Below are 55752 nucleotides of genomic sequence, written 5' to 3' on the forward strand. Positions count from 1 at the left end.
GAATGCTCAGGCCGATGAGGATGGGGGCCATCGTTAGCACGATGGCGCGCGTTGACCACGTGTTCAGGGAGCCGACACCGGATGGGGCGACCATCTATATCAACACCCCCACGACGAGGACAGCGGTATAGAGGAAAACGACGCCGAAGATGTCACCGAGCGTCGTCACGACGGGGCCGACGAGGTTGTCGGGGTCCATCCCGTATTTGTAGCCGGCAAAGACCAGCGCGAGCAGCCCGACAATGAGAACGACGGAGGTCAGGACGCCTGCGATGAGCATAATCGAGACGAGCGCGAGCAATGATGCCTCCGACTCGGGGCGGAGGAAGCCAATGACGACCCACGAGAGAAAACCGATGAACACCGAGATGCCGATGCCGTTGATGAAAGAAGCGGTGACGGCGTTGATGAGCCGGCGGTCCCATTCAAATCGCGGCTCGATGAGCCCCTGGTGAAGCCCGGAGGAGATTCTGGCACCGAGCGCCCCGTAGACGTTACCTCGGGTACCGAGGAACGCGGGCAGAAGCAGTAGTAATCCGGGGAACTGCTCGAACCCGTCGGTCATGCCCTCAGTCCCCAGTACCGACCCGGCGAAGATGCCGCCGCCGAGACTGACAACGAGAATAGCGATGCTCTCACGGTAAATCCGCCAGGCCCCGTGACGAGCGTCCATACCCGTGTGTGACGGAGTTCGTTCATAAAACTACCCACCGCGGGAGAGCGTCCGGAATTAATAAATAGTGATTAGCTCTTGATAACAAATGTGAACGAGTTCGTCATCGTTGGTGGTGGCGTCCACGGGACGTACCTCGCCAACCGGGCTACAGCGGAGTACGACCCCGAAGACATCACTATCGTCGACCCAGCACCGCGGCTGCTTTCGACGTTCCGGCAGCGTGCGGCGCGGTGCGGCATGACTGAGCTCCGGTCGCCATTCGTCCATCATCTCGGCCGTGACCCGTTCGACCTCGAGACGTTCGCTCACTCCCGTGGCCGGGAAGCGGAGCTGGTGCCAACGCCGAACTATCCACCCCGGCCGACGCTGTCGCTGTTTTGTGACCACGCTGCCCATGTTATTGCGCGCCGCGGCCTTGACGCGCTCCACCGCCGGGGGACCGTGACTGATGTCCGCGACGCCGGGGACGGGCTAGTCGTTGAGACAACCGGGGGAACGCTCCGGAGCCGGCGGGTCGTGCTTGCAGTCGGACACGGACCGCCGTCGCTCCCCGAGTGGGCCGGCGATGCCATCGACCACGTCTGGGACGACGCCCCCAACAGCGGCCGAACAGCGTCACCGCGTGCGGTCGCCGCCGACGGCGGGAACGTCGTCGCCGACGGCGATGGCGTTGCTGAAAATACCAACGATAAGGCCCCGGATATCGTCGTCGGGGGCGGCAGCACGGCCGCGCAGGTGGCACTGCAGCGCAACGCGGATATCCTGTTGAGCCGCCATCCGCTCCGGACGTCAGTCACCGAGGCTGAGCCGCCGTGGGTGAACTGGCCACACATCCAGCGGGAGCTTCACGGCCACCCGCCGGGGTCGAAGGCCCGGCTCAAGACGGTCCGGGAGGCCAGAAAGTCCGGCACGATACGGCCGCAGCTCCGGGACCGTCTCGAAGCGAGCGATGTCTCTGTGGTTGTCGGCGAGGTCGAAAGCGCCGTCGAAACGGACGACGCTGTTCGGCTTCGGCTGACCGACGGCCGGCCGCTTGCCGGCGACGCGGTGTGCTGTGCGACCGGGTTCGAACCGCCGTGGGACCGCCCGTTCGTCCGCCGGCTCGCATCGTCGCTGGGATTGGAGCGCGGCTATGACGGGATGCCCGTGCTTGACGATGCGACAGTATCGTGGCGGGGCGACACCGACGGCATCTACGCGAGCGGCGCGCTCGCTGCTGGGACGGTCGGCCCGTTCGCCGGCAACGTCATCGGTGCACGTCGGGCCGCAGACCGCATCGTCGGCTAGGGCCAGCCGGTGTGTTCTTCGTCGTCGTCCGTCTCCGTCGCCAGCACCCACCCGGCCGTCTCGGCAGCCTCAGCCACGGGGCGGTACTCCCAGCCGTGTCGCTCGGCGGCGTCCTCGATGTCGTCGTGTGCGGCGACCAGAATATACCGGTCGGCGTCGTGTTCCGGCTGCCCTTTGACCTTCGGGAGGCTCTCGTGGCGACTCCGCGGCCCTGGCAGGAAGTCGGGGTTGAAGCCGTAGTCACGGGCCCGCTTGCGGACCAGATGCGTCGGCTCGTCGCTGATGATGCCGAGATGACTGGTCCAGCCCATCGTGTCGCGGATGACGCCGGCGGGGTCCGCGAGCCGCTCTAGTGCGGCAAGCTCGAAGGCGAGCGTGATGCGTTCGGCGTCGTCTGTCATGGGATTCGATAGGGAGGAAACGCCGAAAACGGTGTCGGTCAGCCGAGCGTCCGCACGAGAAGGTTGCCGGCGGCGACGGCTCCGAGTGCTGCGCTTACCTGTACGGTCGCCCCGACCGGAGCAAAGACGCCGAGCAACACGACGAGCACGGCGAAGGCGATGACGCCGACCTCGATGCGTCGGACCGGCACGTCGATGTCGAGGCTGTGTTCGACCTCGAGGCTCGTCGCACCGGTCACGTCGACGTTATGGTCCATGTTGTCGGCAAGAAACTCCGTCGGGACGAAAAGCTCCGGACCGAAGAGCGGTTGACGGTCGTCGTCGTTAGCCATACCTGTTCGTTTATCGCCGCCATCAATAAGCCGGCGGTCGGTGAGTATTTGGCCGCCGAGGCGCACCATCGCACATGGACGAGGCGCTGGGACCGCCGCCCGCGATGGCCGAGAAGGCCGACGAACTCACGCCGATGCTGTCGCAGTATCTGGAACTGTGTGAGCGCTACGACGACGCGCTCGTGTTGTTCCAGGTCGGCGACTTCTACGAGACGTTCTGTGAGGCCGCCGAGACGACCGCCCGCCTGCTGGAGATTACGCTCACCCAGCGGGAGGATTCGACGGGGACCTATCCGATGGCCGGTATCCCCATCGACAACGCGGAGTCGTACATCGAGACGCTGCTGGATGCGGGCTACCGGGTCGCCGTTGCCGACCAGGTAGAGGCGGCTGAAGCGGCATCAGGACTCGTCGACCGGGCGGTCACCCGCGTTGTCACGCCGGGAACGCTCACCGAGACGGAGCTACTGGCCGAGGCGGACAACAACTTCGTCGCCTGCCTGACCGACGGCTACGGTTTGGCCCTCTTGGATGTCTCGACGGGTGACTGTTATGCCACCCGGCTGGACCGCACGGCGGGCGTCGCAGACGAACTCGAGCGGTTCGACCCCGCAGAGGCGGTTGTCGGCCCCGACGCGCCGACCGACTGCTTCGGCGAGGACTGCATGGTGACGCCGTACGAGCGGTCGGCCTTCGAACTCGACGCCGCCCGCGAGCGGGTCGAGGCCTACTTCGGGTCGACAGCGCTCGCCAGCGACGCCGAAATACGAGCCTGCGGAGCGTTGCTCGCGTACGCCGAGTACGCCCGCGGAACGACGACCGACGGCGAGACGGAGCCGCTCGATTATATCAACCAGCTCACGCGGTACGACCCCCGAGAGTACATGCTGTTGGACGCCGTGGCGGTGCGCTCGCTGGAGATATTCGAGCCGCGGCACGTCCACGGGCTGGAGGGGGCGGCACTTGTCGAGACACTCGACGAAACCGCCAGCGCCCTCGGCGGCCGCGAGCTTCGCGATTGGCTCCGCCGGCCGCTGCTGGACGCCGACCGAATCGAACGCCGGCTCGATGCTGTCGAGGCGCTTGTCGAGCGGGTCAGCGACCGCGAGCGGGCAAGCGAACGCCTCGCGGACGTGTACGACCTCGAACGACTGGTGGCGGCCGTCTCCCGCGGTCGGGCCGACGCCCGCGACCTCCGGGCGCTGGAGTCGACACTGTCTGTCGTGCCGGAGCTACGCGCCTGCCTCGACGACGCGGCCGGGGAAAGCGAGAAGCTGGCGTCGGTCCGCGAGCGGCTCGACGACTGCACGGCAGTCAGAGAGCTCATCGACCGCGCCATCGTCGACTCGCCACCGGTCGAAATCACCGAGGGCGGTGTCATCCGGGACGGCTACGACGAGCGACTCGACGAACTGCGAGCCACCGAGCGGGACGGGAAAGCATGGATAGACGACCTCGAAGCCAAAGAGCGCGAGCGCACCGGCATCGACTCGCTGAAAGTCGGCCACAACTCCGTTCACGGCTATTACATCGAGGTCACGAATCCGAATCTCGATGCCGTTCCGGACGATTATCAGCGGCGGCAGACGCTGAAAAACTCCGAGCGGTTCTACACCCCCGAACTCAAAGAGCGGGAAGACGAAATCATCCGGGCCGAAGACCGGGCCGACGAACTCGAATACGAGCGCTTCCGGTCGGTCCGAGAGGAGGTCGCGGCGGCCACAGAGCGGATACAGGAGACCGCCCGCGCCGTCGCCGAACTCGACGTGCTCTGTGCGCTGGCGACCGTCGCCGCCCAGTACGACTACTGCCGACCGACCGTCGACGCCGACGGTATCTACATCGAAGGCGGACGGCACCCGGTCGTCGAGCGCACCGAGTCGTCGTTCGTTCCCAACCCGACCGACCTCCCTGCAACGGAGCCGCTCGCGGTCATCACCGGGCCGAATATGTCAGGCAAGTCGACCTACATGCGCCAGGTCGCGCTGACTTCGGTGCTCACACAGCTCGGGAGTTTCGTGCCGGCGGAACGGGCCGCTGTCCCGATATTTGACCGCGTGTTCACTCGTGTCGGCGCGTCGGACGACATCGCCGGCGGTCGCTCGACGTTCATGGTCGAGATGACGGAGCTGTCGACGATTCTCGACGCCGCCGACGGGCGGAGCCTGGTCGTTCTCGACGAGGTCGGCCGCGGTACCTCGACCCGCGACGGCTACGCCATCGCGCAGGCGACGACCGAGTACCTCCACGATGAGGCCGGCGCGTTTACCCTGTTTGCGACCCACCACCACGAGCTGACCGACGTGGCCGCCGAACTCCCGCAAGCGCGAAACTACCACTTCGCGGCCGCCCGGACGGCCGACGGTGTCGAGTTCGACCACGACCTGCGGCCGGGGGCCGCCGAAGCCTCCTACGGGGTCGAAGTCGCAGAGATGGCGGGCGTTCCGGAGGCGGTAGTCGACCGAGCCGACGAGCTTCTCGGCGGAATGCGGAGCAACGACACGCCGCCGGCCGCCGCCGCATCGACGGATGGCGGGCGCGTTCCCGAAGCGTTGCTGGCGGAGTTAGAGGCCGTCGACCTCGCGGAGACGACGCCGCTGGAGGCGTTGAACCTGCTTTCGCGGCTCAAATCACAGCTCGACTGAGCTGCTGTGGGCGCGCTGAAAGGGGCTTTACACATCGGACGAGCGACGTTCGGACGGCCCGCTTGGATTCGACGATAGAAGGCAAAAAACCAAGGTCGCGGGTATCGGAGCGAGTCATACCATGCTCGGTCAGCTGCTGGACATCGCCGAACAGCGGTTCGCGGAGGCTATCGTCACGATAATCGACCTGCTGCCCCGACTTATCCTCGGGATACTGATACTCGCCGTCGCGTTCGGTGTCGCCGGCACAATCGCCGGCACGGTCCGGAGCGGGCTCTCACAGACCGGGCTCTTCGATGCGGTCAGCCAGACACCAATCGCCGGAAACGCCTCGGCAAACAACATCGCGGCCGGGACAGGAATACTGATTTCGGGATACGTGAAGCTCATCGGCGCGGCGATAGCCGTCGCCGCCCTCGAAATCGGCGGTATCAGCGGGCTGGCGGTCTCCGTCGGCTGGTATGTGACGTTTGCTCTCGGCGCGGCAGCCGTCGTCGCCATCGGGTCAGTGCTGGCGACCGTCGTCGGCGGCCGCGCAGCCGCGTGGGAACCGGTACGGGGGACCGCCGCAGCGCCAATCCTCGGTGGGCTGACACAGGCGTTCCTCTATCTCGTCGCCGGCGTCATCGCACTCGACTTGCTTGACCTCCGGACCGGCATCGTCTTTGCCGTCGTCGAACCGCTTGCCCGTGGACTCGGCCTCGCGCTGGCGGTCGGACTCGGTGCCGCCATCGTCATCGCCTACAGCGACGATATCGCGGCGTACCTCGATAACATCGGTAGCTGAGACGGTCGACAGACGGCGGCTTTTTCTCCTCCGGTGACGAGAAGCCGAACGTGACGACGCTGCTGGACGACCTCTCGGGCTACGAGTTCGAGGACGCCGTCGCCTCGCTGTTCCGGGCGCTTGATTACGAGGATGTCTCGGTCGCGACCCGGGTGGCAGACGAGGGCCGCGACATCACGATGTACGACGGTGAGACGGCCTACGTCGTCGAGTGCAAGCACACCGACACCGTCTCCCGGCCGGTCGTCCAGAAGCTTCACTCAGCGGTCGCGACATACAGCCACGACGGCCCGAAACACGGGATGGTCGTCACCTCGGGTCGGTTCACCGGACCGGCCGAAAAATACGCCAAAGAGCTACGGGAGCGTGGCGACCCGCACCCGATAGAGCTCCTCGATGGAACGGATATCCGCGAACTCGGCGAATCGGTCGGGATGGACCTCCGCAACGGCCGCATCGAGATTCTCTGCGAGGAAACGTTGCCGGTCGGCGACCCCGAGCACGTGCTCGCGGCTGTGTTCGAGGAAATCAAAAACGCCCCGCCGCGGACGAAACTCCCCGAACCGGCAGTCGAGGTGGGCTACAACCCCATCGTCGATATCGAGGCGGTCACCCGGTCGACCTTCGAGACGGGGGCCGGCGTCATCCACCGCATCAACCGCCGGGACCGCCTCATCGTCGAGGCCGACCCGGCCGGGCCGCGGCTCGCGCCGGGGGGCGTTTCCACCCTGACCGGCATCGAGTCGGTCGCCCTCAGTGACGAACAGAAGCGCCACGGCGGCGAGGCAGTCCGGTTCGGGCTGACGGAATCGGAGGCCAGAGACTGGACCAGAGAGCGTCTCTGTGACCGCCTTGAAACGACGGTGGCCTACACCGGCGACAACAACGTCACCTACGAGCAAACCTGCCGGCCCTCGCCGGACGACGTTGCCCTCCAGCAGGTCGAGCCGTGTTATCTCCCGCGTGTCGACGCTGCCGTCGAACTCGGAGCCTACACCCACCGATACGAGTACGACGCCGCCGGTGAGCGGCACGTCCCTCGGACGGATGGCATCCGGCGCTGTGTTCACTGCGAGACGGCTGGGGCCGACGCGGCAACGTACACGTACTGTGAGAACTGCGGCAGCATCAGTTGCGGAACCCACACGAAGACCGAGCGGCTCGAATCGGAGCCGGTCTGTACCGGCTGTGCGGTCACCGGCGAGTTCTTTTATGCGACAAAGTACTTTTTCGACGAGGAAAACCGGGCGGCGTTCCGCGACGAGTACGAAGCAATGCCCATCCATCACAAAGCGATGGAAAACCCGTATTTGACGGCTGCTATCGTCGCTGCGGCACTGCTCGTCGTTGCGGCAGTGGCTGTCGCCGCCCTGTGAACTACCCCTGCCTACTCGCCTGCTTCGCAGGCTCCTTGAGGCAGGGGCTTCCTGATTCAACGACGCGACTTGCAGACACGGAAACTAATCGCGTGGCGTCAGCGAAACGAACTCCAGGCCCTGCTCGGCGAGCAGCGACCGCGCCCGCTCGGTGACCGAGGGCGCAACGAGAATGCCGCGAACCTCGGCGTCGGCGTGGAGGTCACGCTCCAGCGCCGCAACGTAGCGGTCAAGCTGGCCGACGGCGTCTGGACCGACACGCCGCCGTTTCAGTTCGAGAACGGTTGTTCGTCCCTCGCTGTCCTCGCCGTAGACATCGACGGCTCCGGCGGGCGTCTCGCGTTCGGTCGCCAGCGGTCGAAACCCCGACTCGACGAGCGACGGCTCCGAGAGGATGCGGTCTTTCAGGTCGGCTTCGGTTCCCTCCAGTTCGAGCGTCTCCTCGTCGGTCGGCCGAAAGACGGCAACGTGAGCAACATCGCTGAAGCGGATTTCGAGCCGCTCGTCGGGCGTCTCCCGCCGGCTCTCGATGACAAGTGCGCCGTCATCGACCCGGCACTCGTGGGTGCAGCCGGGGGGCTGCCAGTTGACCGGCTTTTGTCCCTCGTCGGTGTGGACGAGCGCCGCCCCGTCCGGTTTCAGCATCACGTGCCGGTCGCCGGGGCCGAGTTCGGACGCCGCCCGCCCCTCGTAGTCGACGGTGCAGCGGCCAAAAAGCGTCACAAGCGCATCACTGGCGAGCCCGTCGGCGACGAGCGACGACGCCGGACCGACAGCCGGCTCGGCAAGCGTTCGTGTCGCGTCCTCGCTCGGGTCGTCTGTCACGGCCGAGGGTAGCCGCGAGCCGCGGTTAAGTGTCGCGTTCTCGGCAGCGGCTCTTTGTGTCTGCCGCCCGAGGAGCCGCTATGGACGACGAGCACTCGTTTGACCCGGACACCGAGGAGGGGCGCGAGGTGGCGGCCAAAGCGGGGGAGGAGTCTTCCGACTTCCTCTCGCTTCTGCCGCACTACTACCGGGGAGAGGTCAGCCAGATGTCGACCCGAATCAGCCGCCTCGACCTGACGGTCGATTGGGCTATCGGTCTCATCGCCGCCGTGCTAGCGCTTTCGTTCGCATCACCCGACAGCCCCCCGTACTTCCTGCTCATCGGGATGCTCGCGCTGACTATCTTCTTGGGATTCGATATCCGGCGCTACCGGTCGTACGACGCGGCCCGCTCGCGGGTCCGGATGATAGAGGAGAACGTCTTCGCGAACGCGTTCAACCCCAACGGGACGGTTCATGACCACTGGCGGTCGGAACTCGCCGAAGACCTTCGCAAGCCGACACTTAAGGTGTCGGTTCGGGAGGCGGTAACCAGGCGTCTCCGCCGAGTGTATTTCCCGCTGTTGAGCCTCCTGTTTCTCGCGTGGGTGTTCCGGATTACAATCTTCGTTCCCGGCGAGCAGTGGCACGAAACCGCATCGGTCCCGGGCATTCCCGGCACTGTCGTTGTTGGAATCGTCGTTGGCTACTATTTCGCCACCGCAGCGCTGACGTTCTGGCCGGGACAGCGCCAAGCGAAGGGGGAGTACTACGGGGTCGACCCAGGACGCTGGAAAAAGAAGAAGTGACGCGCTCAGCCGGACCCCGGTAGCCAAACGACGGTTCCACGGTCGGGGTCGAGCCAGCGCAGCGCCGCAACGATACTCGCACCGTCCGGGCCGGCGACGCCACGGACCGCCCGGCCACCGGCTAACCACCCGCGGAGATAGGCGGCGTCGCGTTCGCCGTCGTAGCCGACGAGTGCGACCGTCGGTGCGTCCGGCGGGCTGAGCCGCCCGTTTTCGACGCCGAAGACAACGTAAGTCGTGACCGAAAACGACGGGTCGACGACGTAGAGGCGCTCGTGTTCCAGCGGGTCGATGTACCCGCCGATGTCGGTAAACGAAAGGTCGGTCGCCAGCGGGTCGCTGTCGACGGCTGTCGTTCGGTGCTCTGTCAGCCGTCCCCCCTCGGCGTCGAGCAAGCGGTCGGCCCGCTTGCGAGCCCAGTCGTCCTCCGGTGGCCTGCCAAACGGCGTGTCGACAGTCAGTGACTCAGGGTCCGGTGTCCAGTGTGCGTAATGGAGGTCGTAGCCGTCTCGGTCGTAGGCGACAAGCGTTCGATGACCCATGGGGCCGCTGGCCGCGTGCTCGGTTATAAATATCGGCCCGCAAGCCGGCCTCCCGCGTAGCTCTCCGATAGATTCAATCCGCTTCCGGATGGCCAACGTGGCAATGTCCGATACGTCCGGCAAGGTCGACCGCGAGTTCTTCGAGACACAGATTCAGCCGAATCTAGGCGCAGCGGCCGATTCGACGGTGCTCGGTCCAGAGCACGGTATCGATTTCGGCGTCGTAACGCCAGCGGGTGAGGCACTCGTGATTACGGCCGACCCGCTTTCGGTCGTCCCGGCGCTCGGGTTCGAACGGGCAGGGCGGCTCGCCGTCCACAGCGTCCTCTCCGACGTCGCCGTCAGTGGCGTCCCACCAACTCACCTCAGCGTGACACTCACACTCCCAGAGTCGATGGCTGAAGCGGAGTTCGCGGCGTTCTGGGGCGGTGTCGACGAAACGTGTTCGCGGCTCGGCGTCGATATCGTCACCGGCCACACGGGATATCACGCCACCGACTTCCCGTGGGTCGGCGGCGCGACGGCCATCGGCTTCGGCGACCCTGAACAGCTCGTCAGGCCCGACGGCGCGCGGCCGGGCGACGGACTCTTGCTCGCCGGCGGGCCGGGCCGCGAGGTTGCGGCGCTGTTTGCGACCCTGTTTTCTGATACTCTTGATGTCACCGAAGAGACGTGTCAGCAAGCGGCGGCGCGGCTCGAAGCGACGACCGCAGTCGAAGACGCGCTCGCCGCCGCCGACGCCGCCCCGGTTTCGGCGATGCACGACGCGACCGAATGCGGCGTCAAGGGTGCTCTCGCCGAACTGGCGGCCGCAAGCGGTGTCCACATCGACATCGAAAGCGACGCAACCCCGTCACAGCCGGATATCGACGCCGTCTGCGAGGCCGTCGGCCTCGACCCGTGGTCTGTCTCCGCCCGTGGAACACTGTTGATTACCGGCCGGCCGGATGCGCTTGCGGCCGTCGCTGACGCACTCGAAGCCCGGGGGACCGATGCGGCAATTGTCGGCGCTGTCACTGCCGGCGACGGCGTTCACATCGACGGCGAGGCGGTCGACCATCCCGGTGTCGACCCCGCGTGGGAGACGTTCAGGGAGCTTGGAGAGGCGGGAAGTAATTAGCCGTGTCTAAACAATTTCTTAGACAGAAACTATAAAGTAGTCGGCGCAAAAAGGTCCGATTGCGTTCCGGTGCTGCCGGAGCGCGTGAGCTCCTGTCACGGACGTGGGTCGTGCTCGGGTTCGCGTCCGTACTTCTGTTCCAATGGCTATCGAACGGCAGCAGCAGCGATAAAAAAACAGCGAGAGTGGGTTACTTGCCGCGCTTGTCGTTGGCGCGGATGCTCGGACGGGTGTGTTCAGTACCCTTGCCGCGCTTTTGCTGGCCGCGGCCGCGCTGGCCGGCGGAGGTGCGACCGCGGTAGGCGCGGCCGCGCTGGCTGTCGTCGCAAATCCAGCTCAGGTCGTCGTCGTTCTGGATGGCCCCGTGCTCGGGGTCGAGCAGAATGACTTCGAACCATTTCTGCGAGCCGTCCTCGCCAACCCAGTAGCTGTTCAGTACGCGGAGGTTGCGGAACTTCCGTCCGGAGCGCTCTTCGGCGATGCGCTGGAGGTTCTTCCGCCGAGTGATCTTGTTGACACCCTGGCGCTTCGAACGACGGCCGGCCTTGAACCGCTGTTTGCGGGCCGTGCCTTTCCGGACCGACACGCGAGCGACGACAACGCCCTGCTTGGCCTTGTAGCCGAGCGAGCGGGCCTTGTCGAGTCGGGTCGGCCGTTCGATGCGTTCGATTGCGCCCTGGTCGCGCCATTCCTGCTGGCGCTGCCACTGCAGTTCCGCGAGCTTTCCTTCCTTGGGCGTCTTCCACGCCTCTCGGATGTGTGAGTAGAAGCTTCGTGCCATGATGTTCACCACGGGCGTTTCGTGGTTCAACCGGCGGAGCCGGTCACATTCCAGCCTGTGTCGACAGGTGCCCGCTGGTGCCCGTCATCCAGCGAGTCGTTTCAACCGTGGCCGCTGGCGTGGTTAAGCGCTTCGGAACGGTAGCGGCTGTAACGCGAGCGGGTGGTTTCTATATCCCAATATGCAGTTTATCGCGCACCACGGGAGCGAACCAGTGGAAGCACGTGTCTGTCCGGAAAACAGCCCGCAGCGGCCTTACTGCTCGAAGGCACGCAGCGAATCGAACTCGTCGGCAGCAAGCGCGTCAGCGAGCGCCCGCTCGTCGACAGCCGGCGTCTCGCTTGGGTACTTCCGCTCAAAGTGGCCGAGCAGGTTCTCAACATCGCGGACCAGCAGTTCGTCGCTGTTTTCGTGTTCGGTCGGGACCGACTGCGGCCAATCAAAGATCGTCACGCCGTCAGCGGCGACGAAGACGTTGTACTCGCTCATGTCGGCATGGACGTAGCCGGCGTTGTAGGCGGTCGCCATCTCTTCGAGTATCAGCTCGGCGACGCCGACGACCTGGTCGGCGTCGAGTTTGGCACGAGAGAGCTCGACACCGTCGACTTTCTCCATCACGATGGCGTGGCGGTTCTGGTCGACCGGACGGGGAACCGACACCTCCGGATACAGTGTTTCGAGGGCATCGTACTCCCGCTCGGCTGCCTTACGGGCCGTGTAGAACCACGACCGGTGTTCGTTGTCGGCGGTGTACTCCCGCTCTTTTTGGACCTCACGGAAGTTGGTATACCCCTCGCGGTGGAACTTCAGGGCAAGCGGGCGAAACGACCGGGCCTCGTAGACGTCGCTTTCCTTGCCGACGCCGAGCGGGGAGCCGACGCCGTCTATCGACTCCCGTTCGGAGAACGTTCGCAGCGCCAGCGCGTCGTATCCCTCGAAAGTGAGCCGGTAGCCGGTGTACTGAATCGTCTTCCGCTCGATGAGTTCGCGGTCCATGCAGCGGTCGAGGCGGTAGGTCAACTCTTCTTCGTCAAGCCGAGAGAACTTCGGTAGCTTCCCCTCGGCGACCCACCGTGAGAACCGCATCCCGTGTTCGATGCCCGAAAGCAGATGGAAATCCGGCTCCTCCAACTCGGCCATCTGCGTGGCGACGTTCTGGACCATCTACCACGGCGTAGGAAACCCACACTCAAAAGGGCCTCGCGTGCGCTTTCCGGGAGGCCGGGGGCGCTCGTAAACCAAACAACGCTATACAGAATGGCCTATACGTCGTCGAACGGCCGTGTCCCTTCGTCATCGAAGGCGTAGACGGTAAGCGGGTCGTCGCTCGGTGGGCCCATTCCGGGTGCGTGTTGGGGCATTCCGGGAATCGCAAGGCCGGCGACAGCGGCCTCGTCGTCGAAGAGACGCTCGATGGCCGACAGTGGTACGTGGCCCTCGACGAGATAGGAGCCGAACTCGATAGTATGACAGCTGCGCATCGACTCGGGGACACCGAGGTCGGCTTTCGTCGCGACAAAGGAATCGAAGTCGGGACGCTCCTCGACGGAGACAGCAATGCCGTTCCGTTCGAGGTAGTCGACGTACTCGCCACAACAGCCACACGACGGCTGGTGGTACTGGACGACGGAGTCTACTGGAACGTCGCCATCCCACGTCCAGTCGGCGGTGCCGGTCGACTGCTGTGGCGGGTCAGGGTCACCAGAATCACCGGTACAGCCGGCGAAGCCAGCAGTGGCGACGGCACTCGTCGCCAGGAAACTGCGGCGTGAAAGCTCCATAAACGGCTTTCACGCCACAGAATAAAAACTGTCGCGGGGAGTCCAACAGTTCGGGACTGGTTAGTGGGCGAGGTCGGCCTCGAAGTCGTCGAGCGGAACGACCGAGTAATCCACAGAGAGGATGTCACTCGTTGCTCTGACCTTTCCGACGAAGGTCGATATCTCGTCCAGTTCGCCTTCGAGGATGAAAAGTTCCATGCAGTAGTGGTCGCCGACGTGGTTGTGAACGTTCGAGACGACCGTGTGTTCGTGGTCGTGGCGTATCTGCATCATCCGTTCTTCGGCACTGGATGTCTCGTGGTCGAAGACGACGGTGACGACGCCCATCAGTTCGCGGCCCTCCAGTTTCTTATCCTCGAACTCCCCGAGCAGGTTGCGGGAGGCCTCCCGGACAACCTCGCTACGGCCGGTGTAGCCGTGTTCTTCCGCGAACTCGTCGAGTCGGTCGAGGAGCGATTCCGGCATCGAGACGCTTACGACGGTCATGTATTAACTGAGCGTCGGAAATATGTTAAAGATTGTGCGTTTGGGGCGATAGTCGACCGTCCTCCGAAGGAGATAGCTGTTATCAGGGAATCGAACGGCGGAAAAACGCGGAGGGCGGCAGGTGGATGAAGCGAACTCGACCGCCCGGTAGGATGTGGACACCGGGTAGTTGTGGGCGTTGTGGTGCACGCCTCGAAGGTCAAGCGGGACGGAGACGGACGATGGGGGCGTCACCAGCGTCGACGGCGACGTAAATGAAGTCGGTGTCGGGTGCGGTCTCGATGGCACGAATCCGCCAGTCGCGGTCGGCCAGCAGTGCCGATGTCTCTTCGACCACAGTCCCGTCGACAGTGAACCGGCCGAGGTATTGGCCGGCGAGATTTCCGACAAAGAGGTCGCCGCGCCACTCGGGGAAGGCGTCGCCGTCGTAGAACATCGCCCCCGACGGCGGGAATCCGCCGGAGCCACACTCCCAGTAGTAGACGGGGCCGACAGTGTCGTCGCGTTCGTGGGGCTGTTCGCCGACCGGCTCGTCGGTGCCGTACTCGCAGCCGTAGTGGACGACCGGCCAGCCGTGATTGCCGCCGCGTTCGATGATGTTGATTTCGTCGCCGTCCCGTTCGCCGTGTTCGCTCTGCCAGATGTCGCCGGTGTCGGGGTGAATATCCATCCCTTGTGCGTTCCGGTGGCCGTAGCTGAATATCGCGTCGTTGATGTCCGGGTCGTCCGTGAAGGGGTTGTCCTCCGGAACGGTACCGTCGGGCGCGAGCCGGAGCGTCGCCCCGAGGTCGTTGCTCGGGTCCTGGGAGACGTGGTCAGGGCCGAAGTCCTTGTCGCCGCGGTCGCCGGTCGTCATATACACCATCCCGTCCTCGCCGAAGACGACGCGGGAACCGTAGTGTTGGGTCGAGTCGACGAACGGTTCGGCGGTGTACAGCCGCTCGAAGTCTTCGAGTCGGCCGTCCGCAGCCGCAAGACGGCCGCGGCCGAGACAGGTCGTCGACTCTCCCTGACCGTTCGTCGCCGCGTAGGTCAGGTACACCCACGGCTCCGACTCGAAGTCGGGGTCGAGAGCGATGTCGAGCAGTCCACCCTGTCCGGCGGCGTGGACATCCGGCAGGCCGTCGAGGCGGTCGACATCGCCGCTTTCGCGGTCAAGGAGCGAAAGGGACCCCTCACGTTCGGTTACGAGAAGCTGTTCGTCGTTCGGGAGGAAGGCCATCCCCCACGGGTGGGCGAACCCGTCTGCGACTGTTTCGACGGTAAACTCAGTCTCTTCCGGGGCATCCGGCGTCTCTCCGTTGTCATCGAAGACATCGGTACAGCCAGCGAGCGCTGCCGCACCCGCGAGGCCGGCGGCACGGAGATAGTCGCGCCTGTCAAAACGGGGCATTGTTCTGCCGGCCATTGGGGACGAGTGGGCATGAACGCTGGGACGCGCTGAGTAAGGGTTTTTATCAGCGTGGTACGACACTAAACGGCATGGTAAATCTTACGGGGCGGACGGCAACGGCGCTCGCGGCCGCCGTTCGAGAGGGAGAGCTATCAGCAGCCGACCTCGCGTCGGCGTCGCTTGACCGTATCGACGCCACAACCGACCTGAACGCGTACGTGACGGTGTTGGATTCGGCCGCCCGCGAACGCGCCGCGGCGATAGACGACGGAGAAGCGTCCGGGCCGTTGGCTGGCGTTCCGGTCGCTATCAAGGACCTCCGGTCGCGGAAGGCCGGCGTCCGAAACACGATGGGGCTAGCAGCACTGTCCGACAACATCGCCGAGAGCGATGCTATCGTCACCGAACGGCTCGAAGCAGCGGGGGCGAACATCGTCGGCACGACCAACACGCCAGCGCTCGGCCACACCATCAAGACCGACAACCGGCTCGTCGGGGCGACGCCGACGCCGTTCGACGAGAACCGCTCGGCCGGCGGCTCCTCCGGGGGGTCGGCGGCCGCCCTCGCCGCCGGCACCGTGCGGCTGGCGACGGGGTCGGACATCGGCGGGTCGCTACGGGTGCCGGCGTCTTGCTGTAACGTCATCGGCCTAAAGCCCACGCTCGGGGTCGTCCCGGAACGCGGCGGGACCGATGCGTTCAGCCCCAATTCGCCGTTCTTTGTCGGCGGCCCGATGGCCCGGACCGCCGAGGAGACGGCGCTGGGGCTGTCGGTGCTTGCTGGCCACGACAGCAGGGACCCCTACAGCGTGCCGCTCGGCGAGACGGAGTATCTCGCGGCCACTGAACGGCCGACCGAATCGCTCTCAGTAGCGTACAGCCCCGACCTCGACCTCCAACCGGTCGCTCCGGCGGTCCGGGAAACAGTCGGAAAAGCGGTTTCGGACCTCGAAGCCGCGGGCGCGGCCGTTGAGACGACCGCAGTGTCGCTGCCGCCGTACGAGGAGCTATCGATGGCCTACGTCACGCAGGTGGGGGCGTTCTTCGCGGCGTTCGCCCAGCAGGTCGAAGCCGAGTACGGCGTCGACTTCGAGACAGCCGACATCGAGCCGACGGTCGAAGCGACGATTTCGCTGGCCGACGGGCTCGAAGCCAGCGACGAACGAAAACAGAACGTCCCGCGGACGGCCGCCTACGACGGCATCGAGGCGGCGCTGGCCGGCCACGACGTGCTGATAACGCCGACGCTCACCGTTCCCCCGTACGGCAAGCGGCTTGCCGACGGTTACCCGACAGAAATCGACGGCGAGACGGTCCGCGGCGTGCCGACCGACGCGATGTTGACGTGGGTGTTCAACCTGACCGGCCACCCGGCGGCATCGGTTCCAGCCGGCTTCACTGACGATGGGCTTCCGGTCGGGCTGCAGGTCGTCGGCCGCCGGTTCGGTGAAGCGGACGTGCTGGCGGCGGCGGCGGCGCTCCAGCGCGTTCGGCCGTGGACGGACGCCTATCCGGACCACTGAGCGCCGTCAGTCCCGTTCCTCGGGGTCGATGCGTCCGAGCCGGAAGGCGTTGCCCGTGACGCCGAGGCTCATCCCCATGTCGCCGACGAGAACGGCGATAATGACGGAGACATAGCCGAACGGAACACCGGCAGCCAAGAGGGCTTTGACCCCGAGGCTGGCGACGATGTTCTGTTTGATGACGCCGTTTGCGGTCCGCGAGAGTCGGAGACAGTACGGCACTCCGTTGAGGTCATCAGCCATGAGCGCGATATCGGCAGTTTCGAGCGCGGCGTCCGTTCCGGCGGCACCCATCGCGATACCGACATCGGCTCTTGCGAGCGCGGGGGCGTCGTTGACGCCGTCGCCGACCATCGCTACGGTGCCCGCCGCCAGCAGGTCCTCGATGGCGTCGAGTTTCTCTTCCGGTAGGAGTTCCGCTTGAACGTCCTCGATGCCAACGGTGTCGCCGACCGCGCGCGCGGTGCGCTCGTTGTCGCCGGTCAGCATCACCGTCCGCACGCCGGCATCTGAGAGCGCCTCGATGACACGCCCGGCCTCGGGCCGAACGGTGTCGGCGACAGCGACGACACCGACTAACTCCGTCTCAGTGCCGACAATCACGACCGTCTTCCCCTCGTCCTGTAGCTCCGCTATCGTCTCTGTGCGGAGGTCGACACAACCGGGACGGTCGCAGTCGGCCACACCGGCAGCAGCGCTGACACCGCCATCGGACCGCAGATGGGCGTGGCCGAGGTCGTGGCCGAGGTCGGCAAACAGCCCCGGCTTGCCGACGTAGTAGGTCTCGTCGAGGTCGCCCCGGACGCCGCGGCCGGTGAGGTTCTCGAAGGCCGTCGCGGAGGGATAGCCGACGTCCTGTTCGTCGGCGTATTCGACGACCGCCTCACCGATCGGGTGTTCGCTGTACTGCTCGACCGCCGCTGCCGTGGTAAGGACATCCTGCCGCTCGTAGCCAGCCGCCGGTACGATATCAGTAACGGAGAGTTCACCCGTGGTGAGCGTCCCCGTCTTGTCGAAAGCAACGGTGTCGACCTCGCCCATCCGTTCGAGATGGTCGCCGCCCTTGACGAGGACGCCGTTGCGGGCCGCGCTCGTGAGCCCGGAAACGACAGTGACCGGCGTCGAGATGACGAAGGCGCAAGGGCAGGCGATGACAAGCAGTGTCAGCCCACGGACGAACCACGTGTCCCACGGCCAACCGAAGGCCAGCGGCGGGACGAGGAAGGTCAGGACGGCAAGAACGACGACGACCGGCGTATAATACCCGGCGAAGCGGTCGACGAACTGTTCGGCCTCCGTCCGTCTGGATTCGGCCTGCTCGACGAGTTCGATAACCCGGGACAGCGTCGTCTCATCGCCCGGCGCTGTCGCTTCGATTTCGAGGTAGCCGCCCTCGGCGACGGAGCCGGCATACACCTCGTCGCCGTCGTCCTTGTCGACCGGCACCGACTCGCCGGTTATCGGGGACTCGTCGACCGCTGACGCGCCGTCGGCGACGACGCCGTCGACCGGTATCCGCTCGCCGGGGCGGACGACGACTGTCTGGCCGACCCCAACACTCGCTGCCGGGACCGTCTCCTCGTCGCCGTCTGCCCGCTTGACCGTCGCCGTCTCCGGCGACAGCGCCAGCAGTTCACGAATCGACTCGCGGGTGCGGTCCATCGCATGGGCCTCAAGCAGCTCTGCGGTACTGAAAAGGACCGCCAGCGTCGCCGCCTCGACGTAGTGGTCAGCGACAACGGCAGCGATGATAGCCGCACCCATCAGCAGGTCGATATCAAGCTCACGGAGGCGAGCAGAACGGAGTCCCGCACGGACGATTGGCGTACCGGCGACCGCGCCGGAAACGAGGAAGGCAACATCGCTGAGGGTTGTCTCGCGGCCGACGGTAGCAAGCGTCGGGTCGGCAAGCGGCCCCCACAGGGACAGAAAGCCAAGCGCCATCGCGACAGCGCCGAGACCGGTTAGCGTGGCGCGCCGACTCCGCCAGACGTCGGCCCCGCCAGTCATCCGTCCCTCGGTGTCGACCACCTCGTAGCCGGCCGCCTCGACGGTGGCGACAAGCGATGGAACATCCGTCGCCGAGTCATCGTATTCAACGACAACCACGCCGCTCGTCGGTCGTGTCTCGACGCGCTCGACACCAACAGCATCAGTCAGCGCCGACTCGACTTTCCCCGCACACGACGAGCAGTCCATCTCCGGCGCCGATAGCTCAACGCGCTCGTGGCTCATTAGCCGACAGTAGCATCTACAGCGGCAAAGCGGTGCGTTTGGTGTGTACCAAACGTCTGGAGGGTCGTGGAGTCACTCGGTCTTTGGCTCGTGGCGGACACGGTAGCCACTGTCCGTCTCTGTGACGGCTTCGGCTGTATAGAGCTGGATTCCCCGTTCCTGCTTCGTCCGAACCGGGAAGTCGTAGTTGTCGGCGCGATATTCGAAGCTCTCGCCCGTCGAGCGGCGGCGGTCGATGAACGCCCGGTGCTCGTCGAGCCGTTCGTCGGTGACACGACGGGAGAGCGCGGGGACATCGGCCGCGCGGTCGTCGAAGGCTTCGACGAGTCCATCATCGAGTTCGTAGCCGACCGAGTTCCGGCCGGCGACCATCGCTGCCAGCGTGGTCGTCCCCGTTCCCCAGAACGGGTCGAGAACGGTATCGCCGTAGGTGCTGTACATGTTGATGAGCCGATAGGGAATCTCGAACGGGTAGGCAGCCGAGCGGTCCCGGAGGTCCTCGTTGTCGAGTGTCTGCGTCTCACCCCGGACATCCGTCCAAACATCGGAGAACCACTGGTTCCGCTCCTCCCAGAAGTAGGCCGCCTCGTAGCGGCGGTCGGCGTTCGGCTCGAAGGCCCGCCGGCCCCCGTTCCGGAACACGAGGATATACTCGTGTTCGAGAGTGACGTAGGCGTTCGGCGGAACCATCCCGGAGCCCATGAACTTCGCCGTCGAGTTGGCCGGTTTGCGCCAGAGCACCTCGGGAAGCGGGTCGAAGCCGAGCGACTCGAAGGCCTCGATGATGCGGGCGTGGTTCTGATAGACGCGAAAGCCGTCTCCGAGCGTCCGGGTCGCGTCGCCGACGTTGACACAGGCAATGCCGCCATCGACGAGGACGCGCGACAGCTCCCGCCAGACCGCATCGAGCTGCTCGTGCATCGCCTCGAAGGCGGCGTCGCCGTCACCGTCGGAAAGCAGCGATGCCACCGTCCCGTCGAGGTCGGCAAAGAGGTCGTCCCAAAGCTCGACCATCGGGTACGGCGGCGAGGTAACGACCAGCTCGACCGCATCGTCGTCGAGTTCCTCCAGCCCGCGGGCGTCGCCGGCGACGATGCGATGAGTGGTTTTCATGGCGACCGCTTTTCTCCCCGGCCGGATAGTCCCTTCCGTCGCGGCGAGGCCGCGTCCCTGCCCGTGACACAAAGAATCAACCGGCTGGACGGCGTACGCTGAACGGACGGATGGAACGCGGTACCGCCGGGACGCGTCAATTGCGGAGACGACTCCGTGATGTCGCCGTCCTCTTCGTCCACAGCAATCTCCTCATCTCGCTGGCGGCGACGAGCGTCGCCTTCTCGACGATGTGGCTCGTCGGCGTGTCTGCCGACCCGGTACCGCTGTTTATCGTCTTCGCGGCGACGCTTTTCGTCTACAGCCTCAACCGGTTGACAGACATCGAAGAGGACAGACAGAACGTCCCGCGGCGGGCAGCCTTCATCGAACGCTACGGCAAGCCGCTGTTTGCGGCCGGTGTCGCGCTGTATCTCGGCGCTATCGCCGTTGCCGTCTGGCTCGGGCTTCCCGGCGCGCCGTTTCTCATCCTTCCTGCAGTAGTTGCAGCGCTGTATTCGACGTTTAAAATCAAGCAGCGACTGCTCGTCAAGAATCTCGTGGTCGGCGTCGCGTGGGGCATCATCCCGCTCGGCGTCGGCGTCTACTACGGCGTGCTCTGGACACCGGAGGTGCTCTTTGCCTTCGTGTTCGTTACTGTCATGCTGACAGTCGCAGCGGCGATTTTTGATATCAAGGACATCGAGGGCGACCGAGCGGAGGGAATTAGGACGTTCCCGATTGTTTTCAGCCCGGCAGCGACACGTTGGGGTGCCGCCGTCATCACCGTCCTCGTCGCGGCCGGCGTCGTCGTCGCCGTTGCGACCGGCGTCGTCTCGCATCGAGCGCTCGTTTTTCTGTCGCTTTCGGCGTACGTCTTCGCCTACATCCCCTTTGCGAGCCGCGACCGCGGGCCGCTGTTTTACGGGTTCGTCGTCGACGGCGAGCACGTCTTTCTGGGAGCGGTGGTCCTGCTCGTCGAGTGGCTGTGAACGGACAAGCCGCCCGCGACGACTGGAAAGGATTAACCCGGTTCGGACTGAAGGGCCGACAAGAATGAGCAAGGACGTCAAGCCGACGCGGAAGAACCTCATGGCCATCGAGGACCGCATCGAGCTGTCCGAGCGGGGCCACGACACGCTCGAAAAGAAACGGGACGGCCTCATCATGGAGTTCATGGACATTCTCGACCAGGCACAGGATGTCCGGTCCGACCTCGATGAGAACTACGAGCGCGCTCAGCGGAACATCAACATGGCGCGGGCGATGGAAGGCGATGTCGCGGTCCGGGGGGCCGCCGCAGCGCTGAAAGAACACCCCGAAATCACCACGCAGTCGAAGAACATCATGGGCGTCGTCGTCCCGCAAATCGAGTCGACGAAGGTCAAGAAGTCTCTCGACCAGCGCGGCTACGGACTCGTCGGGACGTCCGCCCGCATCGACGAGGCTGCCGACGCCTACGAGGAGCTGTTGGAGACCATCATTCTCGCCGCCGAGGTCGAGACGGCGATGAAGAAGATGCTCGACGAAATCGAGAAGACCAAGCGCCGTGTCAACGCCCTCGAGTTCAAGCTGCTTCCCGAGCTCCACGAGGCACAGGAGTACATCGAGCAGAAGCTCGAAGAACAGGAGCGGGAAGAGATATTCCGGATGAAGAAAATCAAGGCGAAAAAGGAAGAAGAGGAAGAAGAAAACCCCGTCGCCGACACCGAATCCGCCGCGGAAGCGGCCGTCACGGAAGCCGGGCAGTAGCTCCGAAACAGCCCGTCAGGCTGCTGCAGCTGTCGTTGATTGAGACTGCGTCGGCGCGTCCGCTTTTGTCCCGAGCACTGTCGGGTGTCTGTTTCTGACACGACCGCAGCCTATAATCACCCCCGGGTAAATGATACGGTAGCTGAGCGACCGAAACAATGAGCGAACGCGAATCTCTCTCGGGGGCGGACAACGCGTGGCGGCGGATGGGGACACCGACGAACCTGATGACGATTACGGGGGTGATGATGTTCGACGAACGGATGACCTACGAGGACCTCTGTAATCGGCTCGAAGAGCGGCTGCTTCGGTTCGAGCGGTTCCAACAGCGTATTGGCGGCCGGAAGCGCCGATTCAGACAACCCTACTGGGAAACCGTCGACGGCTTCGATGTCGAACCGCACGTCTACCACATCTCGCTGCCGGAGCCGCAGGATAAGGCGACCTTCGAGGCGTTCGTGGGAAAACTGATGAGTCGGCCGCTCGATGAGTCGCGGCCGCTGTGGGAAGCGTATCTCGTCGATGGAGCGGGGCCGGGAGAAGGAAACGCAGTAGCGTTCCGGCTCAACCACAGCATCGGGGACGGCTTTGCGCTGCTGTATGTCCTGCTCGGGCTCGTCGACAACCCCGGCGACATCGAACTCCCATCGGGGATGGTGTCGGCACCGGATGATATCGGCGACGATGCCGACAGCGGAGCGGACGGGGGTAATGGGTCGGACGAAAGCGACGTGGCGAGTGGGGACGGACAGCCCGCCGACACCGATTCGAAATCGGATGGAGAACGTGGCTCGTCGGGGCTCCCGAGTCCCGTCAGCGCGGCCGGGACTGCAGCGACGGGCGTTGCGACGGGGTATGACCTCCTGTTCGGCGACGACGACCCCGATACCTCGCTCCGCGGCGAGCTGGGGCAAACAAAGCGGGCGGCTTGGACCGACGAGATTCCACTGGAACAGGTCAGGACCGTCTGTGAGGCCCAGCCGCACAGGGCAACCATCAACGACGTTCTGCTGGCGGCGCTTGCGGGGGCGCTTCGCCGGCTCTTAGAGGACCGCGGCGAACCCGTCGACGGGATGGAACTCCACGGGACCGTGCCGGTCAACCTCAAGCCGATGGCGGAGCGGGACGGTTCGCTGGGGAACAACTTCGGGCTGGTGTTCCTGCCGCTGCCGGTCGGTACTGAGCCGCTACAGGAGCGAATCAGCATCATCCACGAGTGGATGGACGGCAAGCGGGCAGGGATTCAGGCGTTCCTGATGTACGCGCTGTTGACCATCGGCGGCCACGTGCCCGAGTACGTCCAAAAGAAGGTGATGACGCTGTTCGAGGACCGCGCGACCGGCGTCGTGACGAACGTCCCGGGGCCGACAGATGCCATCCAGTTCGCCGGACGCGAGATAACCGACATGATATTCTGGGTGCCGCAGGCCAACGAACAAGGCATCGGCATCAGCATCTTCAGCTACGACGGCAACGTCAGAGTCGGCGTCGCGGCCGACGAAAACCTGCTCGGAGCGCCCGGAGAACTCGCGGCAGCCTTCGAGGCGGAGATGGAGGCGCTACTCGAAGACGCCGAGTAGTACAATTCATACGGAGCGGGCCGATAACGGGGCGTATGAACTGTCCGAGCTGCGATGTCCCGCTTGTCGTCTTCGATGTCCCCGTCACGTACCGAGATTACATTCCAGAAGGTGCCGAACGCGCCGGGCTGTGTCCGGAGTGTCTGGCGCTGGCCGCCGCGGAGGATGCGGCTGCCGAGTCGCGCTTCGAGCGCATCACCAGTTCGTTCCCAACCGACGAGGACGCGGCCGTGCCGCTGGCCATCGCTGTCGGGCTGCTCGATTCGCTCGCGCTCAACCGGCAGGCGCTGGAGGAGTTGCTGACCGATGTCGAGAGCGCCGGCGTCGACCCGCTGTTGGTCTTAGACCGGCTACACGTACAGGGCGGCACCAACCCTGAGTTCGATATTGAGCGACGACGACACCAGTTGACACAGCTACTCGATTAAACGCCGGTCGAGTATCGGAGGATGCCAGCGATGCCGCCGAAGGCGGTCAGTAGCTGTTCGCCCTTCTCGAAGTCCGTCGAGATGAATTTCACGTCGGAGCCGCGCTGTTCGGCCAGTTCCATCAGGTGGTCGATGGCGTCTTCCCGTTCGACGGCCTCGCCCTCGGAGCCGTCCTCGCAGGTGTGGTCGGGCGTGTCGGCCCGGCGGTCGATGAGTTCGTACTCTTCGCGGCTGCCGCAATCGAAGGTGACGACATCCTTTCGGAGGTCTTCGCTGATGAGCAGCCGGTCGACCGACCCCATCATCAGGTTCTGTCTGGTCGCATCGAAGCCGTAGGTCGCCTTCTGGCCGTCGTGGAGCTGCTCGAAGAACTCCTCCATTTCGGCCTTATCTTTCATGACCTCCGTCTCGGCGAGGACGTCCTCGGCGGCGTCGACGAGGTCGTACAGCCCCGACTCGTCGGTGTAGGAGATGTCGAACTTGCCCAACACCATGTCCTGTAGCTCGTGGTGGAGGTAGTCGCCGTCGAGGAATTCGTCCTTTGTCGGCGAAGGCCCACCGACGAGGATGCCGTCCATCTCGTGGCGCTTCGGAACGAAGAGGTCGTCAGCCATCTCGGCGACCTCCTGATAGAAGTTGTCGATGGCTTCGAGCCGCAGGCGGGCGAATCGCTGGGCGGACTGGCCACCTTTCCGCTGCTTGCCCGGCACCAGCGAGGAGGCGGACTTGACCGGCTCGACACGCTTGCCCTTCAGCCAGCCGACGTTGGCCTCTCGGCGGTCGAGGACAACGAGCCCGTAGAGGCCCTTGTCGCCAAGCATCTCCTGCAGCGGCTCGGTGAGAAAATGCGAGTCACAGTGGTACCGGAACGACTGAATCGGGTCCGGCGGCGACTCAAGCACTTCCGTGACCATGTCGGTTTGGCCACCGCCGGCATCGACCGCGCCCGAAAACAGCACCATCCCCCTGTCCGGCGGGAAGGTATCGTAGTACTTCAGCCGATCCTTGAGACTCTTGAGAGCATCCTGTACCGCAGTCCGGGTCTGCTTTGATTTGATGTTCGCGGCTTCGCTGTGCTCCTGTGTGACGTGTTGGACCACGTCGCTTATTTGTCGGTCTTCGGGGACGTAAATCGAGACGAGCTGGGTCCCGGAGCCCGAATACTCGTCGAGTTCCTCGATTACCTTCTGGAACTCGTATTTCTGTTTGTCTGACGGCTCCCCGTCGTCTTCGCTCATTATCCCGCCTTTGCGGGTCAGGGAGTAAAACTCCGTCCTTTGCGCGGCAGATTTTAACCGCGCGGCGTGCTGTTGGCCGTATGGGTGTATCGCTAAAGTGGGCCGGTACCGCTCTCAAGGCGCTTGTAGCAACAGCGGCGGCCGGCATCGCGGTCGTCGGGTGGACGCTGGTCGAAATGGCTCGTCACCCGGAAGCGGGCGGGTCGGTCCCTGTGTTGGCCGCTATTACCGTCGCCGCCGCGGCGATTGCGGGCGGGCTGGCATGGTGGGTCTGGCGGGACAGCCGCCGCCACCGGCTCAACCGTTGAGGCTGATATATTTCGTCTCGATGATGCGGTCGTCGGACTCCAGTTCCTCCCGTGCCTCGTCGGGAACCTCTTGGTCGACGTTGTAGACGGTCAGCGCCTCACCGCCGTGTGTCTCGCGGGCGTTAAACATGCCGGCGATGTTCACGTCGTATGTTCCCATCACGGTCCCGATGTGGCCGATGACGCCCGGCTCGTCGGTGTTTCGGGCGACCATCATTTTGCCACCGGGGATGGCGTCGACACGGTAGCCGTCGACGCGAACGATACGGGCATCGTCGTCAGCAAACAGCGTTCCGCAGACGGCGATTTCCTCCTCGCCGTCGCTGACGGTGACGGTCACAAGCGACTGGAAGTCCTCGGCCTGTCGGCGCTTGGTTTCGGAGACGCCGATGCCGCGCTCCTCGGCGATGCTGGGCGCGTTGACGGCGTTTACCTGCCATTCGAGCGGCTCGAAGACGCCCTTCAGCGCCGAGGCGGTGACGAGTTCGACATCCTCGCTGGCGATGTCGCCCTCGTAGGTGACCTCGACGTTTTCGACGCGGCTGTCGAGGAGCTGGACGGCGATTTTGCCGGCTGTCTCCGCGAGGTCGATGTAGGGCTCGACGCGCGGGAACGCCGATTCGTCCATCGAGGGTGCGTTCAGTGCGTTCATCACCGGCTCGCCGTTGAACGCGGCGACGACCTGTTCGGCCGTCGAGACGGCGACGTTCTCTTGGGCAGCCTCGGTCGACGCGCCGAGGTGCGGCGTGACGATGACGTCTTCGACATCCAACAGCGGGCTGTCATCGGGCAACGGCTCCTCGGCGAAGACGTCCAGCGCCGCGCCGGCGACAGTGCCGTCCTCGACGGCTGCCGCGAGGGCCGGTTCGTCGATGATGCCGCCGCGGGCGCAGTTGACGACGTAGCCGCCCTCCATCTTGGCGAGTTCCGCCTCGCCGAGCATGTTCTCCGTCTCGGGCGTCAGCGGCGTATGAATCGTCAGGACGTCTGCGCGTTCGAGCACGTCATCGAGGTCGGAGAGTTCCGCGCCGAGCTGTTCGGCCCGCTCTTCGGAGATGTACGGGTCGAACGCGACGAGGTCCATCCCCAGCGAGTCGAGTTTCTTGGCGACCTCTTGGCCGACACGGCCGAGGCCGACGATGCCGAGCGTCTTCCCGTTGAGTTCGGTGCCGAGGAACTCGCCCTTTGCCCACTCGCCGCCCTTGAGACGGGTGTGAGCCTGCGGAATGGAGCGGGCGGTCGCAAACGTCATTGCAACGGTGTGTTCCGAGGCAGCGCGGACGTTGCCTTCGGGCGCGTTGGCGACGATGACACCTGCGTCGGTCGCAGCGTCGATGTCGATGTTGTCGACGCCGATGCCCGCCCGGCCGACGATGACCAGGTCGGATGCGGCGTCGAGAACCTCCTCGGTGACTTCCGTCCCCGAGCGGACAATGAGCGCGTTCGCATCCGAGACTGCGTCCAGCAGGTCTTGGCCTTCCGCATCGTAGTTTGTGACGACCTCATGGCCGGCGTCACGCAGCACTTCGAGGCCGGCATCCGCGATGGGGTCCGTGACGAGTACCTTCATAAGCGTATGCTCCCGTCCGGCAGGGATAACGCTTTCCTCATCGGTCCGGCTGCCGTCCCCCGAAGTAGACATGTTTGTGTATTCCGGCGGCAAAATTCGACTCGAAATAGACACGGGGATGGGTCGTTCGCCGGTGCACGGCCGAGGCATGCCGGGCGTACGTAGCTCCACCTCGAACAGGAACCGGACGATTTGTGACCCCTCGCTTCCCAGAGCCGGTATGCTCATCGCGTTCGACTTCGACGGGACGCTCTCGGATTCAGAGATGACGGTGCTGCTCGGCGAGGAAGCCGGCGTCGCCGACGAGATCGACGATATCACCGAGCGGGCAATGAACGACGAACTCTCCTACGCTGAGAGCCTCTACGCCCGAGCCGAGCTGCTCGATGGACTCGAATCGTCGGCGGTCGACGCCGCCTTCAACCGCGTGGCGCTTCGTCCCGGCAGCGCAGACGTCATCGAAGCGCTCTCGGAGGCCGGCCACCACGTCGCCATCCTGACCGGCGGCTTCGAGCAGGGCGTCGAGCGCGCACTCGAAACCGAGGGGGTCAGCGTTGATACGGTCGTCGCCAACCGACTGCCGGCGCGGAACGGAACGCTGACCGGCGACGCCGAGGGACCGCTCATCGAAGGCACCAAGGACGACGCGCTCGCCGACCTCGCCGACGAAGTCGGCGTCAGCATGGACGACACCGTGGCTATCGGCGACGGAGCCAACGACCTCCCGATGCTGGAGGTCGCCGGGCTGGCGGTCGGCTACGAGCCGAAGCCGGCCGTCGAGCCGCATTGTGACACCGTCGTCGCCTCGATGGCCGAGTTGCTCGACCTGCTTGAGGCGAAGGCGGTCCTGTAACTGGGTTCCGGCCGCTTTATTTCGACAGAGAACATCAACTGGGGCATGGGACTCCGCAGGGTGCTTTTCGCGCCGCTTTACCGCATCGCCGATTGGGCCGACAGCAACCCGCTGAGTGCCGTCGGAGCCATCATCGCGCTCGGAGCGCTGGCGATGCTTTTGGTGTCGATGAGCCTCAGCCTCGAAGCAACGGGGGCCGAACTGACCACGGAAGCGGAGACAGCGATGCTTCTGGCGGAGCTGGCCGCAGAACGACCAGCATACCTCGTTACCGCGGGTGTGGGGCTGGCTGTCGTGCTGTTCTACGACGGGTAAATGGTGAGCCGACAGTAGCCAAGCGTGCTGGAGCGTGGGTCGGCGTTCGGTGTCGGGGGTCGGTTCGCATGCAGAAAGGACTTATATTATCCGATAATTCGGGAGAATATGCGCCGACGTGCCCTCCTTACATCGTGTGTGACCGTTGCAGCAGTTTCCATCTCAGGCTGTTTTGACGACGGTGAAAGCCCATCCGGCGGGACCGACCCGGCTGACAACAACACAGAACACAATGGGCGGAACGAAAGCACCGAAACAGATGAAGAAAACCAGAGCGGTGATTACGAAGACGGCGGCGAGTCGGCTACGTCGGATTCCGGCCCGACATGCGATGTGCCAACACACGAGTTCATTGACGGAGAGGACCCACCCGTCATGGATTTTGTCGAATGGGAGCCGGTATCCGAAATAGGTGAGACGGGCGCACAGATGACACGAACCATCACACGGGAGCCGAATATTCGAGTGCTCAACGAGGGGGGAGTCGTTATTTCCGACGGAGAGCCATACGAACTCCGTATCAATAGCGACTCAATAGCACTGAAAGCACCCGACGGAGACCGCCGAACGTACGGCGTCGGTGACAAATTGTATTATCGGCATGCCACGTGGCGGGTTGACGATGTAAGCGACGGGAGTGTGAGCATCGAATACGTCGACAGTCCAACCGATCTACAGGTCGACTGGACCGAAGGCGATTTTGTTAATGTGGACGGCGGAACCTTCGTCGTTGGCGTTGAACCACACGAACGCCTGTTCCTTTGTCGGTACTCGAAGGAAGAAGGCGACTAGATGCGACCGGATTCGGCTTCAGTGCCGGTAGTGATACCTCCGGCGGGCGGTACCGCGGGTTGGTTGTCGTAGCGGGTGCCGAGCGCCTGTTCAGGTCGCCTCGTCGATGGCCGCTTCGAGGTCGGCGATGATGCTGTCGGTGTCTTCAAGACCGACCGAGAGCCGCACGAGGTCGTCGGTAACGCCGCTTGCCTGCTTTTCTTCGTCGGTTAGCTGCTGGTGGGTCGTCGAGGCAGGGTGGATGATGAGCGTCTTCGCGTCGCCGACGTTGGCCAGCAGGCTCGCTAGCTCGGTCGATTCGACCGTCGTGCGGGCCGCCTCGTAGCCGTCTTCGAGACCGAAGGTAATCATCCCGCCGTAGCCGTCGAGATACTCGCTTGCCTCCTCGTGGGTTTCGTGGTCTTCGAGGCCGGGGTAGGTGACCCACGAGACCTCCGGATGGTCGTCGAGGAACTCCGCGACGGCTTGGGCGTTCTCGCAGTGGCGCTCCATCCGCATCGGCAGCGTTTCCAGTCCCTGTACCGTCGTCCACGCGTCGAATGGCGACTGCTGGTTGCCGAGGTCACGGAGTCCGCGCGTCCGGGCGGCGTAGGCGAAGGCGGCGTCGCCGAACGTCTCGGAGAAGTTGATGCCGTGGTAAGCGGGGTTCGGCTTGGCGATTTCGGGGAACCGGTCGGCGTGTTCGTCCCACGGGAAGGAGCCGCCATCGACGAGAACGCCGCCGACGGTTGTGCCGGAGCCGTGGATCCATTTGGTCGTCGAGTTCCACACGAGGTCTGCGCCGTGTTCGAGCGGCCGACACAGCGCCGGCGTCGCAAACGTGTTGTCCACAAACAGCGGCACACCGTTGTCGTGGGCGATGTCGGCGAGGCGTTCGAGGTCCGGCGTCACGAGCGCCGGGTTGCCGATGGTCTCACAGTGAACAAAGGCGGTGTCCTCGTCGATGGCCTCCTCGTAGGCCTCGTAGTCAAGCGTATCGACAAAGCGCGTCTCGACGCCACGGCGTTCGACGGTGTGGGTCAGGTAGGTGTAGGTACCACCGTACAGCGACGACGAGGACACGATGTTGTCGCCCGCCGACGCGAGGATGAACGTCGCAAGGTCGAACGACGCCATTCCCGAGGAGGTGGCAAGCGCCGCAACGCCGCCTTCAAGCGACGCGATGCGCTCTTCGAGGACAGCGTTTGTCGGGTTCATAATCCGGGAGTAGATGTTCCCGGCCTCCCGGAGTCCGAAGAGGTCGGCGGCGTGTTCGGCGTCGTCGAACTCGTAGGATGTCGTCTGATAGATGGGCGGTGCGCGCGCGCCGGTCGTCGGGTCGGCCTCTTGGCCTGCGTGTAGCGAATCGGTGTACAGGTCGTCTCGGTCGAACATATGTTCGAAGCGCGTGCCGGAGCGTGTTAATACCTACCCTCGATGTCAACTGTAGCCGATACCGACGACACGGCGTACACAGGTCAGTCGGAGAACAGACTCGTATGAACGGGGGCAAACTCGTCGCCGTCGTCATCATCCGGAGTGGTGTCGGAGACCGCCTTGCCGGCGACGCCGTCGACGAGGAAGTCATCGAGCGGCGGGCCGACGCGGTCCGGTTCGACGAGGAAGGCGTCGTGGCCGTGGTCGGAGTCGACGACGTGATGGGCGGTGTCGGTGCCGCTCTCGCGGAAGGCATCGGCGACGGCTTCGGACTGCTCGACGGTGAAATGCCAGTCGCCGGTGAACGAAATCAAGAGCGCCTCGCCGTCGAAGGCCGCCAGCGCATCCCGGTCGGATTCATAGCCCGACGCGAGGTCGTAGTTGTCCATCGCCCGCGTCAAATAGAGATAGGAATTGGCGTCGAACCGTCGTGCGAACTTTTCGCCTTGGTAGTCGAGGTAGGACTCGACCTCTCGGTAGGGGAAAAAGCCCGCGGCAGGGTCCATCTCGAAGCTGTCGCGGCCGGCGTCGATGCCCGAGGAGCGCCGGCCGAACTTGTCCTGCATCGAGGACTTCGAGAGGTACATTACGTGGCCGATTTGTCGGGCGAGCGCGAGCCCCTCGACCGGCGGGTCCTCGCCGTAGTAGTCGCCGCCGTTCCAGTTGGGGTCGGTCGTGATTGCGCGGCGGGCGATGGCGTCAAGCGCGAGACACTGCGGGTCAAGCCGAGCGGCGGCGGCAACGACGGCAACCCGGTTGACATGGTCGGGATGGCGCTTCGCCCAGTCGAGGACGTTCATTCCGCCGACGCTGCCGCCGACGACGGCATGGAGATGTGGCACGCCGAGATGGTCGAGCAGCCGCCGCTGGGCGCGCGTCCAGTCGCCGACAGTCACCGCGGGGAAGGTAGTCCCCCATGGCTCGCCGGTTTCGGGATTCGTCGACGGCGGCCCCGAGGAACCGTAACAGGAGCCGGGGATGTTCGCACAGATGACGTAGTAGTCGGTGGTGTCGACGGCCTTGCCGGGGCCGACGATGTCGTCCCACCACGCGTGGGCCTGCCCCGAGGTGTCGCTGCGGCGGCGGCCGCCAGCGACGTGGGCGCTACCGGTGAGGGCGTGACAGACGAGGACGGCGTTGTCACCGGTGAACTCGCCGTAGGTCTCGTAGGCGAGTTCGAGGTCCGGGATTGACTCCCCGCACTCGAACGTAAACTCCCCCAGCGAGGCAGTCTGTTGTTCGCTCATAGTGTGGCATCAAGGTCCGCGATGATATCATCTACGTCTTCGATGCCGACGGACAGCCGAATCATATCGGGTGTGACGCCGCTGGCGCGCTGTTCTTCTCCGGTCAGCTGGGCGTGAGTCGTCGAGGCGGGATGGATGACAAGCGTCCGGGCGTCGCCGATATTGGCGAGGAACTTCGCGACCTCCGTGTCCTCACAGAGGCGTTTGCCGGCCTCGTAGCCGCCTTCAGGGCCGAACGCGACCATCCCGCCGTACCCGCCGTCGAGATACTCGTTTGCGAGGTCGTGAGTTTCGTGGGCTTCGAGGCCGGGGTAGGTGACCCACGAGACCTTCGGGTGGTCGGCGAGAAACTCCGCGACTGCTCGGGCGTTCTCGCAGTGGCGCTCCATCCGCAACGACAGCGTCTCCGACCCCTGCAGCGTCGCCCACGCGTCAAACGGCGACTGTGGGTCGCCGATGCTCCGGGTCGCGCGGTGTCTCGCCGCCATCGTCACCGCACGGTCGCCGAACCGCTCGGCGAAGACAGTCCCGTCGAAAGCGGGGTTCGGCGCGGCGATTTCGGGATACTTCTCGGGATACTCCTCGAACGGGAAGGACCCATCCGTGACGAGGATGCCGCCGAGCGTCGTGCCGGAGCCATGAATCCATTTGGTCGTTGAGTCCCACACGAGGTCTGCGCCGTGTTCGAGCGGCCGACACAGCGCCGGCGTCGCAAACGTGTTGTCCACAAACAGCGGCACACCGTTGTCATGGGCCACAGCAGCAATCTCCGACAGCGGCGGTGTTACGAGCGCCGGGTTGCCGATGGTCTCACAGTGGACGTAGGCCGTATCTTCGTCGATGGCCTCCTCGTAGGCCGCTGGGTCAAGCGTCTCAACGAAGCGGGATTCGATACCGCGCCGGGCGGCCGTATGCGAGAGGTAAGCGTGAGTACCGCCGTAGATGGAAGATGCAGAGACGATGTTGTCGCCGGCTTCGGCCAACACAAGCGTCGCCGCGTCCAACGCCCCCATCCCCGACGCCGTCGCCAAGGCGTCAACACCGCCTTCGAGCGACGCTAGCCGTTCTTCAAGCGCCCGAACGGTCGGATTCGCAACGCGTGAGTAGACGTTGCCCTCGTCTTCGAGCGCGTATCTCGCCGCCGCCGTATCCGCGTCCGGAAACTCATAAGACGATGTCTGGTAGATGGGCGGGGCCGCCGCGCCGGTCTCTGGGTCCGGACCCTGCCCAACGTGAAGACACCGGGTCCCGAAGCCCAACTGCCGCTCGTCGTCGTTCATGTATGCTGTGCATATAGCCATACGTATCTATAACTGCGAGTTACGGCAAGAATTGCTGGACGGGGCGGTATCAGGACGCTGCTGCTACGGGGCTAGCGAGAACAGCGGCGGCGCTACTGCCGTTTGACCTCGTGGCGGCCGAAGCCATACCGGAGGCGGTTGGCGAGCCGCCGGGAGAACTTGCCGTCCTCGTCGGTTCTGGAGTCGAAGCGCTCGCCGAGCGCCTCGTAGATGAGCGGGACGGAAACCTCCTGTTCGAGCGCCTCCTCGACCGTCCACGTGCCCGTCGAGCCGCCGGCGATATGGTCGGCGACATCACCGAGGTCGTTGCCCTCCTCGCGGAAGGCTTCCTCACAGAGCTCCAGCAGCCACGAGCGAATGACAGCGCCGTTGTTCCACGTCCGGGCGACCGCCTCCATATCGAGGTCGTAGCGGCCCTCGTAGAGGAGTTCGAACCCCTCGCCGTAGGCCTGCATCAGCGCGTACTCGACGCCGTTGTGGACCATTTTCACGTAGTGGCCCGACCCGGACGGCCCCATCCGGTCGTGGCCGTCGGGGCCGGTCGCGACGGCGTCGAAGACCGGAGTGAACTCCTCGTAGGCCCACTCGGGGCCGCCGACCATCAGCGAGAAGCCGAGTTCGGCACCGGCCGGACCGCCCGAGGTACCGCAGTCGAGGTAGGCCGCCGCTGTTGCTGCCGCGCGCTCGACGGAGCGCTCGAAGTGGGAGTTGCCCCCGTCGACGACGACATCGTCACCATCCAAATGTGGGTCGAGGTCATCCAGTGTGGCGTCGACGGCGTCGCCGGCCGGCACCATCAGCCAGATGCGCTTCTCGTCGGGGAGTCGCGAGACGAGGTCTTCGATGGAGTCGGCCGGCGTCGCACCGGCGTCGGCGGCCTGTGAGACGGCCGCGTCGTCGAGGTCGAACGCCACCACGTCGTGGCCGCCGTCGAGGGTTCGCTCGACGACAATCTGTCCCATCCGGCCGAGGCCGATAACGCCAATTTGCATACCAGCATCTTACGGGGGCGAAAAGTCAGCGTTGTGGTTCGGCCGGCCGACGACGACACCCACGATTGGGCCACACGGGAGGCAGTGGGTCGCCACGAGTCGATGCCGGCCAGCGGCGGCTCAATTCGGTTAAGCGAAGCTTTTTATCCGGAACGGTCGACCCAACGGATATGAGCGCGACCCAGTCGGTAGTAGGCGGACTGTAATCGCGCCTTCATTTCGGGCGCAGCACGGAACATCCGTACCGACTGGTCTACGCGACAGCCAACCATGAGCGAGGTTCCAGACAGCTACGACCCCGACGAGGCAGAACAGAAGTGGCGCGACGAGTGGCTCGAAAGCGACGTCTACAGCTACGACGGCGACGAAGAGCGCCCCGACTACATCATCGACACGCCGCCGCCGTACCCGACGGGCAACCTCCATATCGGGAACGCGCTCGGCTGGTGTTATATGGACTACGCCGCCCGCTACCACCGGCTGCAGGGCGACGACGTGCTCTTCCCGCAGGGGTGGGACTGCCACGGCCTTCCGACCGAGGTCAAAGTCGAGGAAAACCGCGACATCCACCGCACGGACGTCTCCCGCGAGCAGTTCCGCGAGTGGTGTGTCGAACACACCGACGAGCAGATAGCGGCGATGAAAGAGACGATGCGGACACTCGGGTTCTCCCAGGACTGGGACCACGAGTTCCGGACGATGGACGACAGCTACTGGCAGGAGACCCAGCGGTCGTTCCTCCAGATGGCCGATTCGGACTACGTCTACCAGGACGAACACCCGGTTAACTGGTGTCCCCGATGTGAGACGGCCATCGCCGACGCCGAAGTCGAAAACGAAGACCGAGAGGGAACGCTCTATTACATCACGTTCAGCGGGGCCGACAACGATGACATCGAAATCGCGACGACGCGACCGGAGCTGCTGCCGGCGTGTGTCGCCATCGCTGTCGACCCGGACGACGACCGCTTCGAGGGTCGCGTCGGCGACCGCTTCGAGGTGCCGATTTTCGGTCAGGAGGTCGAACTCATCGCCGACGACGATGTCGACGGCGACTTCGGGACCGGCGCGGTGATGATATGTACGTTCGGTGACAAGCAGGACGTCGACTGGTGGGCCGAACACGACCTCGACCTCCGGCCGGTTGTCACCGAGGACGGCCACCTCAACGAACGCGCCGGCGAGTTCGAGGGACGCTCCATCGACGAGGCCAAAGACGAAATCGCGACGGCGCTGTCGAAGTCCGGCCACCTCCACAAAGAGGAACCAACCGAGCAGTCGGTCGGCTGCTGTTGGCGCTGTGATACACCCATCGAGATTCTCTCAAAAGAGCAATGGTTCGTGAAGGTCGACCAGGAAGAAATCCTAGAGACCGCACAGGATATCGCCTGGTATCCGGACCACATGTACGAGCGGCTGGAAGAATGGACCGAGGGCATGGAGTGGGATTGGGTTATCTCCCGCCAGCGCGTTTTCGCGACGCCGATTCCGGCATGGGAGTGTGCCGACTGCGGCCACATCGAACTCGCTGACGAATCCGAGGTGCCGGTCGACCCGACAAACGACGAACCGGCCGTCGGGTCCTGTCCCGAATGTGGCAGCGACGACTGGGTCGGCGAGACCGACGTGATGGACACGTGGATGGACTCGTCGATTTCGCCGCTGTACGTCGCTGGCTGGCCCGATGAGACCTTCGAGCCGGTCCAGCTCCGCGAACAGGGCCACGACATCATCCGGACGTGGGCCTTCTATACCATCCTCCGGACTGCGGCCGTCACCGACGAAATCCCGTGGGAAGAGGCGCTCATCAACGGGATGGTCTTCGGCGACGACGGCAACAAGATGTCCAAATCGCGCGGGAACTTCGTCCAGCCCGAGGAGGTCGTCGAGGAACACTCCGCCGACGCCTTCCGGCAGGCGATGGCGCTTGGCGGCCAGCCCGGCAGCGACATCCAGTTCCAGTGGAAGGAGGTCACCTCCGCCTCCCGGTTCCAGACGAAGCTGTGGAACATCACGAAGTTCGCCAGCGAGCACATCGACGAGTCGACGCCCGACATCGAAGCACCGGCATACCGGGACGCCGACGAGTGGATTCTCGCGAGATGCGCCCGCGTCGCCGATGAGGTCGCCGACGACATGGACGAGTACCGCTTCGACAGCGCCCTCCGGACGGTTCGGGAGTTCGTCTGGCACGACCTCGCCGACGACTACCTCGAACTCATCAAGGGTCGCCTCTATGAAGGCCGCCCCGGAGAGCGGAAGGCCGCCGAGCACGCGCTTTTCGTCTCGCTTTCGGCGTCGTTGCGGATGCTGTCGCCGTTTGCTCCCTTCATCACCGAGGAGGCCTGGAGCCACCTGCCGGCCGACGGCAGCGTCCACAACGCTGCGTGGCCCGACCCGCCGGCAGGCGACGAGGCCGCCGAGGAACGCGGCGAACTCATCGCCGAGGTTGCAGCCACGATTCGCGGCTGGAAATCCGACGAAGGCAAGCCGCTGAACGCCGACCTCGAACGCGTCGAGGTCTACATCGACGAGGACCGTCCGTTGGACACCTACGACCTTGCCGACACCGTCAACGGCCCCGTCTACATCGAGGAAGGGACCCCGAGCGTCGAGCTCGTACCGGTCGGCGTCGACATCGAGCACAGCGAACTCGGTCCCGTGTTCCGTGACAAGGCCGGCGAGGTCGTCGGCCGGCTCGAATCTGCCGACCCCGCGGAGCTACAGGCCGAGCTCGACACCGACGGCCACGTCGAATTCGAAGTCGACGGAGAGACGGTCACCGTCGAGCCCGAGATGTTCGACATCGTCGAAGAACAGCGCGCCGAAAGCGGTGAAGAAGTCGTCGTTCTCGAAGCCGACGACGCGACCGTGCTCGTCTTCGAGTAGGCAACCGAGCAGTCGGAGCGAACAGCCGCCCAATGCGGGCGGCAATACATCCGCCCTCGGAGGTTTTAGACGGCTGGAGCACCTCGCGGTTGATATGGTAGACCGTATTATGAAGGTCAACGCGTATACGACGCTTGACCTTCTGGACGGCGAAGCCGAAGGGCACGGGTTCGAAGAAGACGCCTACGCTGTGTTGAACGTCACCAGCCCAAAAAAGAATCCCGACCACGTCTCGCTGCAGCTGGAGCTCGATAATACTGAACTGGAAACGCTGCGCCCACACGCCGACAAGGTTCGGCTCTCGGCGTCGGAGGCACGCACGCTCGCGGCTGACCTCGAAAAACACGCCGAAAAGGTCGAAAACGAATCGGACTGAAAACGTCGGTTACAGCAGCAGCCGCGTTACTTCGTCCCACGAGGTGACGACGTGTGCCCCGTCGCAGGCACCGGGGTCGCTGTAGGGCTGCCGCATAAGCAGGCCAGCCTTCCCGGCCGCGAGGGCGTTTGCGACGTTGCCGTGGTAGTCGTCGATGAGCGCGTCACCGGGAACAGCCCCCTTGTTTCGTGGGACCCGCTCGTGGAAGTCGTCGTACGGAATGCCGTGGTCGTCCAGCCACGCTTTCGAGATGTCGTGGGTCTCGGGGATGCGGTGGGTGGCGATTTCGACCCGGTAGTGCGACTGCAGCGACGAGAGCGCGTCGGCGACGCCCGGCTGGGGGTCCATGCCGCCGAAATACCACTCCGGGCGCTCGCGCATGAGTCCCTGAATAATGTCGCCGACGTGGCCGTCGGCTTCGGGCACGTCGTAGGACCACTCGTCGATATCGTCGGGGGCGACGTTGTGGTCGTAGGCCTCCCGGAGATGTGTACAGAGCCGCGGGAGTTGTCGAGCGACGACGCCATCGAGGTCGACAAGCAGCGTCGAGCCCGTCGGAAGCGAACGGTCGGTCATCGGGTATTCGTACGCTCTCGACGGGGTTAACCGTTTTCCGCGTGGCACCGGTGCGGCGGGGCGCAGGTCGCTGTCGGCAGACGGCGTGTACACAACCGTTATTCCGCTGTCAAATGTAGTGGAGACACGTCACCTTCTCCGCCCTGAAGGGCGGAGCTTGTCGGTGGACTCCCGTTCTGACCACTAGACGGTGGTAGGCGTGAAAATGCCGTTCACGTTCAACGTCCCCGACTTCAGGGCAAGGTGACTGGTTGCCCCTCCAGAACCAGACTTGTGCCAGTTCTGGAGTAGTTTCCGAGCGATGTTCTTGGCGGCGTTGTAGTCGGCGTGGTATTCGCGGTCGCATTTGAGACAACAGAACTCGTCGCCGTCTCTGTTGTCGTCGTGGGTGAAGCTACAGTCAACGTGACTACACCGCTGACTGGTGTACTGTGGCGCGATTTTCTCGACCGCAATCCCGTACTCGGCGGCTTTGTACTCGGTGTACTCTTGGATGCGACGGAACGCCCACTGCTGGAATTTGGAAGCGTTGGAGATGCGTTCGCGGATATGTGTCAGTTTCTCGAATGCGATGTGCGTACAGTCGTGGGCGAGAGCTTCCTGTACCAATGTCTTCGAGACACGATGCAGGTAGTCTTCGCTCCAGTTGGCGAATCGCCCACCAAGTGATTTCATCGTGAGGTGTGCCGACCGTGTACCCGTCTGTTGCATCTGTCCACGCCGCTTCTCGTATTCACGCCGCTTGTGATTGAGATAGTCGGCGTTGCCGATGAACGCGCCAGTCGAAGTGACGGCGAGATGTCCGTCCACGTTCAAGTCTACGCCGAGAACCGTTCCGTTCTCGGCATCTTCCGGCTCTGTCTCCGTCTCTCTGACAACAGCGATGTGGAGGTAGTAGTCGCCGTCGCGGTGATGCAACGTGGCCTCACGTTTCTCCCAGTCTTCAGAGAAGTAGGTTGTCGGTGGTACGTCCTCGTCTGGCAGGACGTATTCAGCTTCAATACGTCCGTCCACGGTCGCAAGCGTGGCGTAGTCGTCGTAGTAGGTGATTGCGTTGAGGTTGTAAACGACTGAATCGGATGTGAACTGTGGCTTCGAGGGATTTTTCCCGTCTTTGCGTTTCTCGGCACAGGAATCGAGTGCGTCGGCGGCTCGATTCCGAGCGGCGCATACGAGGTCAGCGTTGAGTTCGTCGGTGGCTTCGCGTACGTCGTCGTACGTCCGGTCGTGTAGCTCAGTTTTCGACGTGACGATGTAGCCATCTTCTGTCCCGTTCCAGCCGTCGTCTGCAACCATCTGAGCGGCCTGTTTGAAGCGGTCTATCGTCTCTTGGAGAAGGCGGTGAGCATCGTCGTCTACGTCGAGTTTCACGACGGCAGTACGTCGAAGCTCCACAGTTGCCATATGAATTTGAGTTGTTATAGAAGTTACTCATATTGTGGCACAACGTTGGGGAGTCAGACATGGTGTAGCCGGTGGATTGCTGTATGGAGCTTACGCGATTCCCTCCCGCCCTGTTCGCTCCTCGGTTCCGACCAGTCGGAACACTCATCACTCACGGGAAGGGCGGGATTCCCTCGCTGTATCAAGATGGCGTCTATCGTATCACCGAGAAAGGTGAGCAGTATCTCGACGGCGAGTTGGATGCAGAGAAGTTAGAATCCGACGCTGAGTAGTCAATTCAGTCTACGCGCGTGAGAGGCCGTGAGAGCCGAGTGAGTCGAAGGCCGATGTTTCCCGCTGTGGATTGAGTCAGATTGCTGAGAGTGCCGTGAGAGGCCGAGAATCGGCTGAGAGTGTCAGGAGGGTTATTTATTACGGTGGTTCTTTCTTCGGGAGGATTTTCGCTCTGTGAAGTACTATGTCATCGTAGGTGTCCGCAAGCTCACCACTCCCCTGCAGGTCATAGTCGTCGATACAGTCTGGACAGAGACCAATCTTGAGCGCAAATGCCCGTGTCACCTCTCCTCTCTTTTTGGGAGGAATTTCCATTTTGGCTACGTTTTCATCCGATGTAACAACCAATTCCGTTTCTCCTATTCGCTGAGGGTTCCCCTGTGGACCCTTCTCGAATAATCCTTCCCCACAAAGAGCGCATTCAACCGGTTTTTCATAACTCATACCAATACCTGCATTTTCGAGTGCATTAGTCGTTTCTCTGGAAGGATGAGGTACGAGTAACTACAAGGGAGTGCCGAGTCAAATGTAGGGTGAAGCGCCCGAAGGCGTCGGGGCGCGAGTGGAACCATGGTCAACTCTAATCGGGAGATATGTGAGAGAATCGCCGTAAGGCGTTGCTGTCTGTCGAATGTTGTCCGAGTAAAACAACCATGCCGCCTCCCGGATTTGAACCGGGGACAGCTCGATCTTCAGTCGAGTGCTCTCCCAGTCTGAGCTAAGGCGGCTCGCACGTGAACCGAGGCGCAGGCTATCAAAAAGGGTTTCGAAACCGACCGGCCGCCGACACCGAAACCGGCCACGCTTGCGAATGGCGGCGTTCTTATAGCCGGCGGCACAGAGACACACCTAATGAGCGAACAACCGGAGGTGAGTCGATGAGCGAAGCGACAGTACGCGCGTACACGGTACGTCTCGAACTCGTCGATGAGCCAGGCGAGCTGTTGGGCGCACTCGAACCCATCGCCGACAACGGCGGGAACCTGCTCTCCATCTTCCACGAGCGCGGAAACGTCACACCGAGGGGTCACATCCCGGTCGAGGTCGACCTCGAAGCGACGGAGGCCCAGTTCGAGACTATCGTCGACGCGCTCCGGGAGGCCGGCGTCAACGTCATCCAGGCCGGCGCGGAGCGATACAGCGAGGAGCTGACAGTCGTGCTTGTCGGCCATCTCGTCGAAACCGACCTGTCGGACACGCTCCAGCAGATACAGGAGTGTGGCGGCGCGTCCGTCGCCGATGTCTCGCTTTCGGCGGCCGATGGGACCGACGAGGAGTCGAGCGCTCGGCTCCGGCTGGTGGCGAGCGAAGGCCACACTAGCGATGCGCTGGAGACGATACAGGATGTCGCTGACAAGAAGGATTTGCGTGTGGTCGAGCCGCTGACGGGGGTGCCGGCATGAAGCTCTCGGTGCTCGGCTCCGGCGCGGTCGGAGCCGCTGTCGTAGAGCTAGCTGGCGAATACGGCCACGAGGTCGTCGCCGTCGCCGACTCCGCAAGTGCGGCGGTCGACGAGTCGGGGCTCGATGCCGAGGCAGTACTGGAGCGGAAGCGGACCGACGGTCGGGTTGGAGATGCCGACGCCGACGCGGCGCTGGAGGCCGACTACGACGTTCTCGTCGAAGCGACGCCGACAACGCTCGGGGACGCCGAGCCGGGCTTTTCACACGTCAAGCAGGCGCTGGAACGCGACCGGCACGTCGTGCTCGCAAACAAGGGGCCAGTGGCCGAGCGATACGACGAACTCCGGTCGCTGGAGGCCGACTCCGCCGGAAGCGTCCGCTTCGAGGCAGCGGTCGGCGGTGCGATACCGATCCTCTCGACGATAGCCGACCTCGACGGGCAGGTCACCGCGGCCCGCGGCGTCCTCAACGGCACGGCGAACTTCATTCTCAGCCGGATGGCTGCTGAGGGGCTCGGATACGAGCACGTCCTTGCGGAGGCACAGGACCTCGGTGTCGCCGAGGCCGACCCGACCTTCGACGTTGAAGGGACCGACGCGGCGCTGAAATGCGTCATTCTCGCGAATGTCCTTTACGAGGACACCTACACGCTTGAAGACGCCTCGGTAGAGGGCATTGCCGACCTCCCCGGCAGCGCGCTGGAGCTAGCCGCCGAAGACGGCCGGACCATCCGGCTCATCGGTGACGTCTCCGACGGCGAGGTCAGCGTCGCCCCGCGGCTAGTCCCGGAGAACGGGACGCTGGCTGTTTCAGGGACGCTGAACATCATCCAGCTCGAGACAGCACACGCTGGCCAGCTGAACATCTCCGGACGCGGAGCCGGCGGTCCGGAGACCGCAAGCGCTGTCCTCGCCGACGTGGGTCGGCTGCCGCCACTGGAGTAGCGGCGCCAGCGACGCTTCGAACCGAAGACTGACGACAACTGCTTTTTCCGTGGTATCGGCTCGCAAAGGCCCCGAAGCGGCCGGTTTCAGGTGAATCCCTTTCGAAATCGTTTTACGGGGGACCGACAAAAGACTCCGATACAGCGCCACTGCGCGTGAGAAAACAAATGAGCGAAGACAAACCCCACCAGAACCTGGCCGTCATCGGCCACGTCGACCACGGAAAGAGTACGATGGTCGGGCGGCTCCTCTTCGAGACCGGGAGCGTACCCGAGCACGTCATCGAACAGTATCGAGAAGAAGCAGAAGAAAAGGGCAAGGGCGGCTTCGAGTTCGCCTACGTGATGGACAACCTCGCCGAGGAGCGAGAGCGTGGTGTCACCATCGACATCGCCCACCAGGAGTTCGACACCGACGAGTACTACTTCACCATCGTCGACTGTCCGGGCCACCGCGACTTCGTCAAGAACATGATTACTGGCGCGAGCCAGGCCGACAACGCGGTGCTCGTCGTCGCTGCTGACGACGGTGTCCAGCCGCAGACCCAAGAGCACGTCTTCCTGGCCCGAACGCTGGGTATCGACGAACTCATCATCGCGGTCAACAAGATGGACCTCGTCGACTACGACGAGAACAAGTACAAGGCTGTCGTCGACGAAGTCAACCAGCTCCTCGAGCAGGTTCGCTTCAACACCGAGGACGCCAAGTTCATCCCGACCTCGGCGTTCGAAGGCGACAACGTCTCCGAAGCCTCCGAGAACACGTCGTGGTACGACGGTCCCTCGCTGCTTGAGGCACTCAACGACCTGCCGGAGCCGCAGCCGCCGACGGACGCGCCGCTGCGACTGCCGATTCAGGACGTCTACACCATCTCCGGTATCGGTACCGTCCCCGTCGGACGTGTCGAGACCGGCATCCTCAACACCGGCGACAACGTCTCGTTCCAGCCGTCGGACGTCTCCGGTGAGGTCAAGACCGTCGAGATGCACCACGAAGAGGTCCCGAAGGCCGAACCCGGCGACAACGTCGGTTTCAACGTCCGCGGCGTCGGCAAGGACGACATCCGACGTGGTGACGTCTGTGGTCCCGCCGACGACCCGCCGTCGGTCGCCGAGACCTTCCAGGCACAGGTCGTCGTCATGCAGCACCCGTCGGTCATCACGGCCGGCTACACGCCTGTCTTCCACGCCCACACGGCACAGGTCGCCTGTACCATCGAATCCATCGACAAGAAGATCGACCCGTCGTCCGGCGAGGTCGCAGAGGAGAACCCGGACTTCATCCAGTCCGGCGACGCCGCTGTCGTGACGGTTCGACCCCAGAAGCCGCTCAGCATCGAGTCCTCGAACGAGATCCCCGAGCTGGGCAGCTTCGCCATCCGCGACATGGGTCAGACCGTCGCGGCCGGCAAGGTCCTCAGCGTCAACGAGCGATAACGCATGCAGCAGGCACGCGTTCGCCTCGCGGGCACGGCCCCGGAAGACCTCGATGACATCTGCGACGATGTCCGAGAGATCGCCGACAAGACCGGCGTGACGCTTTCCGGCCCGGTTCCGCTCCCGACGAAGACGCTGGAGATTCCCGCCCGCAAGTCCCCCGACGGTGAGGGGACCGCGACGTGGGAACACTGGGAGATGCGCGTCCACAAGCGGCTCATCGACATCGACGCCGACGAACGCGCGCTCCGCCAGCTGATGCGGATTCAGGTCCCGAACGACGTCTCAATCGAGATCGTCCTCGAGGACTAACGCGCCGCGCGGGTCGTGTCCGCCGCAGCACTCACGCGCGACCGCTCCCGGTCGCTTTCCGTAACGCTGCGAATCAGAAGGTTCAAACGACCGAATCGATAACCGATTGATGCGGGCTCGTAGATCAGCGGCAGATCGCTTCCTTCGCAAGGAAGAGGCCCCGGGTTCAAATCCCGGCGAGTCCACTATTTTGCGCCGCGAGTCCATTCGTCTCGCTTCGCTCGACTCATTCCCTCGCCGACGGAGCTGGAGCGGCCACTAACGCACAGACCCGCAGCCACAATCGCGGCTGCTCCGAACCGCACGTTTCTTACCGGCTTGCCGCCTGTCTCGACACAAATGGACGAGACCGTGCTGCTCACGGGAGCCAAGGGGTCGGTCGGAACGGCCATCAGAGAAGGATTGGCCGACGAGTACGACTGGCGGTATCTGTTTCACAACCCACCGCCGTTCGACCCGGACCATCCATACCTTGTCGGGGACGTAAGCGACGAGGAACTCGTCGCCGAGGCCTGTGAAGATGTCGGGGCAGTCGTCCACCTCGCCGGCGACCCCCGGCGTGACGCACCGTGGGACTCCGTGCTGGAGAACAACATCCACGGGACGAAGGTGCTCTACGATGCGGCCATCGAGGCCGGCGTCGAGAAGTTCGTCTTCGCCTCCTCGAACCACGCGGTCGGTCACTTCGAGACGGACCGGAAGCCGGAGCTCTACCGCACCGATGACGACTTCCGGCTCGACGGCACCGAGTTCCCGCGGCCGGGCAATCACTACGGCATCTCGAAGGCGACCGGCGAGGTTATCGGCCGTTACTACCACGACGAGTACGGTATCGATGTCTGCAACATCCGCATCGGAAACCTCACCAAGGGGCATCCACCGAAGGAGTACGAGCGCGGACAGGCCATGTGGCTCTCCTACCGCGACTGTGCGCACCTCCACGACCGGGCGCTGCAGGCCGACTACGACTTCGAAATCGTCTACGGTATCTCCGACAACGACCGCAAGTACTACTCGCTGGAGCGGGCAAAAGACGTACTCGGATACGAACCGAAGGACAATTCCGCAGACTACCACTTCGACGGAACGCCGAAAGACGACGCGTAGCGCTGGAGCCGTTGGCTGCTGTGGTCGGGACGCACCGCAGCGAGTTAGGTGTCGTCGTCGGTTATCTTCTGCAGGCGCGCAACGCCGCCGATATCGTCGACAGCGGCAGCAACCGGGTCAGGGACGAGGGGTCGCCACCGGTCACCGGCGACCATTCGACGGCGAATCTCCGAGCCACAGTAGCGGTCCCGCTCGTGGAGTGGTGTCCCGCGAACCTCGTAGCCAGCCTCCTCGAAGAGCCGCTCGACGAACGGGTTGTTGCTGTAGACAACGTCGAACTCCGGACAGAGGGTTTCGATATGGGTGACCCACATCGCGTTTCGCTCGATGTCAGCGATGGGAATCAGATACGTCTTGGCGTCCAGTTCTTCGAGAGCATCCTGCACGAGATGGACGCGCTCGCCGGCGGTAAATGGGTTCTCGCGAGTGTGTGACTGGCCGGCGCTGCCGATGCCGATAACGACCTCGTCGACTGCCTCGTCGATCTGTTCGATGAGATAGCGATGCCCCAAATGGAACGGCTGGAACCGGCCGATGAGCAGGCCACGCATATCCGCAACGCGAGGCCCAAGACAGATAACGTATCGGTCGGTGCGGGGTCAATCGAAGAGACCTTCTACGTCGTCGTCGCGTCGTGTTCGTTTCTCGACGCGGCGTTCGAGACGGGTCGCGGCGATGGGTGTTCCTTCGGCGACGTACGCGCGAAGCGGCGCAAGAAGCGGGCTCGTCGCCTCCGAATCGAGGTCGGCAGCGGCGTACGTAAGCGCTGTGTCGACAAAGTCGTCACCGTGGACCGCAGCGAGCGCGGCAGCGGCGCTGGCGAGCGCCGGGACCCGAAGCGACGAGACGGCGACAACGTTGCCATCGAGCCGTAGCTGTGGCGGCCGCTCGCGTTCGGCGAGTTCGGGGTCGGCAGCGAGCCGGGCAAGCCAATCGACAAGCGAACCGACAGCGACGCGGTCACAATCGGCGAGGTAGTCGACAGCGCTTTCGGCGAGGCCGACGGCCCCCGACCAGTTGCCTGTCCGGGCTTTATGAATGGCCGCTGTCGCCTGAATGAGTCCCTGCAAACAGTCCGAGCGGGACTCCGGCGGCGCGTCAAGCCAGCGGTCTTCCCATGGCTCGTGTGCGGCGAGAAAGTGGCCGGCATTGTAGAGCGCGAGGCCGGCGCGAAGCGCCTCCATACAGACAGTCGTGAGTGTGGAGGCGTCAGTCTGTCGGATGAAGGCACGGCTGTTCGATGAGTTGTCAGTGAAGAACGTCCGGACGGAGATTTGAACTCCGGTCCCTGGCTCCGCAAGCCAAGAGGATAGTCCACTACCCTACCCGGACTCACTCACACGTAACCCGGAGTGACGTATAGGGGTTACGATTCGAGCGCCAGCAAGGAGGGCGACGAACGCCGCCGGAGCGGCCGAAGCTTCTTGTACGGGGACGGGGGCAGCCGACGTATGCTGACAGCAATTCCGGTTGCGGTGGCAGACGGAGGACGGCTACGGGAGCGACAGACAGTGGAGACGACGACGCGACGACAACGACAACGCTTTTCGCGTGGCAGCCGTCAATCAGCCTGACAATGGGCGCTATCGAGGACATCTACGAGGACCTCGACGCGGACGTATCCGAGTCGGAGTTCCGCGAGGCCGTCGAAGCGAAGGTCGAACAGATGGGCGGGTTGGCCGACGAGGAGACGGCCGCGATGCTCATCGCACACGACCTCGACGGCGGCGAGGTCGAAACCATCGCCGACATCGAACCGGGGTTAGAGGAGGTGAAGTTCCTCGGTAAGGTAGCAAGCGTCGGCGAACTGCGGACCTTCGAGCGAGACGGCGAAGACGACGAGGACGGACACGTCCTCAACCTCGATGTCGCCGACGAGTCGGGGACAGTCAGAGTCGCACTGTGGGACGACGACGCCGTCGCGGCCGACGAGGAGGTCGAACCCGGGCAGGTGTTCCGCATCAAGGGCCGTCCGAAAGACGGCTACAGCGGTGTCGAAGTCAGCGCCGACCGCATCGAGGCCGACGAAGAAGCCGAAATCGAAGTCGACCTCGACGGACGGACGACGGCCGACTCGCTTTCGATGGGGCAGTCCGACGTGACGCTCCGCGGTGTCGTTCTTGATACCGACGCAGTCCGTACCTTCGACCGCGACGACGGCAGCGAGGGCCGCGTCTCGAACCTGACGCTCGGCGACGAGACCGGGAAAATCCGGGTTACGTTGTGGGACGAACAGGCTGACCGGGCCGAGGCGCTCGAAGCCGGCCAGAGCGTCGAAATCGTCGACGGCTACGTCCGGGAACGCGAGGGCGACCTCGAACTCCATGCTGGCTCCAGAAGCGACATCGACGAGCTCGATGAATCCGTCGAGTTCGTCCCCGACGCAACCGACATCGACAGCATCGCCATAGACGAGACGGTCGATATCGCCGGCGTCGTCCGTTCTGCGGACCCGAAACGGACCTTCGACCGCGACGACGGCAGCGAAGGACAGGTTAGAAACGTCCGGCTGCAGGACAACACGGGCGACATTCGAGTGGCGTTGTGGGGTGAAAAGGCCGACCTTGATGTTGGCCCCGGTGACGAGGTGTTCTGTGCCGATGTCGAAATCCAGGACGGCTGGCAGGACGACCTCGAAGCGTCCGCCGGCTGGCAGTCGACGGTCGTCGTCCTTGACGACGATGACCCGGACCGTGGCGGTGATTCCGCCGGGCTCGACGAGTTTAGTGGTGGTTCGGCAGCGGCTCACGACGGGAGCGACGGCAGCGACCCAGCAGCCGACGACGAGGCCGCAAGCGATGCGGGTGATGAACCGGAAACGGTTACTGGAACCGTCGTCCAGCCCGCAGACCCGGTTATCCTCGACAACGGCGACGAGACGATTCACGTCGAAACGGACGCCGAAGTCCATCTCGGACAGGAGGTAACGGTCCGCGGCCGTCGTGACGGCGAGCGGTTCGTGGCCGAAGACGTCTTCTAGTGCGGCACTGCCTCGCAAAGATTAAGGCCGACTCGCCCCGCGTGTGGGATATGAGCGTCGAGTTACCGTTCGCCCCAGTCGATACCATCATTAGACGGAACGCGGGGCAACTGCGGGTCAGTGCCGAGGCTGCCGAAGAACTCGCCCGCCGGATACAGGACCACGGTGCGGCGCTCGCGGAAACGGCGGCCGAACGGGCGACGGCGGACGGACGGAAGACGCTGATGGCGGAGGATTTCGGGTCAACGCCGGGGGATAAAGACGAACTCGAACTGCCGGTTGCGCCTGTCGACAGAATCGCACGGCTCGACATCGACGACCGGTATCGAGTCTCGATGGACGCGCGTATCGCCCTCGCGGGCGAGCTTGAGGCGTACGCGGACACCGTCGCAACGGCCGCGGCGATTCTCGCTCGTCACGCCGACCGTCGGACCGTCAAGGCCGACGATATCGAAACGTACTACGAACTCAAACCACACTTCGAATGAGGTTTGGCTACCGCGAGGCCTGTCTGGAACACGACACCGGGTCACGTCATCCGGAGACGGCAGACCGTCTCCGGGCTATCCGCCGCGGCCTCAAGCGGCGGCACGGCGTCGAATACCGGGACGGCCGGCTCGCGGAGCGGGATGCAATAGAGGCCGTCCACGACGCCGACTACGTGGCTGACATCGAGGCGTTCATGGCCGACGGCGGCGGGACGTGGGATGCTGATACCGTTGCCGTCGAGGAGACGTGGGAGGCCGCACTAGCCTCGGCGGGACTGGCCTCGTGGGCAGTTGATGAAGCCATCGGCGGCGCTGACGGTCGACAAACGCCGTTTGCTATCGGTCGGCCGCCGGGACACCACGCCGAAATCGACGAGGCGATGGGGTTTTGCTTCTTCAACAACGCCGCTGTCGCGGTGCAACAGGCACTCGACGCCGAGGACTCCGGCGTCGATAGCGCAGTCATCTTCGATTGGGACGTCCACCACGGTAACGGCACACAGGATATCTTCTACGACAGCGACGATGTCTTCTATGCCTCGATTCACGAGCGGGGGCTCTTCCCCGGGACGGGCGACGTGCTGGAGACCGGCGGGCCGGACGCCAGAAACACGATTCTCAACGTTCCGCTGCCGGGAGGCAGCGGCGACGCCGAGTACCGAGCGGTGATGGAACAACTGCTGCGGCCGGCGCTCGACCGGTTCGAGCCGGACCTGTTCGTCGTCAGCGCCGGCTTCGACGCCCACAAGCACGACCCCATCTCGCGGATGCGCGTCACCACTGAGGGGTACGGCTACCTCACCGCGACGGTCCGTGACATCGCCGCCGACCACGACGCCCCGTTGGCGTTCGTGCTGGAGGGCGGCTACGGGCTCGACCCGCTTGCCGACTCGGTCGGAATCGTCCACGAAATCTTCGATGGCCGTGAGCCGATGGAGCCGGGCGGCGACGTTCGCTCGAAATCAAAACGGGTCATCAACGACGTTCGTGACGCCCACGACCTCTGAAATTACGGTTTCGGGTCGAAGTAGGCAGCGAGTTCGGTCCCAAACGACGGCGCGAGCGATGCGACTTCCTCGCCGGAGAGTATTTCGTAGTCGTCTGCGAGGGCGTCCGCAACGTGCGTGCCGAGCGAGACATCGAAGAGTTGTTCGCGGAGAAGCGCCGCAGGCGTCCGGGCGTCCCGCGCCCGTTCGACGGCGTAGCGACCGTCTTCGTCGATGAACGGACCGGACACGGCATCGCTGTCGGCGTAGGCATCGTAAAATCCCTCAGCATGGTCGCGGACCCCGACCGGCGGGCCGGCATGATGCTCTATCGCCGGCCGTTCGGCGACAGCACACTCGACGAAAAGCACCGCTGACTCGTCAGCAAAGCGGGCGCTACGGAGCGGGTCGAATCCGGCGCGGTCGAGCGCCCCCTCGATGCCGTTGAGAGACTTGTCGAGTTGCGGATACAGTTGGTCGTCGACGATATCGGGCGCGTCGAACCGAACGGCCACGGGCGTCGTCCCGCGCTCGCTGACGCGTTTTCGAACTGCGGCCGGCGACAGCGGTTCGGGGTCGGCCGGTTCAAAGAGCGACGCCCGCGGGTCGGTCTGTAGGTCTCTGGCGTAGTGGATGAGCCGGGCGACGTTCGCCGCCGAACAGACTGCGGCAACGTTCCGCTCGGGGTCGGTCGGGTCGACGACGACGAGCGGGTCATCGAACGACCGCTGGCCGTGGGATTTGGGGTCGAGTCGCACGGGCGGCTGCCAATCGGCCGCCGCCTCAACAAGCGCCTCAAATCCCCCGTATTCGACCACCAGAAGCTCCGTCAGAAACCCCGAAAAGCCGCGTGTCCGGAGGTCGCTTCCGTAGACGCCGATGCCCGTCAGGAACGCCTTCGCTAGCCGCACGTCGTCGGCCAGCCGTTCGATGCGGCCGTCGAGATACTCGGTGTGGAACGGCGTCCGGTCGACCGCCGACCGGATATCGGTCGCATCCGCAACCGCATAGCAGGGGACACAATCAACATCGAAACCGCGGTAGCTGCCCTTGACGTAGGGGTGTTCGGCGAACTCCTCGTGGCCGTCCGGCAGCACGGCGTGGCCGACTTCGAGCCCGTAGGTTTCGAGCCGCTCGCGGTCGAGGTCCGGCGGGAACCGCACGAAAAGGTCGATGTCGCGGTCGCCGGCAAGCCACGTACCGCGGGCCGTCGACCCGACAAGACGCGTGTCCGCCGTGACGGGAAGGTCGGTGATGGCCGCCTCGGCGCGGGCCGTCAGCTTCGCGACCGCCGCCTGCAGCGCTTCCTGCTCCGACGCCTCGGGGACAACCCGGTCACGAACCGACGACAGCACCGACTCCAGGGACATACCTGCGGTTGCGGCGTCGGCTCGTAAAACGTATCGGTGCTATCCGTGGTATGGAATTACACGATGAGGGCGGTGCGAAGCGAAAGCCATATGAATCAAATCGGACTACGTTGGGGTGCGAGGGCCGCCGTAGCTCAGCTGGTAGAGCACCACGCTGTTAACGTGGTTGTCCCAGGTTCGAGACCTGGCGGCGGCGCTTTTCCTTCTGACACTCACCGCATCAGTCCGATAGCCACCGCCACAGCAGCCGGCGACGGGAACGGCTTCGACTTGAGCGTCTCGCCGATATCCTGTGCCTCCCGCTGACGGTCCCGTGCGGTCTGCCGGTCGCCGCTGTCGGCTGCCGCGGCAGCGGTCGCCATGAGTTCGGCCTGCTCGGCCGCAGTGTCGGCCCACGCGCGAAGTTGGTCGACGTACTGTGACAGTTCCTCGCGGTCGACGGTGTCACGTCTGGGCATCGATTCGAAAGCCCGAGCCGCCGTCTCTGCCTCGTCGGCGTGAATCGCAATGTCCCGGTACGTGTCGGCCGCCGCCTCAAACGTCGACTCGGCGGCCGGTGGGTCACCGGAGTCCCAGCGGCTGACGGCCTCGTTGTAGGTCTCCGTCGCGGCGTTTCTCGTCCGCCATGCCTCCTCGAAGGCGTCCCGGACCGCAATGCGAGCCTCGTACTCCGGCAGGCGGTCTTCGATGTCGTTGGACATCACGTAGGCCGGGTCGTCGTCGTGGCCCAGCCCGAGCGCATGCCCGAGTTCGTGTTTGAGCGTCACCCGAACGTCACCGAACGGCCGGTCGTCCACGACGACTTCGATTGTAACCGGAAACGAGGGGTCGTGGTCAGCCTGGAGCAGGGGCGCACAACCGAGGATGTCGTCAGTCGCGTGGTCGGCACAGCCTTGTAGCTCGCTCCCGTCATTGAGAAAGATGACCTCAAGGTCCAGGTCGTCAGCCCCGAAGAGGAACGTGGTCTCGAAGCCGGCATAGGTCGGCGCGTTGGCCTCCCAGAAATCGAAGGCTTCGGTCGACAGCGCCTGCAGGTCGTGGTCGCTCTCGCTCCGGTCGTAGATGGCGACCGACGTCGTCCCGGACAGCGGGTGGCCGCCAGACGACGAGAGCCGGCGGTCGGCCTGCTCTTCGAGGTCGGCACACCCGGCGAGTGCGACCGCCCCTGCTGCCAGCACTCCCCGTCGGGACAGGTCCATACCGTAAATAGTGGCTCAAGTAAGGTATATGCAGCGGCGGCCGATACCCGGCAAACTAAAGAGGGGCGGGCGGTTACTCCGGAGTAGAAGGGCCCTTAGCTTAGTCTGGTTAAAAGCACCCGGCTCATACTCCCGTCGCTGTTCGGCTACGGGATGGGACACCGGGCGAGCGCTGGTTCAAATCCGGCAGGGCCCATCCACAGTGTATACGCTCCTTGGCCGGCTTTTTGACAACCTAAGGCGTTTACCGCCAGACTAGCTGATTTTACGTTTATTTTTATCACTGTATAGAGGCTCTGTATCCAGCACAGCGTGAGAACCGTACCCCAAAGCTGGTGGGGGCAACCACCGGCAGACGCCCACCACAACTGATTACTCGGATGCCGTCCGGCACGAGTAACTTATGATGTATAATCCAGACCTGAATTCAATCCCAGTAAGACAGCCTTCGACTGACTTGCCTGGCTGCAACCGTCGAGTGGCTTTCCATCAACCCCCCAGGGGTATGGGGTTGATTGGGGGTCGATGGAAATTTCTTTGTATGAACCAGACGTAGAGCTGTTGACACGCCTCTAGCAGGGCTGGTTTCAGACGAACCCTTGTGGGGTTGAAGCTGTTGTATCCAACGCCCTACCGATGAACAATAAATCGTTTCAGACGAACCCTTGTGGGGTTGAAGCGCTCTTGAGACGGCTGGCTACATCGACGTGCTGCCAGGTTTCAGACGAACCCTTGTGGGGTTGAAGCGGAAACATCCTTGACGAACTGCGGACGTGGGATGGGTTTCAGACGAACCCTTGTGGGGTTGAAGCAACACGATGTACCGCTATACGCCGGATGGAGTCGAGTTTCAGACAACCCTTGTACGAGCCGAGTGCCCCCCACGGCCGCGACTACCGCCGCGACACATGACCCAAGCTACGAGCGAACGTGAACCCGGAGCGACCAAGCTTCGTTTCGCCAGCAGAAACTGAGCCGGGCGTTTAAGACCCGTAACTGCTAGAATGTGCCCATGGGCGCTTGGCGGACGGTGGGACTGTCGCGCTTGGGGTGGTCTTTGTCATCGTCCTGCTGGCGGCGAACCTCGTCGTCGCCGTCGATAGGACGGTCCTCGATGAGGAGTACGTAAAGACGACCGCCGAAGAAGAATCTGCCTACGAGGACTTCGCCGACGAGCTGCGCGGGGAGCTACTCGAAGAGGCAGACATAGAGGAGGCAACCGCGATTGCGGCACCCGAGTCCGGGACAGAAGCAGCCGGGGGAGACGACGGTCCACCAGTCGCAGCGGAAGCCGACACCGCCGATGAATGGCCGTTCGAACGCTCCGAAGAGGAGCTACTGGAGGCGACCGTCAGCGAGGCGTACATCCAATCACAGGTTGAGGCGAATATCGACCGGCTGTACGCCTACCTCAGCGGCGACACCGAGACACTACAGCTTGAAATCGACCTTGAGCCAGCGAAAGAGAACTTTCTCGACGTCCTCGAAACTGAGGTAGCGAACATCGACCTCGGCGCGCTCGGCGTGCCGGAAGGCGAGGCCATCGACGCGATGGCGGAAAACGAGACGCGCTTCGAAGTCGAACAGGAGGCGTTCCGGGCGGAGATAGCGGCAGACATTCGAGCAGAGCAGAAAGCGGCGATACAACAGGAGACGCGACGGGAGTTAAGCGACGAGGAGCTTGAAGCGGCGGTCGAAGACGAATACGACGAATCCGAACTCGAAGCCGAAATCGACGCCCAGCTCGAAGCACACCGGACGGAGCTCCGCGAGGAGACAGCCGCCGCGCTACGGGCGAACCTCACCGGTCCGGCCGGTGAGCTAGAGGAGCCGCTGGTGGCGCTCGGGACCGCCTACGCCGACGCGGTGGCCGGCGCGGCCGACCACGACGAGTACGTCGAACGGACCGACGCGGCGAGAGACGACCTCGGGGACGCGATGGTCGATATCGCCGAGGACGAACTCGACGAGCAGATGCCGGAGACGGTTGACCTGACCGCCGAAGTCGACGAGGAGGCGATGACGGCCGCCGAGACAGCACAGCAAGGCGTGTCGACGGCCGAGACGCTCGCAGTCGCGCTGCCGCTGGCCGCACTGGCGCTGGCGGCCGTCATCGCGTTGGGGGCCTCCGCAGCAGCGGCCGCGGTGGGCCTCGGAAGCGGGTCGCTGTTCGTTGGCCTCGTCGGCCTCGTCGGTGGGACGGTCGGTGTCGAGCGGGCGCTCGCGGTACTGGAAGCCGAGGTGGCGCTTCCAGAGGCGGCTGCCGTCGTCACCGCGCTGCTTGCAGGAATCGGCGAAGCGCTTGCCGTCCAGTCAGTGGCGCTTTCTGTCGTCGGCGTCGGGCTTGTCGGTGCCGGTATCGGGCTTCGACGCGGCGTTATTGACCCCGAGGAGCTACGGGAGCACATCGAGCAGCGCATCACGGACGGCGGTGAGGACAGCGCCGAAGATGGCGTCGACCACGGCACCGGCGACGAAACCGGCGACGAAGCCGGCGACGAAGCTGGCGACGGAACAAAGAACAGTAGCAACGGCGACGACAGCATCGACGCCAGCAACGACGACGCGTAGTCTTCGGGGCGAGGTCGGTGGACTTAGTACGGAGGCGACGAAAGGACGCCGGTATGAACGTCGTAGACGCGATGACGCCGCGGTCCGAGGTCGTGACCGTCGAAATCCCCGGCAAACGGGAAGACGTCCTCGAATATCTACAGGAGCGTGGCTTTTCTTCGGTTCCGGTCGTGAAATCGACCGCGGACGGCGAGCTGTTCCGCGGGCTCGTCACCCGCGAGTCGCTCATCGAACAGCCCGACGAAGACCAGCTGGCGCTGCTGACACGCGAGGTCCCGACCGTCGAACCGTCGGCGTCGATAGCGGCGCTCGCCGAGCTCGTTCTCGAATCCGGCGAACGCCGCGTACCGGTCGTCGAGGACGACGAGCTCGTCGGTATCGTCACGGTAACCGACATCGTTCGAGCAATCGCGGAAGGCGACCAGGACGGGGCAACCGAGGTCGGCTCGCTCGCGACCCACGAGGTCAACACGATCTATCAGGGAACGCCGCTGCCGGTCGCCGAACGCCAGCTCTCGTATGCGAACGTCCCGTACGCCGTCGTCCTTGACGACGACGGCCGACAGACCGGGATGCTCACCGAAGTCGATATCATCGAGGTCGCCCGTGTCGTGCAGGGCGAGACCGACCCCGGCGACGCCGTCGCCAACCAAGACTCCGAATGGATGTGGGAAGGAATCAAGGCCGTCGGGAGCCGCGCGGTGCCGACCCGGAACGTCGAGATTCCGTCGGCCGCCGTAGCCGAGTTCATGACGGAAGACCTGATTTCGGTTCCCAAGCACAAGACCTCCCGAGACGCGGCCCAGCAGATGATATCGAACGATATCGAGCAGATTCCGCTCGTCTCCGGCGACGAACTCGTCGGCATCGTTCGGGACGTTGACCTGCTGGAGGCGCTGGTATGAGCGAGCTGGAAACGCTCACCGAACTCGCAAAGCGCCGTGGGTTCTTCTTTTCATCGAACGAGGCCTACGGCGGCACAGCCGGGTTCTACACCTACGGTCCCGAGGGCGCGGCGCTGAAGCGAAACCTCGAGGACATCTGGCGAGACATCTTCGTGCGCGAGTTGGGGAACATGGAACTCGAAGCGCCGACAGTCATGCCGGAAGCGGTCTTTGAGGCGTCCGGACACCTCGATGGCTTCGACGACATGATAATCGAATGCCCCGAGTGTGGGGCGACCCACCGGGCCGACCACCTCGTCGAGGACGAAATCGAGGACATCGAGGACGCGGAGGCCTACGAGCCGACGGAGGTCGCCGAGCTCATCGCGACCCACCACATCGAGTGTCCGTCCTGTGGCGAGTCGCTGGCCGGCGAGTCCGTCGAGGAGTTCAACCTCATGTTCGGGACGAATATCGGACCGGGGTCGTCCGCGCCCGGCTATCTCCGCCCCGAAACCGCACAGGGCATCTTCGTCGAGTTCCCGCGGCTCAAGGAGTACGCCCGCAACAAGCTCCCGTTCGGTGTGGCACAAATCGGACGCGCCTACCGCAATGAGATTTCGCCGCGGCGAGCGCTCGTTCGAGTCCGGGAGTTTACGCAAGCCGAACTCGAACACTTCATCGACCCCGAA

55 protein-coding genes and 5 tRNA genes (2 of these 60 cut by a window edge) are annotated in these 55752 nt (G+C 64.1%); 32 read left to right on the forward strand and 28 right to left on the reverse strand.

Features of this window, described 5'->3' with window-relative positions:
• On the reverse strand, positions 1-94 hold the start of the coding sequence (locus NP_RS00555; protein WP_011321841.1) for a magnesium transporter. Its footprint begins 557 nt before the window's first position; 94 of the gene's 651 nt are visible here — the first part of the coding sequence; the start codon lies at positions 92-94; its stop codon lies beyond the left edge, outside the window.
• Entirely contained in the window at positions 95-673 is a 579-nt protein-coding gene (locus tag NP_RS00560) for a magnesium transporter (RefSeq protein ID WP_011321842.1), read from the reverse strand.
• Positions 674-763: 90 nt separating this feature from the next.
• Between NP_RS00560 and NP_RS00565 the strand changes: the two genes are divergently transcribed.
• Positions 764-1963: an FAD/NAD(P)-binding protein gene (locus NP_RS00565; RefSeq protein ID WP_011321843.1), complete on the forward strand. Its 1200-nt coding sequence runs from the start codon at positions 764-766 to the stop codon at positions 1961-1963.
• Here the strand turns inward: NP_RS00565 and NP_RS00570 are convergent.
• On the reverse strand, positions 1960-2364 hold the full coding sequence (locus NP_RS00570; RefSeq protein ID WP_011321844.1) for a DUF7124 domain-containing protein: 405 nt from the start codon (positions 2362-2364) through the stop codon (positions 1960-1962). The genes NP_RS00565 and NP_RS00570 overlap by 4 nt on opposite strands.
• 38 nt (positions 2365-2402) lie before the next feature.
• Positions 2403-2696 (reverse strand): hypothetical protein, encoded by a 294-nt coding sequence (locus tag NP_RS00575; protein ID WP_011321845.1) that lies wholly within the window; start codon positions 2694-2696, stop codon positions 2403-2405.
• 74 nt (positions 2697-2770) lie between these two features.
• Here NP_RS00575 and mutS point away from each other — a divergent pair, with 74 nt between their 5' ends.
• The 3 genes from mutS (at position 2771) to NP_RS00590 (ending at position 7504) form a co-directional block, all read left to right on the forward strand.
• Positions 2771-5341 (forward strand): DNA mismatch repair protein MutS, encoded by a 2571-nt coding sequence (gene mutS / locus NP_RS00580; RefSeq protein WP_011321846.1) that lies wholly within the window; start codon positions 2771-2773, stop codon positions 5339-5341.
• A 121-nt stretch (positions 5342-5462) separates the two neighbouring features.
• Complete coding sequence (locus NP_RS00585; protein ID WP_011321847.1) at positions 5463-6128, forward strand: hypothetical protein; 666 nt, start codon at positions 5463-5465, stop codon at positions 6126-6128.
• A gap of 50 nt (positions 6129-6178) precedes the next feature.
• Positions 6179-7504, forward strand: a complete 1326-nt coding sequence (locus NP_RS00590; RefSeq protein ID WP_011321848.1) for a restriction endonuclease — start codon at positions 6179-6181, stop codon at positions 7502-7504.
• 84 nt (positions 7505-7588) lie between these two features.
• Here NP_RS00590 and nucS read toward each other — a convergent pair whose 3' ends face one another.
• Positions 7589-8329 (reverse strand): endonuclease NucS, encoded by a 741-nt coding sequence (gene nucS, locus NP_RS00595; protein WP_011321849.1) that lies wholly within the window; start codon positions 8327-8329, stop codon positions 7589-7591.
• An 80-nt stretch (positions 8330-8409) separates the two neighbouring features.
• Between nucS and NP_RS00600 the strand changes: the two genes are divergently transcribed.
• Complete coding sequence (locus NP_RS00600; protein ID WP_011321850.1) at positions 8410-9117, forward strand: DUF2270 domain-containing protein; 708 nt, start codon at positions 8410-8412, stop codon at positions 9115-9117.
• 5 nt (positions 9118-9122) lie between these two features.
• Here NP_RS00600 and NP_RS00605 read toward each other — a convergent pair whose 3' ends face one another.
• Entirely contained in the window at positions 9123-9659 is a 537-nt protein-coding gene (locus tag NP_RS00605; protein ID WP_011321851.1) for a DUF6735 family protein, read from the reverse strand.
• A gap of 103 nt (positions 9660-9762) precedes the next feature.
• Between NP_RS00605 and NP_RS00610 the strand changes: the two genes are divergently transcribed.
• A complete protein-coding gene (locus tag NP_RS00610; RefSeq protein WP_011321852.1) occupies positions 9763-10779 on the forward strand; it encodes an AIR synthase family protein in 1017 nt (338 codons plus the stop codon).
• 190 nt (positions 10780-10969) lie between these two features.
• Here NP_RS00610 and NP_RS00615 read toward each other — a convergent pair whose 3' ends face one another.
• The 5 genes from NP_RS00615 to NP_RS00635 all read right to left on the reverse strand — a co-directional run bounded on the left by NP_RS00615 (position 10970) and on the right by NP_RS00635 (position 15220).
• Positions 10970-11560 carry a 50S ribosomal protein L15e gene (locus NP_RS00615; RefSeq protein ID WP_011321853.1) on the reverse strand — a complete coding sequence of 197 codons (591 nt, stop codon included), beginning with the start codon at positions 11558-11560 and terminating at the stop codon, positions 10970-10972.
• Positions 11561-11815: 255 nt separating this feature from the next.
• Positions 11816-12724, reverse strand: coding sequence for a serine/threonine-protein kinase RIO2 (locus NP_RS00620; RefSeq protein ID WP_011321854.1), 909 nt, complete (start codon positions 12722-12724; stop codon positions 11816-11818).
• 98 nt (positions 12725-12822) lie between these two features.
• The gene (locus NP_RS00625) at positions 12823-13341 is read right to left on the reverse strand and encodes a DUF411 domain-containing protein (RefSeq protein WP_011321855.1); all 519 of its coding nucleotides are present in this window, start codon (positions 13339-13341) and stop codon (positions 12823-12825) included.
• 60 nt (positions 13342-13401) lie between these two features.
• Positions 13402-13827, reverse strand: a complete 426-nt coding sequence (nikR, locus tag NP_RS00630) for a nickel-responsive transcriptional regulator NikR (RefSeq protein WP_011321856.1) — start codon at positions 13825-13827, stop codon at positions 13402-13404.
• Between the two features lie 199 nt (positions 13828-14026).
• Positions 14027-15220, reverse strand: coding sequence for a PQQ-dependent sugar dehydrogenase (locus tag NP_RS00635; protein WP_011321857.1), 1194 nt, complete (start codon positions 15218-15220; stop codon positions 14027-14029).
• An 89-nt stretch (positions 15221-15309) separates the two neighbouring features.
• On the opposite strand from NP_RS00635, the gene NP_RS00640 reads away from it, so the two are divergent.
• Entirely contained in the window at positions 15310-16743 is a 1434-nt protein-coding gene (locus NP_RS00640) for an amidase (RefSeq protein ID WP_011321858.1), read from the forward strand.
• Between the two features lie 6 nt (positions 16744-16749).
• Here the strand turns inward: NP_RS00640 and NP_RS00645 are convergent, their stop codons facing one another.
• Together NP_RS00645 and NP_RS00650 are read right to left on the reverse strand one after the other, a co-directional pair.
• Complete coding sequence (locus NP_RS00645; RefSeq protein ID WP_148215418.1) at positions 16750-18978, reverse strand: heavy metal translocating P-type ATPase; 2229 nt, start codon at positions 18976-18978, stop codon at positions 16750-16752.
• Positions 18979-19050: 72 nt separating this feature from the next.
• Positions 19051-20091, reverse strand: coding sequence for a DNA-methyltransferase (locus tag NP_RS00650; protein ID WP_011321860.1), 1041 nt, complete (start codon positions 20089-20091; stop codon positions 19051-19053).
• Positions 20092-20201: 110 nt separating this feature from the next.
• On the opposite strand from NP_RS00650, the gene NP_RS00655 reads away from it, so the two are divergent.
• From NP_RS00655 to NP_RS00670, 4 genes are all read left to right on the forward strand, one after another.
• Complete coding sequence (locus NP_RS00655; RefSeq protein ID WP_011321861.1) at positions 20202-21062, forward strand: UbiA family prenyltransferase; 861 nt, start codon at positions 20202-20204, stop codon at positions 21060-21062.
• Positions 21063-21126: 64 nt separating this feature from the next.
• Positions 21127-21822, forward strand: coding sequence for a V-type ATP synthase subunit D (locus NP_RS00660; protein ID WP_011321862.1), 696 nt, complete (start codon positions 21127-21129; stop codon positions 21820-21822).
• 158 nt (positions 21823-21980) lie between these two features.
• Positions 21981-23402 carry a WS/DGAT/MGAT family O-acyltransferase gene (locus tag NP_RS00665; protein WP_011321863.1) on the forward strand — a complete coding sequence of 474 codons (1422 nt, stop codon included), beginning with the start codon at positions 21981-21983 and terminating at the stop codon, positions 23400-23402.
• 35 nt (positions 23403-23437) lie between these two features.
• Positions 23438-23830: a DUF6276 family protein gene (locus tag NP_RS00670; RefSeq protein ID WP_011321864.1), complete on the forward strand. Its 393-nt coding sequence runs from the start codon at positions 23438-23440 to the stop codon at positions 23828-23830.
• On the opposite strand, the gene prf1 is transcribed toward NP_RS00670, so the two are convergent.
• Positions 23827-25068 (reverse strand): peptide chain release factor aRF-1, encoded by a 1242-nt coding sequence (gene prf1 / locus NP_RS00675; protein ID WP_011321865.1) that lies wholly within the window; start codon positions 25066-25068, stop codon positions 23827-23829. The genes NP_RS00670 and prf1 overlap by 4 nt on opposite strands.
• Before the next feature lie 80 nt (positions 25069-25148).
• Between prf1 and NP_RS00680 the strand changes: the two genes are divergently transcribed.
• A complete protein-coding gene (locus NP_RS00680; protein ID WP_049939386.1) occupies positions 25149-25376 on the forward strand; it encodes a hypothetical protein in 228 nt (75 codons plus the stop codon).
• On the opposite strand, the gene serA is transcribed toward NP_RS00680, so the two are convergent.
• Entirely contained in the window at positions 25366-26946 is a 1581-nt protein-coding gene (gene serA, locus NP_RS00685; protein WP_011321866.1) for a phosphoglycerate dehydrogenase, read from the reverse strand. The genes NP_RS00680 and serA overlap by 11 nt on opposite strands.
• Positions 26947-27166: 220 nt before the next feature.
• Here serA and serB point away from each other — a divergent pair, with 220 nt between their 5' ends.
• The 3 genes from serB (at position 27167) to NP_RS00700 (ending at position 28906) form a co-directional block, all read left to right on the forward strand.
• Positions 27167-27799: a phosphoserine phosphatase SerB gene (gene serB / locus NP_RS00690; protein WP_148215419.1), complete on the forward strand. Its 633-nt coding sequence runs from the start codon at positions 27167-27169 to the stop codon at positions 27797-27799.
• Between the two features lie 45 nt (positions 27800-27844).
• Positions 27845-28114: a hypothetical protein gene (locus tag NP_RS00695; RefSeq protein WP_011321868.1), complete on the forward strand. Its 270-nt coding sequence runs from the start codon at positions 27845-27847 to the stop codon at positions 28112-28114.
• Positions 28115-28222: 108 nt separating this feature from the next.
• Positions 28223-28906, forward strand: coding sequence for a hypothetical protein (locus tag NP_RS00700; protein ID WP_011321869.1), 684 nt, complete (start codon positions 28223-28225; stop codon positions 28904-28906).
• A 90-nt stretch (positions 28907-28996) separates the two neighbouring features.
• Here NP_RS00700 and NP_RS00705 read toward each other — a convergent pair whose 3' ends face one another.
• The 4 genes from NP_RS00705 to gnd form a co-directional block, all read right to left on the reverse strand.
• Positions 28997-30280 (reverse strand): O-acetylhomoserine aminocarboxypropyltransferase/cysteine synthase family protein, encoded by a 1284-nt coding sequence (locus NP_RS00705; protein WP_011321870.1) that lies wholly within the window; start codon positions 30278-30280, stop codon positions 28997-28999.
• An 83-nt stretch (positions 30281-30363) separates the two neighbouring features.
• On the reverse strand, positions 30364-31569 hold the full coding sequence (gene metX, locus NP_RS00710) for a homoserine O-acetyltransferase MetX (protein ID WP_011321871.1): 1206 nt from the start codon (positions 31567-31569) through the stop codon (positions 30364-30366).
• Positions 31566-32849, reverse strand: a complete 1284-nt coding sequence (locus NP_RS00715; RefSeq protein ID WP_049939390.1) for an O-acetylhomoserine aminocarboxypropyltransferase/cysteine synthase family protein — start codon at positions 32847-32849, stop codon at positions 31566-31568. Before NP_RS00715 ends, metX begins: the two co-directional genes overlap by 4 nt.
• Positions 32850-32962: 113 nt before the next feature.
• Positions 32963-33862, reverse strand: a complete 900-nt coding sequence (gene gnd / locus NP_RS00720) for a phosphogluconate dehydrogenase (NAD(+)-dependent, decarboxylating) (protein WP_011321873.1) — start codon at positions 33860-33862, stop codon at positions 32963-32965.
• 270 nt (positions 33863-34132) lie between these two features.
• On the opposite strand from gnd, the gene NP_RS00725 reads away from it, so the two are divergent.
• Entirely contained in the window at positions 34133-36751 is a 2619-nt protein-coding gene (locus NP_RS00725; protein WP_011321874.1) for a valine--tRNA ligase, read from the forward strand.
• Positions 36752-36845: 94 nt separating this feature from the next.
• On the forward strand, positions 36846-37127 hold the full coding sequence (locus NP_RS00730; protein ID WP_011321875.1) for a DUF6360 family protein: 282 nt from the start codon (positions 36846-36848) through the stop codon (positions 37125-37127).
• A 9-nt stretch (positions 37128-37136) separates the two neighbouring features.
• Here NP_RS00730 and NP_RS00735 read toward each other — a convergent pair whose 3' ends face one another.
• Positions 37137-37703: a 5' nucleotidase, NT5C type gene (locus NP_RS00735; RefSeq protein ID WP_011321876.1), complete on the reverse strand. Its 567-nt coding sequence runs from the start codon at positions 37701-37703 to the stop codon at positions 37137-37139.
• Between the two features lie 183 nt (positions 37704-37886).
• Complete coding sequence (locus NP_RS00740) at positions 37887-39107, reverse strand: RNA-guided endonuclease InsQ/TnpB family protein (RefSeq protein ID WP_011321877.1); 1221 nt, start codon at positions 39105-39107, stop codon at positions 37887-37889.
• A gap of 83 nt (positions 39108-39190) precedes the next feature.
• On the opposite strand from NP_RS00740, the gene NP_RS00745 reads away from it, so the two are divergent.
• Positions 39191-39379, forward strand: coding sequence for a hypothetical protein (locus NP_RS00745; protein WP_049939394.1), 189 nt, complete (start codon positions 39191-39193; stop codon positions 39377-39379).
• A gap of 139 nt (positions 39380-39518) precedes the next feature.
• On the opposite strand, the gene NP_RS14295 is transcribed toward NP_RS00745, so the two are convergent.
• Entirely contained in the window at positions 39519-39824 is a 306-nt protein-coding gene (locus NP_RS14295) for a hypothetical protein (protein ID WP_011321878.1), read from the reverse strand.
• A 210-nt stretch (positions 39825-40034) separates the two neighbouring features.
• Positions 40035-40108 (reverse strand) — tRNA-Phe (locus tag NP_RS00750).
• Between the two features lie 150 nt (positions 40109-40258).
• On the opposite strand from NP_RS00750, the gene NP_RS00755 reads away from it, so the two are divergent.
• The 6 genes from NP_RS00755 (at position 40259) to azf (ending at position 44582) form a co-directional block, all read left to right on the forward strand.
• Entirely contained in the window at positions 40259-40783 is a 525-nt protein-coding gene (locus NP_RS00755; protein WP_011321879.1) for an amino acid-binding protein, read from the forward strand.
• A complete protein-coding gene (locus NP_RS00760) occupies positions 40780-41727 on the forward strand; it encodes a homoserine dehydrogenase (protein ID WP_011321880.1) in 948 nt (315 codons plus the stop codon). Before NP_RS00755 ends, NP_RS00760 begins: the two co-directional genes overlap by 4 nt.
• 167 nt (positions 41728-41894) lie before the next feature.
• Complete coding sequence (gene tuf, locus NP_RS00765) at positions 41895-43163, forward strand: translation elongation factor EF-1 subunit alpha (RefSeq protein WP_011321881.1); 1269 nt, start codon at positions 41895-41897, stop codon at positions 43161-43163.
• 3 nt (positions 43164-43166) lie between these two features.
• Positions 43167-43475, forward strand: coding sequence for a 30S ribosomal protein S10 (gene rpsJ / locus NP_RS00770; RefSeq protein ID WP_011321882.1), 309 nt, complete (start codon positions 43167-43169; stop codon positions 43473-43475).
• Positions 43476-43588: 113 nt separating this feature from the next.
• Positions 43589-43660 (forward strand) — tRNA-Ala (locus NP_RS00775).
• Between the two features lie 154 nt (positions 43661-43814).
• A complete protein-coding gene (azf, locus tag NP_RS00780; protein ID WP_011321883.1) occupies positions 43815-44582 on the forward strand; it encodes an NAD-dependent glucose-6-phosphate dehydrogenase Azf in 768 nt (255 codons plus the stop codon).
• A gap of 44 nt (positions 44583-44626) precedes the next feature.
• Here the strand turns inward: azf and NP_RS00785 are convergent, their stop codons facing one another.
• From NP_RS00785 to NP_RS00790, 3 genes are all read right to left on the reverse strand, one after another.
• A complete protein-coding gene (locus NP_RS00785; protein WP_011321884.1) occupies positions 44627-45133 on the reverse strand; it encodes a nicotinamide-nucleotide adenylyltransferase in 507 nt (168 codons plus the stop codon).
• Between the two features lie 48 nt (positions 45134-45181).
• Positions 45182-45766, reverse strand: a complete 585-nt coding sequence (locus NP_RS14000; RefSeq protein ID WP_011321885.1) for a DUF309 domain-containing protein — start codon at positions 45764-45766, stop codon at positions 45182-45184.
• 75 nt (positions 45767-45841) lie between these two features.
• Positions 45842-45914, reverse strand: a tRNA-Arg gene (locus NP_RS00790).
• A gap of 244 nt (positions 45915-46158) precedes the next feature.
• Between NP_RS00790 and NP_RS00795 the strand changes: the two genes are divergently transcribed.
• From NP_RS00795 to NP_RS00805, 3 genes are read left to right on the forward strand one after another with little or no spacing between them, the layout of a single operon-like run.
• Positions 46159-47562, forward strand: a complete 1404-nt coding sequence (locus NP_RS00795; protein WP_011321886.1) for a single-stranded DNA binding protein — start codon at positions 46159-46161, stop codon at positions 47560-47562.
• Between the two features lie 50 nt (positions 47563-47612).
• Positions 47613-48050, forward strand: coding sequence for a histone family protein (locus tag NP_RS00800; protein ID WP_011321887.1), 438 nt, complete (start codon positions 47613-47615; stop codon positions 48048-48050).
• Positions 48047-49057, forward strand: a complete 1011-nt coding sequence (locus NP_RS00805; RefSeq protein ID WP_011321888.1) for a histone deacetylase family protein — start codon at positions 48047-48049, stop codon at positions 49055-49057. The genes NP_RS00800 and NP_RS00805 overlap by 4 nt, the downstream gene beginning before the upstream one ends.
• A gap of 2 nt (positions 49058-49059) precedes the next feature.
• Here NP_RS00805 and cca read toward each other — a convergent pair whose 3' ends face one another.
• Entirely contained in the window at positions 49060-50406 is a 1347-nt protein-coding gene (gene cca / locus NP_RS00810; RefSeq protein WP_011321889.1) for a CCA tRNA nucleotidyltransferase, read from the reverse strand.
• Between the two features lie 123 nt (positions 50407-50529).
• Between cca and NP_RS00815 the strand changes: the two genes are divergently transcribed.
• Positions 50530-50602 (forward strand) — tRNA-Asn (locus NP_RS00815).
• Between the two features lie 16 nt (positions 50603-50618).
• Here NP_RS00815 and NP_RS00820 read toward each other — a convergent pair.
• A complete protein-coding gene (locus tag NP_RS00820; protein WP_011321890.1) occupies positions 50619-51605 on the reverse strand; it encodes a hypothetical protein in 987 nt (328 codons plus the stop codon).
• Positions 51606-51694: 89 nt separating this feature from the next.
• Between NP_RS00820 and NP_RS00825 the strand changes: the two genes are divergently transcribed.
• The 4 genes from NP_RS00825 to glyS form a co-directional block, all read left to right on the forward strand.
• Positions 51695-51801: transfer RNA gene (locus tag NP_RS00825), tRNA-Ile, on the forward strand.
• A gap of 824 nt (positions 51802-52625) precedes the next feature.
• Entirely contained in the window at positions 52626-54176 is a 1551-nt protein-coding gene (locus NP_RS00830) for a coiled-coil domain-containing protein (RefSeq protein WP_049939399.1), read from the forward strand.
• Between the two features lie 53 nt (positions 54177-54229).
• Positions 54230-55081 carry a CBS domain-containing protein gene (locus NP_RS00835; protein ID WP_011321892.1) on the forward strand — a complete coding sequence of 284 codons (852 nt, stop codon included), beginning with the start codon at positions 54230-54232 and terminating at the stop codon, positions 55079-55081.
• A protein-coding gene (gene glyS / locus NP_RS00840) for a glycine--tRNA ligase (RefSeq protein ID WP_011321893.1) crosses the window boundary here: on the forward strand, positions 55078-55752 show its beginning. It continues 1062 nt past the right edge of the window; only the first 675 of its 1737 coding nucleotides appear in the window; its start codon is at positions 55078-55080; the stop codon falls past the right edge of the window. Before NP_RS00835 ends, glyS begins: the two co-directional genes overlap by 4 nt.

This window comes from Natronomonas pharaonis DSM 2160, from assembly GCF_000026045.1.
GTDB classification, from domain to species: domain Archaea; phylum Halobacteriota; class Halobacteria; order Halobacteriales; family Haloarculaceae; genus Natronomonas; species Natronomonas pharaonis.

Coding starts and splice junctions, on each gene's coding strand:
- NP_RS00560 (WP_011321842.1), bottom strand. CDS start 673: ATGGACGCTCGTCACGGGGCCTGGCGGATTTACCGTGAGAGCATCGCT.
- NP_RS00570 (WP_011321844.1), bottom strand. CDS start 2,364: ATGACAGACGACGCCGAACGCATCACGCTCGCCTTCGAGCTTGCCGCA.
- NP_RS00575 (WP_011321845.1), bottom strand. CDS start 2,696: ATGGCTAACGACGACGACCGTCAACCGCTCTTCGGTCCGGAGCTTTTC.
- mutS (WP_011321846.1), top strand. CDS start 2,771: ATGGACGAGGCGCTGGGACCGCCGCCCGCGATGGCCGAGAAGGCCGAC.
- NP_RS00585 (WP_011321847.1), top strand. CDS start 5,463: ATGCTCGGTCAGCTGCTGGACATCGCCGAACAGCGGTTCGCGGAGGCT.
- NP_RS00600 (WP_011321850.1), top strand. CDS start 8,410: ATGGACGACGAGCACTCGTTTGACCCGGACACCGAGGAGGGGCGCGAG.
- NP_RS00605 (WP_011321851.1), bottom strand. CDS start 9,659: ATGGGTCATCGAACGCTTGTCGCCTACGACCGAGACGGCTACGACCTC.
- NP_RS00610 (WP_011321852.1), top strand. CDS start 9,763: ATGTCCGATACGTCCGGCAAGGTCGACCGCGAGTTCTTCGAGACACAG.
- NP_RS00615 (WP_011321853.1), bottom strand. CDS start 11,560: ATGGCACGAAGCTTCTACTCACACATCCGAGAGGCGTGGAAGACGCCC.
- NP_RS00620 (WP_011321854.1), bottom strand. CDS start 12,724: ATGGTCCAGAACGTCGCCACGCAGATGGCCGAGTTGGAGGAGCCGGAT.
- NP_RS00625 (WP_011321855.1), bottom strand. CDS start 13,341: ATGGAGCTTTCACGCCGCAGTTTCCTGGCGACGAGTGCCGTCGCCACT.
- nikR (WP_011321856.1), bottom strand. CDS start 13,827: ATGACCGTCGTAAGCGTCTCGATGCCGGAATCGCTCCTCGACCGACTC.
- NP_RS00635 (WP_011321857.1), bottom strand. CDS start 15,220: ATGCCCCGTTTTGACAGGCGCGACTATCTCCGTGCCGCCGGCCTCGCG.
- NP_RS00640 (WP_011321858.1), top strand. CDS start 15,310: ATGGTAAATCTTACGGGGCGGACGGCAACGGCGCTCGCGGCCGCCGTT.
- NP_RS00645 (WP_148215418.1), bottom strand. CDS start 18,978: ATGAGCCACGAGCGCGTTGAGCTATCGGCGCCGGAGATGGACTGCTCG.
- NP_RS00650 (WP_011321860.1), bottom strand. CDS start 20,091: ATGAAAACCACTCATCGCATCGTCGCCGGCGACGCCCGCGGGCTGGAG.
- NP_RS00655 (WP_011321861.1), top strand. CDS start 20,202: ATGGAACGCGGTACCGCCGGGACGCGTCAATTGCGGAGACGACTCCGT.
- NP_RS00660 (WP_011321862.1), top strand. CDS start 21,127: ATGAGCAAGGACGTCAAGCCGACGCGGAAGAACCTCATGGCCATCGAG.
- NP_RS00665 (WP_011321863.1), top strand. CDS start 21,981: ATGAGCGAACGCGAATCTCTCTCGGGGGCGGACAACGCGTGGCGGCGG.
- NP_RS00670 (WP_011321864.1), top strand. CDS start 23,438: ATGAACTGTCCGAGCTGCGATGTCCCGCTTGTCGTCTTCGATGTCCCC.
- prf1 (WP_011321865.1), bottom strand. CDS start 25,068: ATGAGCGAAGACGACGGGGAGCCGTCAGACAAACAGAAATACGAGTTC.
- NP_RS00680 (WP_049939386.1), top strand. CDS start 25,149: ATGGGTGTATCGCTAAAGTGGGCCGGTACCGCTCTCAAGGCGCTTGTA.
- serA (WP_011321866.1), bottom strand. CDS start 26,946: ATGAAGGTACTCGTCACGGACCCCATCGCGGATGCCGGCCTCGAAGTG.
- serB (WP_148215419.1), top strand. CDS start 27,167: ATGCTCATCGCGTTCGACTTCGACGGGACGCTCTCGGATTCAGAGATG.
- NP_RS00695 (WP_011321868.1), top strand. CDS start 27,845: ATGGGACTCCGCAGGGTGCTTTTCGCGCCGCTTTACCGCATCGCCGAT.
- NP_RS00700 (WP_011321869.1), top strand. CDS start 28,223: ATGCGCCGACGTGCCCTCCTTACATCGTGTGTGACCGTTGCAGCAGTT.
- NP_RS00705 (WP_011321870.1), bottom strand. CDS start 30,280: ATGTTCGACCGAGACGACCTGTACACCGATTCGCTACACGCAGGCCAA.
- metX (WP_011321871.1), bottom strand. CDS start 31,569: ATGAGCGAACAACAGACTGCCTCGCTGGGGGAGTTTACGTTCGAGTGC.
- NP_RS00715 (WP_049939390.1), bottom strand. CDS start 32,849: ATGAACGACGACGAGCGGCAGTTGGGCTTCGGGACCCGGTGTCTTCAC.
- gnd (WP_011321873.1), bottom strand. CDS start 33,862: ATGCAAATTGGCGTTATCGGCCTCGGCCGGATGGGACAGATTGTCGTC.
- NP_RS00725 (WP_011321874.1), top strand. CDS start 34,133: ATGAGCGAGGTTCCAGACAGCTACGACCCCGACGAGGCAGAACAGAAG.
- NP_RS00730 (WP_011321875.1), top strand. CDS start 36,846: ATGGTAGACCGTATTATGAAGGTCAACGCGTATACGACGCTTGACCTT.
- NP_RS00735 (WP_011321876.1), bottom strand. CDS start 37,703: ATGACCGACCGTTCGCTTCCGACGGGCTCGACGCTGCTTGTCGACCTC.
- NP_RS00740 (WP_011321877.1), bottom strand. CDS start 39,107: ATGGCAACTGTGGAGCTTCGACGTACTGCCGTCGTGAAACTCGACGTA.
- NP_RS00745 (WP_049939394.1), top strand. CDS start 39,191: ATGGAGCTTACGCGATTCCCTCCCGCCCTGTTCGCTCCTCGGTTCCGA.
- NP_RS14295 (WP_011321878.1), bottom strand. CDS start 39,824: ATGAGTTATGAAAAACCGGTTGAATGCGCTCTTTGTGGGGAAGGATTA.
- NP_RS00755 (WP_011321879.1), top strand. CDS start 40,259: ATGAGCGAAGCGACAGTACGCGCGTACACGGTACGTCTCGAACTCGTC.
- NP_RS00760 (WP_011321880.1), top strand. CDS start 40,780: ATGAAGCTCTCGGTGCTCGGCTCCGGCGCGGTCGGAGCCGCTGTCGTA.
- tuf (WP_011321881.1), top strand. CDS start 41,895: ATGAGCGAAGACAAACCCCACCAGAACCTGGCCGTCATCGGCCACGTC.
- rpsJ (WP_011321882.1), top strand. CDS start 43,167: ATGCAGCAGGCACGCGTTCGCCTCGCGGGCACGGCCCCGGAAGACCTC.
- azf (WP_011321883.1), top strand. CDS start 43,815: ATGGACGAGACCGTGCTGCTCACGGGAGCCAAGGGGTCGGTCGGAACG.
- NP_RS00785 (WP_011321884.1), bottom strand. CDS start 45,133: ATGCGTGGCCTGCTCATCGGCCGGTTCCAGCCGTTCCATTTGGGGCAT.
- NP_RS14000 (WP_011321885.1), bottom strand. CDS start 45,766: ATGGAGGCGCTTCGCGCCGGCCTCGCGCTCTACAATGCCGGCCACTTT.
- NP_RS00795 (WP_011321886.1), top strand. CDS start 46,159: ATGGGCGCTATCGAGGACATCTACGAGGACCTCGACGCGGACGTATCC.
- NP_RS00800 (WP_011321887.1), top strand. CDS start 47,613: ATGAGCGTCGAGTTACCGTTCGCCCCAGTCGATACCATCATTAGACGG.
- NP_RS00805 (WP_011321888.1), top strand. CDS start 48,047: ATGAGGTTTGGCTACCGCGAGGCCTGTCTGGAACACGACACCGGGTCA.
- cca (WP_011321889.1), bottom strand. CDS start 50,406: ATGTCCCTGGAGTCGGTGCTGTCGTCGGTTCGTGACCGGGTTGTCCCC.
- NP_RS00820 (WP_011321890.1), bottom strand. CDS start 51,605: ATGGACCTGTCCCGACGGGGAGTGCTGGCAGCAGGGGCGGTCGCACTC.
- NP_RS00835 (WP_011321892.1), top strand. CDS start 54,230: ATGAACGTCGTAGACGCGATGACGCCGCGGTCCGAGGTCGTGACCGTC.